The organism is Streptomyces flaveus, assembly GCF_014647675.1.
Classification (GTDB): domain Bacteria; phylum Actinomycetota; class Actinomycetes; order Streptomycetales; family Streptomycetaceae; genus Streptomyces; species Streptomyces flaveus.
In genome coordinates this window covers 31385-84525 of the sequence record NZ_BMPQ01000008.1, presented here as the reverse complement: position 1 = coordinate 84525, position 53141 = coordinate 31385, and the positions used below count along the sequence as shown (strand labels likewise).

Annotated in this window: 49 protein-coding genes and 2 pseudogenes; 27 read left to right on the top strand and 24 right to left on the bottom strand. The window is 70.4% G+C overall.

Features of this window, described 5'->3' with window-relative positions; translation table 11 throughout:
• Positions 1 to 370 precede the first annotated feature (370 nt).
• Positions 371 to 1240, top strand: a complete 870-nt coding sequence (locus IEZ21_RS18335) for an alpha/beta fold hydrolase (protein ID WP_189322991.1) — start codon at positions 371 to 373, stop codon at positions 1238 to 1240.
• Between the two features lie 44 nt (positions 1241 to 1284).
• Here the strand turns inward: IEZ21_RS18335 and IEZ21_RS18330 are convergent, their stop codons facing one another.
• The 3 genes from IEZ21_RS18330 to IEZ21_RS18320 form a co-directional block, all read right to left on the bottom strand.
• Positions 1285 to 2892 (bottom strand): transporter, encoded by a 1608-nt coding sequence (locus IEZ21_RS18330; RefSeq protein ID WP_189322990.1) that lies wholly within the window; start codon positions 2890 to 2892, stop codon positions 1285 to 1287.
• Entirely contained in the window at positions 2889 to 3680 is a 792-nt protein-coding gene (locus tag IEZ21_RS18325; RefSeq protein WP_189322989.1) for an ABC transporter ATP-binding protein, read from the bottom strand. The genes IEZ21_RS18330 and IEZ21_RS18325 overlap by 4 nt, the downstream gene beginning before the upstream one ends.
• Positions 3681 to 3866: 186 nt before the next feature.
• Complete coding sequence (locus IEZ21_RS18320) at positions 3867 to 4547, bottom strand: bifunctional DNA primase/polymerase (protein ID WP_189322988.1); 681 nt, start codon at positions 4545 to 4547, stop codon at positions 3867 to 3869.
• A 327-nt stretch (positions 4548 to 4874) separates the two neighbouring features.
• Between IEZ21_RS18320 and IEZ21_RS18315 the strand changes: the two genes are divergently transcribed.
• Both IEZ21_RS18315 and IEZ21_RS18310 read left to right on the top strand, forming a co-directional pair.
• On the top strand, positions 4875 to 6260 hold the full coding sequence (locus IEZ21_RS18315; protein ID WP_189322987.1) for an NsdA family TPR-like regulatory protein: 1386 nt from the start codon (positions 4875 to 4877) through the stop codon (positions 6258 to 6260).
• Between the two features lie 157 nt (positions 6261 to 6417).
• Entirely contained in the window at positions 6418 to 8712 is a 2295-nt protein-coding gene (locus tag IEZ21_RS18310) for a hypothetical protein (protein ID WP_189322986.1), read from the top strand.
• A 382-nt stretch (positions 8713 to 9094) separates the two neighbouring features.
• Here IEZ21_RS18310 and IEZ21_RS18305 read toward each other — a convergent pair whose 3' ends face one another.
• Positions 9095 to 10378 carry an ABC transporter substrate-binding protein gene (locus IEZ21_RS18305; RefSeq protein WP_189322985.1) on the bottom strand — a complete coding sequence of 428 codons (1284 nt, stop codon included), beginning with the start codon at positions 10376 to 10378 and terminating at the stop codon, positions 9095 to 9097.
• A gap of 118 nt (positions 10379 to 10496) precedes the next feature.
• On the opposite strand from IEZ21_RS18305, the gene IEZ21_RS18300 reads away from it, so the two are divergent.
• Together IEZ21_RS18300 and purU are read left to right on the top strand one after the other, a co-directional pair.
• Entirely contained in the window at positions 10497 to 10997 is a 501-nt protein-coding gene (locus IEZ21_RS18300; RefSeq protein WP_033321927.1) for an SCO4402 family protein, read from the top strand.
• A gap of 87 nt (positions 10998 to 11084) precedes the next feature.
• A complete protein-coding gene (gene purU, locus IEZ21_RS18295) occupies positions 11085 to 11969 on the top strand; it encodes a formyltetrahydrofolate deformylase (RefSeq protein ID WP_189322984.1) in 885 nt (294 codons plus the stop codon).
• Between the two features lie 65 nt (positions 11970 to 12034).
• On the opposite strand, the gene IEZ21_RS18290 is transcribed toward purU, so the two are convergent.
• Both IEZ21_RS18290 and IEZ21_RS18285 read right to left on the bottom strand, forming a co-directional pair.
• Positions 12035 to 13468 carry a zf-HC2 domain-containing protein gene (locus IEZ21_RS18290; protein ID WP_246567862.1) on the bottom strand — a complete coding sequence of 478 codons (1434 nt, stop codon included), beginning with the start codon at positions 13466 to 13468 and terminating at the stop codon, positions 12035 to 12037.
• Positions 13465 to 14046: a sigma-70 family RNA polymerase sigma factor gene (locus IEZ21_RS18285; protein WP_033321929.1), complete on the bottom strand. Its 582-nt coding sequence runs from the start codon at positions 14044 to 14046 to the stop codon at positions 13465 to 13467. Before IEZ21_RS18285 ends, IEZ21_RS18290 begins: the two co-directional genes overlap by 4 nt.
• A 394-nt stretch (positions 14047 to 14440) precedes the next feature.
• Here IEZ21_RS18285 and IEZ21_RS18280 point away from each other — a divergent pair, with 394 nt between their 5' ends.
• The gene (locus IEZ21_RS18280; protein ID WP_051744797.1) at positions 14441 to 14851 is read left to right on the top strand and encodes an STAS domain-containing protein; all 411 of its coding nucleotides are present in this window, start codon (positions 14441 to 14443) and stop codon (positions 14849 to 14851) included.
• Positions 14852 to 15108: 257 nt separating this feature from the next.
• On the top strand, positions 15109 to 15621 hold the full coding sequence (locus IEZ21_RS18275) for an EF-hand domain-containing protein (RefSeq protein ID WP_189322983.1): 513 nt from the start codon (positions 15109 to 15111) through the stop codon (positions 15619 to 15621).
• On the opposite strand, the gene IEZ21_RS18270 is transcribed toward IEZ21_RS18275, so the two are convergent.
• On the bottom strand, positions 15605 to 17131 hold the full coding sequence (locus tag IEZ21_RS18270) for a class I adenylate-forming enzyme family protein (RefSeq protein ID WP_189322982.1): 1527 nt from the start codon (positions 17129 to 17131) through the stop codon (positions 15605 to 15607). The two genes, IEZ21_RS18275 and IEZ21_RS18270, sit on opposite strands and share 17 nt — an antisense overlap.
• A 160-nt stretch (positions 17132 to 17291) precedes the next feature.
• Here IEZ21_RS18270 and IEZ21_RS18265 point away from each other — a divergent pair, with 160 nt between their 5' ends.
• From IEZ21_RS18265 to IEZ21_RS18250, 4 genes are all read left to right on the top strand, one after another.
• On the top strand, positions 17292 to 18485 hold the full coding sequence (locus IEZ21_RS18265; protein WP_189322981.1) for an amidohydrolase family protein: 1194 nt from the start codon (positions 17292 to 17294) through the stop codon (positions 18483 to 18485).
• A gap of 24 nt (positions 18486 to 18509) precedes the next feature.
• Entirely contained in the window at positions 18510 to 19664 is a 1155-nt protein-coding gene (locus IEZ21_RS18260) for an acyl-CoA dehydrogenase (RefSeq protein WP_189322980.1), read from the top strand.
• A gap of 9 nt (positions 19665 to 19673) precedes the next feature.
• Complete coding sequence (locus IEZ21_RS18255; protein ID WP_189322979.1) at positions 19674 to 20549, top strand: acyl-CoA dehydrogenase family protein; 876 nt, start codon at positions 19674 to 19676, stop codon at positions 20547 to 20549.
• A 486-nt stretch (positions 20550 to 21035) separates the two neighbouring features.
• Entirely contained in the window at positions 21036 to 21599 is a 564-nt protein-coding gene (locus IEZ21_RS18250) for an ATP-binding protein (protein WP_189322978.1), read from the top strand.
• A gap of 471 nt (positions 21600 to 22070) precedes the next feature.
• Here IEZ21_RS18250 and IEZ21_RS18245 read toward each other — a convergent pair whose 3' ends face one another.
• Complete coding sequence (locus IEZ21_RS18245; RefSeq protein WP_189322977.1) at positions 22071 to 22997, bottom strand: cyclase family protein; 927 nt, start codon at positions 22995 to 22997, stop codon at positions 22071 to 22073.
• A 97-nt stretch (positions 22998 to 23094) separates the two neighbouring features.
• On the opposite strand from IEZ21_RS18245, the gene IEZ21_RS18240 reads away from it, so the two are divergent.
• Genes IEZ21_RS18240 through IEZ21_RS18230 form a run of 3 tightly spaced genes read left to right on the top strand, consistent with a single transcriptional unit; the run spans position 23095 to position 26250 of the window.
• Positions 23095 to 24009, top strand: coding sequence for an SDR family NAD(P)-dependent oxidoreductase (locus IEZ21_RS18240; RefSeq protein ID WP_189322976.1), 915 nt, complete (start codon positions 23095 to 23097; stop codon positions 24007 to 24009).
• Positions 24010 to 24033: 24 nt separating this feature from the next.
• Positions 24034 to 25191 (top strand): acyl-CoA dehydrogenase family protein, encoded by a 1158-nt coding sequence (locus IEZ21_RS18235; RefSeq protein ID WP_189322975.1) that lies wholly within the window; start codon positions 24034 to 24036, stop codon positions 25189 to 25191.
• A gap of 9 nt (positions 25192 to 25200) precedes the next feature.
• Entirely contained in the window at positions 25201 to 26250 is a 1050-nt protein-coding gene (locus tag IEZ21_RS18230; RefSeq protein WP_189322974.1) for a Zn-dependent alcohol dehydrogenase, read from the top strand.
• Between the two features lie 309 nt (positions 26251 to 26559).
• Here IEZ21_RS18230 and IEZ21_RS18225 read toward each other — a convergent pair whose 3' ends face one another.
• Entirely contained in the window at positions 26560 to 27312 is a 753-nt protein-coding gene (locus IEZ21_RS18225) for a TetR/AcrR family transcriptional regulator (protein ID WP_189322973.1), read from the bottom strand.
• A 25-nt stretch (positions 27313 to 27337) separates the two neighbouring features.
• On the bottom strand, positions 27338 to 28543 hold the full coding sequence (locus IEZ21_RS18220) for a serine hydrolase domain-containing protein (RefSeq protein WP_189322972.1): 1206 nt from the start codon (positions 28541 to 28543) through the stop codon (positions 27338 to 27340).
• Positions 28544 to 28827: 284 nt separating this feature from the next.
• Between IEZ21_RS18220 and IEZ21_RS18215 the strand changes: the two genes are divergently transcribed.
• On the top strand, positions 28828 to 29655 hold the full coding sequence (locus tag IEZ21_RS18215; protein ID WP_189322971.1) for an SDR family NAD(P)-dependent oxidoreductase: 828 nt from the start codon (positions 28828 to 28830) through the stop codon (positions 29653 to 29655).
• A gap of 99 nt (positions 29656 to 29754) precedes the next feature.
• Here the strand turns inward: IEZ21_RS18215 and IEZ21_RS18210 are convergent, their stop codons facing one another.
• On the bottom strand, positions 29755 to 30921 hold the full coding sequence (locus tag IEZ21_RS18210; protein ID WP_189322970.1) for an alpha-hydroxy-acid oxidizing protein: 1167 nt from the start codon (positions 30919 to 30921) through the stop codon (positions 29755 to 29757).
• Between the two features lie 367 nt (positions 30922 to 31288).
• On the opposite strand from IEZ21_RS18210, the gene IEZ21_RS18205 reads away from it, so the two are divergent.
• Positions 31289 to 32182 carry an alpha/beta hydrolase gene (locus IEZ21_RS18205; protein WP_189322969.1) on the top strand — a complete coding sequence of 298 codons (894 nt, stop codon included), beginning with the start codon at positions 31289 to 31291 and terminating at the stop codon, positions 32180 to 32182.
• Between the two features lie 221 nt (positions 32183 to 32403).
• Here IEZ21_RS18205 and IEZ21_RS18200 read toward each other — a convergent pair whose 3' ends face one another.
• Positions 32404 to 33420, bottom strand: coding sequence for a GlxA family transcriptional regulator (locus tag IEZ21_RS18200; RefSeq protein ID WP_189322968.1), 1017 nt, complete (start codon positions 33418 to 33420; stop codon positions 32404 to 32406).
• 71 nt (positions 33421 to 33491) lie between these two features.
• Between IEZ21_RS18200 and IEZ21_RS18195 the strand changes: the two genes are divergently transcribed.
• Complete coding sequence (locus IEZ21_RS18195) at positions 33492 to 34826, top strand: MFS transporter (RefSeq protein ID WP_189322967.1); 1335 nt, start codon at positions 33492 to 33494, stop codon at positions 34824 to 34826.
• 31 nt (positions 34827 to 34857) lie between these two features.
• On the opposite strand, the gene IEZ21_RS18190 is transcribed toward IEZ21_RS18195, so the two are convergent.
• The 7 genes from IEZ21_RS18190 to IEZ21_RS18160 form a co-directional block, all read right to left on the bottom strand.
• Entirely contained in the window at positions 34858 to 35157 is a 300-nt protein-coding gene (locus tag IEZ21_RS18190; protein ID WP_189322966.1) for a helix-turn-helix domain-containing protein, read from the bottom strand.
• Between the two features lie 4 nt (positions 35158 to 35161).
• Entirely contained in the window at positions 35162 to 35506 is a 345-nt protein-coding gene (locus tag IEZ21_RS18185) for a type II toxin-antitoxin system RelE/ParE family toxin (protein ID WP_189322965.1), read from the bottom strand.
• An 84-nt stretch (positions 35507 to 35590) separates the two neighbouring features.
• Positions 35591 to 36208, bottom strand: a complete 618-nt coding sequence (locus IEZ21_RS18180) for a flavin reductase family protein (RefSeq protein WP_189322964.1) — start codon at positions 36206 to 36208, stop codon at positions 35591 to 35593.
• Positions 36209 to 36289: 81 nt separating this feature from the next.
• Entirely contained in the window at positions 36290 to 37174 is an 885-nt protein-coding gene (locus IEZ21_RS18175) for an enoyl-CoA hydratase/isomerase family protein (RefSeq protein WP_189322963.1), read from the bottom strand.
• A gap of 160 nt (positions 37175 to 37334) precedes the next feature.
• Positions 37335 to 39560, bottom strand: coding sequence for an acetate--CoA ligase family protein (locus tag IEZ21_RS18170; RefSeq protein ID WP_189322962.1), 2226 nt, complete (start codon positions 39558 to 39560; stop codon positions 37335 to 37337).
• 665 nt (positions 39561 to 40225) lie between these two features.
• Positions 40226 to 41440 carry a flavin-containing monooxygenase gene (locus IEZ21_RS18165; RefSeq protein ID WP_189322961.1) on the bottom strand — a complete coding sequence of 405 codons (1215 nt, stop codon included), beginning with the start codon at positions 41438 to 41440 and terminating at the stop codon, positions 40226 to 40228.
• A 146-nt stretch (positions 41441 to 41586) separates the two neighbouring features.
• On the bottom strand, positions 41587 to 41976 hold the full coding sequence (locus tag IEZ21_RS18160; protein ID WP_033321953.1) for a cupin domain-containing protein: 390 nt from the start codon (positions 41974 to 41976) through the stop codon (positions 41587 to 41589).
• Positions 41977 to 42263: 287 nt separating this feature from the next.
• On the opposite strand from IEZ21_RS18160, the pseudogene IEZ21_RS18155 reads away from it, so the two are divergent.
• The 5 genes and pseudogenes from IEZ21_RS18155 to IEZ21_RS18135 all read left to right on the top strand — a co-directional run.
• Positions 42264 to 42512: pseudogene (locus IEZ21_RS18155) on the top strand (Zn-ribbon domain-containing OB-fold protein); the annotation flags it as partial.
• A 31-nt stretch (positions 42513 to 42543) separates the two neighbouring features.
• Positions 42544 to 43155 (top strand): GNAT family N-acetyltransferase, encoded by a 612-nt coding sequence (locus tag IEZ21_RS18150; protein WP_189322960.1) that lies wholly within the window; start codon positions 42544 to 42546, stop codon positions 43153 to 43155.
• Between the two features lie 231 nt (positions 43156 to 43386).
• The gene (locus tag IEZ21_RS18145; protein WP_189322959.1) at positions 43387 to 43836 is read left to right on the top strand and encodes a DoxX family protein; all 450 of its coding nucleotides are present in this window, start codon (positions 43387 to 43389) and stop codon (positions 43834 to 43836) included.
• Complete coding sequence (locus IEZ21_RS18140; protein ID WP_189322958.1) at positions 43836 to 44255, top strand: Zn-ribbon domain-containing OB-fold protein; 420 nt, start codon at positions 43836 to 43838, stop codon at positions 44253 to 44255. The genes IEZ21_RS18145 and IEZ21_RS18140 overlap by 1 nt, the downstream gene beginning before the upstream one ends.
• A gap of 96 nt (positions 44256 to 44351) precedes the next feature.
• On the top strand, positions 44352 to 44627 hold the full coding sequence (locus IEZ21_RS18135) for a type II toxin-antitoxin system Phd/YefM family antitoxin (RefSeq protein WP_189322957.1): 276 nt from the start codon (positions 44352 to 44354) through the stop codon (positions 44625 to 44627).
• Positions 44628 to 44880: 253 nt separating this feature from the next.
• Here IEZ21_RS18135 and IEZ21_RS18130 read toward each other — a convergent pair whose 3' ends face one another.
• A complete protein-coding gene (locus tag IEZ21_RS18130) occupies positions 44881 to 45537 on the bottom strand; it encodes a pyridoxine/pyridoxamine 5'-phosphate oxidase (protein WP_189322956.1) in 657 nt (218 codons plus the stop codon).
• Positions 45538 to 45772: 235 nt separating this feature from the next.
• Here IEZ21_RS18130 and IEZ21_RS18125 point away from each other — a divergent pair, with 235 nt between their 5' ends.
• Positions 45773 to 46642 carry a GNAT family N-acetyltransferase gene (locus IEZ21_RS18125; protein ID WP_189322955.1) on the top strand — a complete coding sequence of 290 codons (870 nt, stop codon included), beginning with the start codon at positions 45773 to 45775 and terminating at the stop codon, positions 46640 to 46642.
• A gap of 63 nt (positions 46643 to 46705) precedes the next feature.
• Here the strand turns inward: IEZ21_RS18125 and IEZ21_RS18120 are convergent, their stop codons facing one another.
• The 3 genes from IEZ21_RS18120 to IEZ21_RS18110 all read right to left on the bottom strand — a co-directional run bounded on the left by IEZ21_RS18120 (position 46706) and on the right by IEZ21_RS18110 (position 48905).
• On the bottom strand, positions 46706 to 47131 hold the full coding sequence (locus IEZ21_RS18120; RefSeq protein WP_189322954.1) for a pyridoxamine 5'-phosphate oxidase family protein: 426 nt from the start codon (positions 47129 to 47131) through the stop codon (positions 46706 to 46708).
• 145 nt (positions 47132 to 47276) lie between these two features.
• Positions 47277 to 47615: an XRE family transcriptional regulator gene (locus IEZ21_RS18115; protein WP_189322953.1), complete on the bottom strand. Its 339-nt coding sequence runs from the start codon at positions 47613 to 47615 to the stop codon at positions 47277 to 47279.
• A 123-nt stretch (positions 47616 to 47738) separates the two neighbouring features.
• Positions 47739 to 48905, bottom strand: a complete 1167-nt coding sequence (locus IEZ21_RS18110; protein ID WP_373302247.1) for a thiolase C-terminal domain-containing protein — start codon at positions 48903 to 48905, stop codon at positions 47739 to 47741.
• Between the two features lie 135 nt (positions 48906 to 49040).
• Between IEZ21_RS18110 and IEZ21_RS18105 the strand changes: the two genes are divergently transcribed.
• Positions 49041 to 50240 carry an acyl-CoA dehydrogenase family protein gene (locus IEZ21_RS18105; RefSeq protein WP_189323186.1) on the top strand — a complete coding sequence of 400 codons (1200 nt, stop codon included), beginning with the start codon at positions 49041 to 49043 and terminating at the stop codon, positions 50238 to 50240.
• A complete protein-coding gene (locus IEZ21_RS18100) occupies positions 50240 to 50716 on the top strand; it encodes a nitroreductase family deazaflavin-dependent oxidoreductase (protein ID WP_189322951.1) in 477 nt (158 codons plus the stop codon). The genes IEZ21_RS18105 and IEZ21_RS18100 overlap by 1 nt, the downstream gene beginning before the upstream one ends.
• A gap of 223 nt (positions 50717 to 50939) precedes the next feature.
• Here the strand turns inward: IEZ21_RS18100 and IEZ21_RS18095 are convergent, their stop codons facing one another.
• A complete protein-coding gene (locus IEZ21_RS18095) occupies positions 50940 to 51587 on the bottom strand; it encodes a TetR family transcriptional regulator (protein ID WP_078491924.1) in 648 nt (215 codons plus the stop codon).
• Positions 51588 to 51692: 105 nt separating this feature from the next.
• On the opposite strand from IEZ21_RS18095, the pseudogene IEZ21_RS47645 reads away from it, so the two are divergent.
• Together IEZ21_RS47645 and IEZ21_RS47640 are read left to right on the top strand one after the other, a co-directional pair.
• Positions 51693 to 51926: pseudogene (locus IEZ21_RS47645) on the top strand (VOC family protein); the annotation flags it as partial.
• A 165-nt stretch (positions 51927 to 52091) separates the two neighbouring features.
• Positions 52092 to 53141: serine/threonine-protein kinase (locus IEZ21_RS47640; RefSeq protein ID WP_246567858.1), on the top strand; the 1050-nt coding region annotated here is incomplete at its 3' end.

The following is a 53141-nucleotide window of genomic DNA, read 5'->3' as shown; positions in this document are numbered from 1 at the left end:
GCGCCGGGGCCTGTCCTCCCCTGTGCTGACCCGGAGCCCCGAGCTCCCAGGGTCATCCCCTTCGGACCGTTTTCCCCGAGCGGCCCGCCTCCCGCTGAAGATCTCCCCTCGGCGGCGGCGATCAATCCCTGAAGGGTGTCACTCGAAGGAGGGGTGTTACCGTGCAAGGACCTCGTTTTCGAACGGACATTCGATAACGTGGGAGTAACGGAACCCCCGCACGGGACGCAGGAATATTCAACGGGCGCAACCAGCGAGCACAAGCAGCGGCAACAACCAGCAGGAGCAGCGGTACGACGAGCCAGTACGAGCGCGACGGCCGACTCGTGCGGGACGAGCGGGCCGAGTGGATCAAGGGGGGTGCCAACGTATGGTGCGGCGCATCGACGTGACCGGAGCGGGCGGCGTAAGCCTCGCCGCCTGGGAGTTCGCCGATCCTCCCAAGGCCGGGGAGGTCGAGCGGACGCCGGGCGTGCTGTTACTGCACGGTCTGATGGGCCGTGCCTCACACTGGGCGTCCACCGCCCGCTGGCTCTCCGAGCGGCATCGCGCCGTCGCACTCGACCAGCGCGGCCACGGCCAGAGCGACAAGCCCCCCGAGGGCCCGTACACACGTGAGGCGTACGTCGACGACGCCGAGGCCGCGCTCGAACAGCTCGGTCTCGCCCCCGCCGTCCTGATCGGCCACTCCATGGGCGCGCTGACCGCCTGGCAGCTCGCCGCGAAGCGCCCCGACCTCGTAAGCGGCCTGATCATCTGCGACATGCGGGCCTCCGCACTCGGCGCGGCCTCGCAGCGCGAGTGGGAGGCGTGGTTCAAGTCGTGGCCCGCCCCCTTCGCCACGCTCGCCGACGTCCGCAAGTGGTTCGGCGAGGACGACCCCTGGGTGGAACGCCCGAACCCCTCCCGCGGCGAGTTCTACGCCGAGGTCATGGCCGAGTCCGACGACGGCTGGCGCCCCGTCTTCGAGCCCGGGCAGATGCTCAAGGCCCGCGAGACCTGGGTGTACGACGCCCACTGGGAGGAGCTGACCCAGGTCCGCTGCCCCGCCCTCGTCGTACGCGGCCTCGACGGCGAACTCGGCCGCGCCGAGTCCCAGGAGATGGTCCGCGTCCTGCCCCAGGGCCAGTACGCGGAGGTCGCCGACGCCGGCCACCTCGTGCACTACGACCAGCCGGACGCGTGGCGGGCGGCGATCGAACCGTTCCTGGACGGGCTCGCTCCGCCGGGGGCGCGGTGAAAAAGCGAGCGCCGAGCCCCCTCACCCGTAAGACGCGCTCTGCCTCACCCTTTGCTGACCGCCGCCAGAATCTCCGGCAGCCGCCGTGCCGTCCGCGGTGCGGCGAGCCGTAGCCCCAGCAGGGTGATCCCCGCGCCGTACGCGGTCCCGAGCGGCAGCAGCAGCCATGTCCAGTCCTCGCCGCCCGCCGACACATGCAGCCAGATCGTGAACGCGATGACCGGCGCGCACAGCAGGGCTGCCGCGACCATGCCGCCGAAGATGGAGATCCAGGCGAGGCCCGCCTGCCCGGGGGCCACGTTCTTGTAGCCCTCCTGCGGGATCGAGTACGGGAAGCGCGCGGAGGACCAGGCTCCGGTGGCCAGCATCGCGCCGAGCAGCGCGAAGGACAGGCCCAGGACTTCGGGCAGGGCGGGCCAGTCGCCGAGCATCGCCGTGGTCAGGACCGTCACGAGCGTCGCGTACGGGAGCGTGATCAGCAGGAGTGCCAACGCCCGCGCCCGCAGCTCGACATACGCGTCCCGTGTGGAGGAAATGGTCAGCGCGACCATCCAGAACGCGGACGTGTCCTGCCCGAACTGGTTGTACATCTGGATCCCGAGCATCCCGGCGGCGAAGCAGGCGAAATAGATCGAACCGGTGCCCTGCAGCGCGTTGAACACCGGCACGATCAGCCCGATCGCGAGCGAGGTCACCCACGCGGCTTTCGTCTTCGGGTCGCGCCACACATACCGCAGGCTGCGCTCCATGACCGTGCCCGTGCGCCCGGCGGGCAGCAGCCGGGACAGGCCGGACGAGCGGCCCGCCTTGTCCCGCGTGGGCTCGGCGGCCTGGAGCGTGGAGCCGTCCGGCGAGGTCATCAGCCGGGTCAGACTCCGCTGCCAGAGAGCCAGCAGGGCCACCAACGCCCCGGCACTCAGGGCGAGTTGGGCGACTCCAGTGGCGTACGAACCCTCGTTCACCGAGTCCACCGCGCCGATCGCCGAGGCGGGCGGCACCCAGCGCAGCACCTCGGCCGCAGGGTCCAGCGTCGACAGGCCGGACGAACCGAGCTTCTGCGCCCCGAAGTTGACGAGCTGCGCGCCCACGGCGATCACCAGTCCGCTCAGCACGGCGAGATCGCGGCCCTTGCGGCTGGTCAGCAGCCGGGTGTTGGCCGTCGCGACGGCACGCGCGAGGGCCACGCAGACGAGCAGCGCGAGGACGATCGCGACGACCCCGGTGACGTACGCGGCCGTGCTGTGCGCCATCGCGATCACGGAACCGGCGAACATGCACAGCGTGAAAAGCGGCCCGATACCGACCAGCGAGGCCACCAGCAGGGCCCGCACGAGCGGGCGCGGGCGCAGCGGCAGCATCACAAGGCGGGTCGGGTCGAGCGTCTCGTCGCCGCCGGCGAAGAACAGGGGCATCACGGCCCAGCCGAGCGCCAGGACGGCCGTGAGCAGCACGGTGACGCTCGCCGCGTGCGTGTTGCCGCGCAGCGCGATCAGGCCGATGAGCTGGAGCGCGGCGAAGAGCAGCACGAAGACGATCGACGCGACGTACGCGGCCCGCCGTCCGGCCGACTGCCGCAGACCGTTGCGCAGAAGGGACAGCTTCAGGCGTACGACGACGGGGGTGACCGAGCCGACGGAGGCGGTCGTGCTCATCGGGCGCCGCCGCCCAGCCAGTCGAGGTCGGAGGCGGTGTCGCGGCCGTTCGCCCCGACGAGTTCGAGGAACGCCTGCTGGAGGGAGCGCTCCGCGCCGCGCACCTCGGCGAGCGTGCCGTGTGCGCGGATACGGCCTGCGGCCATCACGGCGACCCAGTCGCACAGCGACTCGACCAACTCCATGACGTGGGAGGAGAAGACGACGGTGGCGCCGGAGGCGGTGTAGCGCTCCAGGACGCCGCGGATCGTCTGCGCGGAGACGGGGTCGACGCCCTCGAACGGCTCGTCCAGGAAGAGGACTTCGGGGTTGTGGAGGAGCGCGGAGGCGAGACCGATCTTCTTCCGCATCCCGGTCGAGTAGTCGACGACGAGCTTGTGCTGGGCGCCGGCCAGGTCGAGTACGTCCATGAGCTGGGTGGCCCGCTTGTCGACCTCGGCACCGGGCAGCCCCCGCAACCGCCCGGTGTACGCGAGGAGTTCCCGCCCCGAAAGCCGCTCGAACAGCCGCAGCCCCTCGGGCAGGACACCGATACGGGCCTTGACCTCCGTCGGATCACGCCACACGTCATGCCCGACGACCTCGACGGACCCCTGGTCGGGCCGCAGCAGCCCGGTCACCATCGACAGGGTGGTGGTCTTCCCGGCCCCGTTCGGCCCGACCAGCCCGATGAACCGCCCCGCGGGCAACTCCAGATCAACCCCCGCAACGGCGACCTGCTCCCCGAACCGCTTCCACAACCCCTGCACGCGCACGGCGACTTCGCCCACGTCGGCTCCCTCCGTCATGGGTGCACGATACGGGGCAGAGCCCCATAAGGGGCGCGGGGAACTGCGCGCTCAGCCCACGACGACCCGCAGGTAAATACGCACCCGACGGGGCAGCGACCCTTTAGGGGCGCGGGGCTGTTGTCGATTTGCGGCTCCGCCGCGTGGGCGCGACCAGCCACAACGGACCCGCAGCCGTCCTACCGCCTACCCGCGGAGCGACCGCCGTACATCCCGCCCACACGCGTAAGCGATAGGCGAGATCAACTCCTCCACATCAGGCAACCACCGGTTGGCGGGCGTGGGCCGACAGGCCCACTGAACCCTCCCGTGCGCCCCGAACCGCGTAGGCGGCGCAGCCACATACGTACCCTCACCGAGCACATCCAGATCGAGGGAGGCGAGCGGCCACCCCAGCTTCCGTACGAGATCGGGCACTTTCGCAGCGGCACCCGGCAGCACGAAGAACTGCACCCGCCGGTCCGGTGTGCAGGTCACGGGCCCGAGCGTCAGCTCCATGCGCCGCATGCGGGCGAGCGCGAGGAACCCCGCCGTCTCCGGGACGGAAATCGCGTCGAACGTACGGCCCGTAGGCAGCAGGATCGACGCCGTCGGCTGCTTCGCCCAGAGCCGGCGCGCGGCGGTCGCACTGCCCGTGGCCTGTGTCGGCCAGTCCTCCCGCGCCGGATGCGCGCCGGGTGCGATGCAGGAGGGCTCGCCGCACGAGCAGCGCTGCACCCCGTCGACGGCTTCCAGCCAAGTGCCGGGAAACACGTCCCAGTGGCGCTCTTCGGCATAGCGCACGGCGATGTCCTGCAGTGTTTCCAGTGCTTCCCCGCGCTGCTTGGGGATCCGCGCGGCTTCGGTGCTGGTGATGGTCTCTTCCATGCACAGCTCAACTCCCGCACCCACCGGGCGTTACGGCCCCTGCGTGCGCGGTGGGGGAGCACCGTTTTCGCATGTGGGGCGCATGGATGCATGGGTGGGGGCGCGCACGGGCAACGGCAGCGGGGGCTGGGTAGCCACGTGTGGGGTACGGCAACTGTCCGTACCCCGGCAATCCTCGTATGTCTCGCATCTTCGGTTTGTCCGCGGGGCATTGATCTTCGAGGCCGGATCTTTTCGTTCCTTTCACGGAAGCCGGAGGAGGTTCCGGCCGCTGAGGACACGTCAACTCGGTGCGTGGGCAGGCACCGCAGCCACAGGGGGTACGCCATGGCCGCAAGGCCTCTCGTCGCCAGGCAGCCGAACGAGCGGCTGCAAGCGCTCATCCAGGAAGCGGGCTGCTCGAACGCCGGGCTGGCCCGCCGGGTCAACATGTGCGGCGCGGAACACGGTCTCGATCTGCGCTACGACAAAACGTCCGTGGCGCGCTGGTTGCGCGGTCAGCAGCCACGCGGGCGGGCGCCGGCCATCATCGCCGAGGCGCTGGGCCGCAAGCTGGGCCGGACGGTCACGATCGACGAGATCGGGATGGCGAACGGCAAGAACCTCGCCTCCGGGGTGGGCCTGCAGTTCTCGCCGACCGTCGTCGGCGCCATAGAGCAGGTCTGCGAGCTGTGGCGCAGTGACGTGGGGCGGCGGGACTTCCTGTCCGGCTCGTCCGTCGCCGCCTCCGCGCTCGTCGAGCCGAGCCGCGACTGGCTGATCTCCGCGCCGGACGCACAGGTGGCGCGCTCGGTGGGGCCGCGGGTCGGGTCGGCCGACGTGGCGGCGGTGAAGGCGATGACGCAGGCGCTGGTGGATCTGGACCACCAGTACGGCAGCGGGCACGTACGCCCGGTGGTCGTGCACTACCTGAACGGCGTGGTCTCCGGGCTGCTGGCGGGCTCGTACCGGGAAGCCGTCGGGCGTGAACTGTTCGCGGCGGTCGCGCGGTTGACGGAGCTGGCGGGCTATATGGCCGTCGACACCGGGCAGCCGGGGCTCGCGCAGCGCTACTACATCCAGGCACTGCGGCTGGCGCAGGCGGCGGGGGATCGCGGGTACGGCGGGTACGTACTGGCCGCGTCCATGAGCCACCTGGCCGCGCAGCTCGGGAACCCGCGGGAGATCGCGCAGTTGGCGCGGGCGGCGCAGGAGGGGGCGCGCGGGCGGGTGACGCCGCGTGCGGAGGCGATGTTCCACGCCGCGGAGGCGCGCGGGCACGCGCTCATGGGTGACGCGCGGGCGGCTCAGGTGGCGTCGGGGCGGGCGGTCAACGCGATGGAGGCGGCCGACGACGCCTCCGGGGACGATCCGCGGTGGATCGCGCACTTCGATGAGGCGTATCTGGCCGATGAGTTGGCGCATTGTCATCGGGACCTCGGGCAGGCCCAGGCGGCCGCGCGGTGTGCGGAGGAGTCCCTCGCCGGGCACCCGGAGTCGCGCGCCCGGCGCCGCGCGATCGGGTTCGTCCTGCTGGCCACCGCGCAGGTGCAGCAGCGTGAGGTGGAACAGGCCTGCCATACGGGGATGAAGGCGGTCGAGCTCCTCAACACGCTCCGTTCCAACCGTGGCGCCGAGTACCTGGAGGACTTCCAGCAGCGGCTGGAGCCGTACCAGGACGAGCCGGTGGTACGGGAGTTCGGGGCGCGGCTGGATCTGCAGGCGGCGGCGTGAGAGGGCCTGAGAGGCCATTAACAGCGTCCTGCGCGGCGATTCTGTTACACGTGCGCGGTGGGGCGAGAGTCACGTCCTGAGCTGCGTGGCATCGGATTGTGGGGACCCGGTAGCGTGAACCGATGATTCCATAGGTCCCCCATTCGTAGGAGTCCCGGTGACGCAGAACGGACAGGGCGAGGAGCCCTCGCCGCGCCCCGCGCGCGAAGGCATCGTGCTGCCGTCCGACGGCAGCGCCCCTCTGCTGCCGGGCACCCCACCGGACCACACGACGCCGGCGGGCGGCCAGTCCTGGGACCAGCCCTGGGGCCCCGGCCGGCCACCGCAGGCTCCGCCGGGCCAGGATCAGGACCAGGGCTGGCAGGACACGGCACAGGACGGGAGCACCCCCGCTCCGTCCTGGGGCGCCCCGTCCGACCCCACGTCCGGCTGGACCGGCGACCAGGGCTCGGAGTACGGAGCGCAGGGCTCCGCCACGGCGCCGCAGTACGGCCAGTACGGCACACAGAGCGCCGACACCCCGCCCCAGTGGGGCGCCCCGTCGGCACCGAGCGGAGAGGGCCACCAGCCCCCTCCGGCCAACGCACCGGCTCCACAACCGCACCAGTCACCTGAAACGGGAGGGCTCCCCCCGGAGGGCCCGACCACACCGCCACAGGGGGCGGAGGGGTACGGCGCGCCGCAGGGGACGGCCGGATTCGGCACGCCGCAGGCGCCAAGCGGCTCCGCAGGGCCGCAGGCGCAGGGCGGATACGGCGCTCCGCAGGCGCCCACCGGTGCCTCCGGCTCGCAGACGCCGGACGCGTACGGCACGCCGCAGACTCCCCATGGCCAGTCGGCGCCACTGCCTCCTGCCGAGCACACGGCCCCGCAGGCACCAGGCGGCTACGCCGCTTCACCGGACTTCGCGGGTCAGCCGACCCCGCAGAGGTCCGGCAGACACGGTGCCCCGCAGGCGTCTGCCGAGCCGGGCGCCTCGCAGGCGCCGGGCAATCCTGGTGGGCCGCAGGCGCAGGGAGGCGCCGCTGGTTCGCCGACGTTCGCCGGTCACTCGGCGCCGCAGGGGTCCGGCAGGCACGGTGCCCCGCAAGGGCCCACCGGTCCTGCTGCCCCACAGGCCCAAGGCGGTTACGCCGCCCCACAGGGAGCCGGCGACCCCGCAGCCTCCCGGACACCAGCCGCGTACGACCCCTCCCAGCCCTCAGCCGGTCACGCGGCGCCCCTTCCCCCCGCCGAGCGCGCAGCGCAGTCGCAGCCCTCCGGGCCGGGCAGGCACTCCGCTCCCCTGCCTCCCGCAGCCGGTGGAGACGAAGGCGCCACCCAGTACCTGCCGCCCGTCCCGACCGGAGCGTCCGGGGCGCCCGGCGATGAGGGCGCCACCCAGTACATCCCTCCCGTGAGCCCGGGTGCTCTGCCGCCGGAGGCCCCGGCACCCTCCGACGCCGAGGCGACGCGGTTCCTTGGCCGGGTCCGGCAGGGCGGGCCTGGGCCGATGCCCGCCGCGGGAGCCACGGCCACAGGGGCGGGTGCCGGGCCCTTGCCCCCCGCCGCCGACCCCAATGCCGAGGCCACGCAGTACATCGCGCCGATTCCCGCGCAGCCGCAGCCCACAGGCGCGGCGTACGGGATACGCCCTGGCGCGCCGGGCGACCGGCAGCCACCGGCCGAGTTCGACAACCTCTTCCGGGAGACGTCGGACGGCCCGGACGCCACGCAGCAGCTGCCGCAGTTCGACCTGCAGTCGGCGCCCGGCGGACGCGCCGCCCGGCGCGAGCGCGGGGCGGCGGACAGCGGCCACGGCAACGGCGGCGGCAAGAGCAGCCGCGGTCGCATACCCCTCATCGCCGCCGTAGGCGTCGGCATCGCCGTGCTCGGCATCGGCGCGGGCGCCCTGCTCAGCGGCGGCGGAGGCGACGACAGCGGCGACGAGAACAAGACCGTGGCAGACACCGCCCCCACCGCCGAGGAGTCCCCGTCCGCCTCCGCCTCCGCCGACCCGGCCAAGGCCCAGGCCGTGGCCCTCGACAAGCTCCTGGCGGACAGCAACGACAGCCGTGACGCGGTGATCAGGGCCGTATCCAACGTACGTACGTGCACCAACCTCGGCCAGGCCGCCACCGACCTGCGTAACGCCGCCGAGCAGCGCAACGGACTGGTCACCCGCCTCGCGAGCCTCCCCGTCGACAAGCTGCCGAACCACGCCCAGCTGACCGCCGCGCTCAACAGCGCCTGGAAGGCCTCCGCCTCGGCGGACACCCACTACGCGACCTGGGCCGACCAGGTCGCAGCCAAGAAGGGCTGTCCCAAGGGCCAGGCCCGCACCACCCCCCAGACCCGGGCGGGCAACCGCGAAAGCGGCACCGCAACCACCCAGAAGGCGAAGGCCGCTCCGCTGTGGAACGCCATAGCCCAGACCTACGGCCTGACCGAACGCCAGCCGACCCAGCTTTGACGGGGCGCCTACTGGGCGGGTGGGTTCGGTTCATGGGCGACTGCGGGCCGTCTGTGGCTGGTCGCGCAGTTCCCCGCGCCCCTAAAAGCAAAAACCTGCGGCTCCACGAACCGTCAGCCACGACGTGCCCGCGCTTGCCCTCCGGCGGGAGGGGTCGTGGGCCGGTGCGTCGTATGCCCGTCGCGTAGGTCCGGTCTCGGAGAACCAGGGCCTTGTACCAGGCCAGGGCCGTATGCCCGCCCTGCGACGGGCTGACGCACCGGCCCACGGCCCCGCACCCACCACCCACCCAGGGGCGCGGGGAACGGCGCGACCAGCCACCCACACACCCGCACCCGAAAACGAACCCAACCCGCCCAACCGCCGGAGGCAACCCGCGGAGCTAACCCGCGTTCTCCAGGATCCGAGACACGTTCGTAAACCCCTTCCGAGCCGCGACCAGCTGTCCATCGCGCACCACCTGGAAGGTCACGTTCGAGTTGATCACCCGCGGAAACCCGCTCGCCGCGATCAGATCCTGGAAGGCCCAGCTCAGCGTAGGCGTCAGCCCGCCCGTCTCGATCTTCAGCCCGTCATCGAGCGCCCGCCGCACCGTGCGCGCGGACACCTCGCCGTCGCCCAGCGACTCGATGGTCTTCTCCAGGACGGTGTACGCGATCCACGTGGTCTGCACGCCCGCGTCCGAGGCGTCGATCCGGTTGTCGCCGAAGGCCTCCTTCTGGATCACATCGCGCATCGCGTCCCAGCGCGCGTCGCTCGACGCGGGGTACCAGCCGGTGACGTACGCCCCCTCGTACGTACGGCCCGTGGCGTTGATCACCGACTGGTCGACGCTGCCGAGCACGGTCGCGGTCCGTACCGCCGGGTAGTCCTCGGCGATGCGCCGGAAGGAGTCCATGAAGGTGTTCGTGCGGTCGCCGAGCGCGGGCACCACGCATCCCTTCTTCGTGGGGTCGGACGTGGCCCGCTCGATGGCGTCCTCGGCATGCCGCGAGTACTCCGTGGCGTCCTCGACGGCCCGCAGGTCGCCGGCCTCCGCGTGGTTTCCGGCGGTGAGGCCGGCGTCGAGCAGCACCGGCAGCCCGTCGCCGGCGATCGTGTCCGGGCGTACGAGGGTGACGGGGCCGCAGTTCTTGGCGAGCTCCCGGCCGAGGCCGGCCAGCAGCGCGGGCTGGCCGCCGTTGACGGGGTAGGAGTTCGGGCTGGTGAACTCGTCGTCGGTGAGGCCGTACCCGCCGATGTACGGGATGCCGGCCGCCTCCAGCGGGGAGAGGAAGGAACGGCCGTACTGGCTGTACGAGCCCACGACCGCGACGACGTTCTCGTCGACAGCGCGCCGGGCGCACTCGGCGGCGCCCACCGAGTCGTTGCGCTCGTTGCAGGTGATCACGTTCAGCTCACGGCCGTTGATGCCGCCGCCCTTGTTGACCCAGCGTGCGTAGGTCTTCGCCATGGCGGGCATACCGGGCTTGTTCGTCGTCCTGGTCTTCTCCGGGGCCATGGTCATGACGGTCACGGGGCCGTCTCCGGAGCCCCCCGTGCCCCCGGAGACCACCCCGCAACCAGCGGCGAGGGACGCGCACGCCACCAGGGCGCCCGTGGACAGCATGGTGGCCCTGATGCTTCGGGGGCGGAGGGGGGTGGTGGTGCTACGCCTGCCGGTCATGAGCATGCACGATTCCGCCACATTCCAAATGCCCGTGTGATCCTTGCTCAACAATCGGTGACGCCAAGGTGAATAGCAGGGGTCCACGCGGATGGATTCGGGCGGGAACGTACGATCGGTGACCGTGCAAGGTTCGGAGAACTCTTCCCGTCATGGCCGCCGCTCATCCACCATGGGCGGCATGCCACTCAACGACATGCCGTGGTGGCGCTGGCGCAGCAATGTGCGCTCCGCGCTGCACATGCTCTCCGACCCCGGCTTCCAGCAGAACGTCTGGCTCGCGGGCGTGGACGGATACGGCGACGTCACCGACGCCGTCTACCGCCTCGTCGAGGACACCTGGCTGGACAACTGGTCCGCCGAGAAATACGTCGGCACGATCTTCCGGGACTCGCAGGAGGCGGCGCTCGTCGACAGCGCCGTACTGCGCGTGCTGCGGATCATGCACCAGGTGGGGCCGGACGCGCCCGTCTCCGCCTACCTTGAGCACCAGGCGTGGCCGGAGGCCGTGCGGGCCGCCCGGGACGCGCATGTGCGGATGGCGACGAGCGACGGGGAGGACCCGGACGCACAACCGCGCACGCTCGAGGTGCTCCGCATCATGACGCGGTCGGCCTGACCGTACGTCCGGCCGTACGAGCGGTCGTGCGTCCGTGGAGTGGAACGTGCGCTCTCCGCGTCGTACCGGTATGGGACCCTGGCCTGCATGACCGAGCAGTCCGTCCGCGGGGCCGAGCCCGCCGCCGACCAGTACGTCCTGACCCTCTCCTGCCCGGACAGGAAGGGGATCGTGCACGCCGTGTCGAGCTACCTCTTCATGACCGGGTGCAACATCGAGGACAGCCAGCAGTTCGGCGACCACGACACGGGGCTGTTCTTCATGCGGGTCCACTTCTCCGCGGAACCGCCGGTCACCCTGGACAAGCTGCGCGCCAGCTTCGCCGCCATCGGTGACTCCTTCCAGATGGACTGGCAGATCAACCGCGCCGAGGACAAGATGCGCATCGTCCTCATGGTCAGCAAGTTCGGCCACTGCCTGAACGACCTGCTCTTCCGCGCCCGGACCGGTGCGCTGCCCGTGGAGATCGCCGCCGTGGTGTCCAACCACACAGACTTCGCCGAACTCGTCGCCTCGTACGACATCCCCTTCCACCACCTCCCGGTCACCAGGGACAACAAGCCGCAGGCCGAGGCGCAGCTGCTGGAGCTCGTGCGCGAGGAGAGGGTGGAACTGGTCGTCCTCGCCCGCTATATGCAGGTCCTCTCCGACGACCTGTGCAAGCAGCTGAGCGGCCGGATCATCAACATCCACCACTCCTTCCTGCCGAGCTTCAAGGGAGCGAAGCCGTACCACCAGGCGCACACGCGCGGGGTGAAGCTCATCGGCGCCACCGCGCACTATGTGACGGCCGACCTCGACGAGGGGCCGATCATCGAGCAGGAGGTCGAGCGCGTGGGCCACGAGCTCAGGCCGGACCAACTCGTCGCCGTGGGGCGCGATGTCGAGTGCCAGGCGCTGGCGCGGGCGGTCAAGTGGCACGCGGAGCGCCGGATTCTGCTGAACGGGCGGCGGACGGTCGTGTTCGCCTGAGGCCTGGCGTCTTCGCCTGAAGCCTGGCGCGTGGGCGTATGCGCCCCTGCATCACATCCCCTGCATCACATCCGGCTCATCGAAGCCGCCGCGAACAGTACGTCCCTGATCGCCTCCCGGTCCCCCTTCTGCCCGGCTGCCGCCTCCTCGGGCGAGACATGGCCGGCCGCCAGGCGGCAGAACTCGACCCCGTCGAGCGCCACATGGGCCACTTCGTGGTCGGCGGAGGGAAGCGCGCCGGGAGAGTCGAGCGGGATGAGCCACTCGCCGCCGCCGGAACCCTCGATCTCCAGGCGCAGGCTGCGGCCCGGCGCACCGGCCGGAACGAGATGCCGCGCGCGGCCGGGCCCGGCGAGCCCCGCCTGCCGGCGGGCGGCCAGCGCCCCCGGCAGCATGCGTGCCCCGAGGTCGATCACCCGGTGCAACTGCCGCGGGGCGGGCGGCTCGTACGGATAGTCCACGGCCTCCGCGATGTCCCACGCGTGCATCCAGCACTCGAAGGCCCGGTCCAGCATCGCGTCCCGCAGCGGCAACTCGAAGTCGCCGTACGGCACGGACAGTTGCCCGGAACCTCCGGCCGCGAACGACACCGTACGCACGAGGTCGTGGCTCTGCTCGCGCCACGGTCCGCGTACGGAGCGGGTGTGCGGGAAGTGTGCCGCGTGCCAGAAGGCCTCGGTGCGGCCCGCCGGGGTCTGGGCGCGCGCGGCGATGTCGCCGAGCGGGTCGTCCAGGCCGAGGGCGACCGCTACGAGACCGTCGACGGCCAACAGGTGGGCGATGACCTTGGCGACGGTCGTACGCCGATTCGTGGGCTTGTCGCCCTCGAACCAGTGCAGCCGTACGGGCGCGTGCCACTCGGCGTCGCCGAAGTCCTGGAGCAGCGCGTCGAGCCGGGCGGCCTCCGCGTCGTACGGGGCCGCCCATTCGGGCACCGGTATACGGGGCGGGCGCCGGGCGAGGCAGCCCTCGAGCACCCGCGTGCGCAGCGTCGGGTCCAGATCGAGGCTCTCCGGCTTGTGCAGCAGCCCGACGGCCTCGCGCAGCCGCAGCGCCTCGTCCGCGCAGGCACCGCAGATCCCGAGGTGCTCCTCCACGGCCGCCGTCTCCTCCGGCGAGCATGCGGCCAGCGCCCAGGCGCCGAGCAGCGACTTCAGCACCCGGTGTTCGAGCAGGAGCGGCGCCGGCGGCGGATCGGGCAGCGGCAGCCCCGTGTCCTCCACGGAGGAACGCGGCATGGGGATGCGCGGCGGCCCGTCGGGCGCCTGACCGTTCCTGGGTTCCTTGGCGTTGCCCGGCCCTTGCGGTCCGTTCCCGAAGTCCCCGCCGTCGTCCCCGCCGTCCTGGCTGTCCCCGCCGTCCCTGCCGGGTGGGCCGTTGCCCTGGGCACCCACAGGGCCGCGGTACCCCTCCTCCGATTCCGCTTGCTCCCCGAGCGCGTCGTGGACGTCGTCCTTCTCGTCTCCGCCGTGCTCCCCGAAGTGGTCCGCGTCGTTCACCGTCCACCCCCGTGTTCGGGCGGGGTCCCGGACGGTCCGCTGTCGTGGGCGGTGGCCAGCAACTGGAGACCGAGACGCAGTCGGCGGCGGGCCTCGTCCTCGGTGACGTCCAGGTCGGCGGCGGCCTGGCGGTAGTCGCGGCGCTGGACGTACGCCAGGTCCAGGGCCGCGCGCAGCGGGGCGGGCATGGCCGTGACGATGTAGTCGGCGCGGGCGGCCACCGAGGCGCGGCGCACCTTGCGCTCCAGCTCCTCCGTGCTGCCACCGCCGCCCCGGGCGAGCGCGGCGGTCTCGGTCTGGCGCAGGCGCTGCACGGCGAGGCGGTGGGTCAGCGTGGCGATCCAGGAGCGGAGGGGACCCTGCCTGGGGTCGTACGCCTCCGGGTCCTCCCAGACGTGGGCGAAGACCTCGCGGGTGATGCTGTCGGCAGCCTGTTCGTCATTGAGCACGCGATGGGCAAGTGCGTGCACAAGTGAAGAGAAGCGGTCGTAAAGCTCACCGAGCGCGGCAGCCTCCCCCCGTGCGAGCCGCTGCTGCATCTTGCGGTCCCAGCGGGGCGGCGCGTCCCTGTCGGCCATGCGGCCCCCTCACCCCCGGTCGTGCCCGGCACCTGTCCCTTGTTCACCGGATTCTTGTCCCCGGCATACTCTCGAATGTAGTCGGCAGCCCTGACGGCGCACGCCCCTTTGCCACAATGCGCGCTCCTGGGAGGGCCGCGGATGGTAGTGACCTCCTCACGCTGTGCATGCGTCTACCCTTTCTCGGTCTGATCAGACAGGATCGAAGTAGACCGAGTACGACCGAAACAAGGCGCCTGAGACGCAATTCGTTTCGGGGTCCGGGAGTTTCGCGGAGCGAGGGCGGGGCAGCCGCGCACCCAGGGAAATGCAGGAACCGCTTCCGCTTCCCTTCCCAGGTCTTCGCGGACCTTGCGGACATTATCGGGACCTTTTGGGGCCCGGTCCGGGCTCAATGGGAGATCAGCATCGTCGAGGGAGAGGCAGGCGCGTGACGCTCAGGGTGACCGACGGCGAGCAGGGTGGCTGGGCCGTGCTCCAGGTATCGGGCGAGATGGATCTGGTGACGTCACCGGTACTGCGACAACGGGTGCACGACGCCGTGGCCGACGGCCGGCACAGCCTCGTACTCGACCTCTCCGATGTGCTGTTCTGCGACTCCAGCGGCGTCGGCGTACTCATAGCCACCCGTCGGCTGATCAGCTCCTGCCAGGGCCGCCTCCGCCTCATCCTCCCCGCCCAGGGAGCCGTGGACGGCTCGCACGTCAACCGCGTCCTCGGCGCCCTCGGCGTCCGCCGCCTCTTCGACGTCTACCCGGACGTCGGCGCGGCCGTGGACGACGAGTCGAGCCCGCTGTCGGCGTGAATCCCTTCCGACCGGTCCCCTTCCGACCGGTCCCCTTCCGACCGGTCCCCTTCGGACCCGTCCCCTCTGGGCGGTTCCTGTCGGAGTGATCTCTGTCACGCGCCGACGTTGATCACCCTTGAGAGATCGCGACGCCGTTGTCGCGGAATTACCCCGGTCTTGGCACAAGCGTCGTTTTTCGCTCCTCGGGAGCCCCCGGCGTCGTACGCTCCCTGCCAGACGCACCCCATCTGATGTGTAAGGCGGCCTGAAAAGACATGGTCAGCACCGAGTACGAGCGACGGATCGCCGCCCGGTTCGCCACCTTCGACCAGGACGGCAACGGCTATATAGACCGCGCGGACTTCAACGCGGCGGCCAAGGCGCTGCTCGCCGAGTTCGATACGACGGCCCGGTCCGAGAGAGGACAGGCCCTCTACATCGGCGCGGAGGCCTTCTGGCAGGGCATGGCCGGGATCGCGGACCGGGACGGCGACCAGCGGATCACCCGCGAGGAGTTCGTGAACGGCGCCGTCAAGCGGCTGCGCGACAACCCGGACCGGTTCGCCGAGATCGCCCGCCCGTTCCTGGACGCGGTACTCGCCGTGGCCGACAGCGACCAGGACGGCGCGGTGACCATCGGCGAGACCGCGCGCGTCCTCAAGGTCCTCGGCGTACCCGAGGACATCGCCGCCACCGCGGCCGGCGCCCTCGACACGGACGCCGACGGCCGCATCACCGAGCCGGAGGTCGTGACCGCCTTCGCCCGCTACTTCACGGTGCCGGAGTAGCCGACCCCGAAAAACGCTCCCTCAGCTTGTACTTGAGGACCTTCCGCAGCGTCTCGTTGCGCGGAAGGGCGTCCACCACCTCCAGCTGCTCCGGCAGCTTGTGCACGGACAGCCCTTCCGCGCGGAGATACGAAGTCACCGTCTCCAGTGTCAACGCCGAAGCCCCTGACGGCTGTTCGACCGCCTCGATCACGGCACAGACCCGCTCCCCGCGCTCGGCGTCCGGCAGCCCGATCACCGCGGCGTCGCCGACGTCCGGATGCCGGTGCAGCAGATCCTCGATCTCCTTGGCCGAGATGTTCTCGCCCTTGCGGATGATGACGTCCTTCAGGCGCCCGGTGAGGACCAGATGGCCGCTCTCCGTGAGATGCCCGAGGTCCCCGGTGATCAGAAAACCGTCCTCGTCGAAGGCCTCGGCGGTCTGCGCCGCGTCCAGATAGCCCTTGCAGACGGCTTCCCCGCGCAGCCGCACCTCGCCGTCCACGATCCGTATCTCCATGCCTTCGGGAGGCCGCCCCTCGGTCGTCGCGAGGTCCTCGGGGGTGTCGTCCGGCGACCCCATCGTGATCATCGGCACCTCGGTCATGCCGTACCCGTGCGTGAGCTGGACCCCCATCTCGCGTACGACGGCGTGGTGCACCTCGGGCGGCTTCGGCGCCCCGCCGCCCGCGAGCAGCCGCAGTGTCGGGATGACCGGAGTGCCGGGCTGCTTGCGCTGCTCGGCGAGGAACATCGAGTAGAACGCCGTCGACCCGCCCGCCACCGTCACCCCGTGCTTGCGATACCCCTCCAGTGACTCCGGCAGCGCGAACTTCTCGAAGAGCACCGCCGGGAACCCGTACAGCAGCAGCATCACCAGATAGTCCGGGCCGCCGATGTGCGCGAAGGGGAACGCGATCGAGCCGACATCGTCCGCCGACAGACGCAGCGCGTGCGCGAGACACGACCCGCCCGCGATGAGGGAACGGTCCGTGTGCAGCACGCCCTTGGGGTCGGAGGTCGTGCCCGAGGTCCAGTAGATCCAGCGCACGTCGGTGCCGTCGGAGGGCGGCGGGGGCAGTACGTCCGGATCGCCGTCGGGCAGGGAGTCGTACGCCTCGAAGACGCCCCGCGCCCCGATGCGGTGCGCCATCGCCGTGTGGTCGAAGCCGCGCCACTCGCCCGGCACGGCGAAGTACGCGGCCTCGGATTCCCGCAGCGCGAAGGCGACCTCGCGGTCCCGATAGAAGGGGATGACCGGAGACTGCACCGCCCCGATCCGCGCCAGGGCCATGGCGAGCAGCACCGTTTCGATCCGCGTGGGCAGCTGCCAGGCGACGACCGAGCCGGGGCGCACCCCCATGCCGTACAGGCCCGCAGCCGCCCGTTCCGCCCCCGAACGCAGCTCCTCGAAGGTGAGGGTGCGGTCGTCCTGGAGGAGGACGGGACGGTCGGGCGTGAGCGCGGCACGGCGTTCGACGAGCTCCCAGAAGGTGTGCGAGGTACCGAGGGCATGCGCGGTATCAGTCACGACGGCTCCCCCAAGAGGCCTAAAACTGACGGCTAGTCAGATCGTAGGCAGGAGCGTAGGCCGCGCCGCCTTGTCGGTCCAGGGGTGCGAAGCTAGCCTTCTTTCTGACGGTCCATCAGATACGGGCTGTCGCATCCGCCCGCCGGAGGGGACTGGACCCATGACCGAACTGCCTCGGATCATCAGCGTCGACGACCACGTGATCGAGCCCGCACACCTCTTCGAGACCTGGCTGCCGAAGAAGTACCAGGACCGCGGGCCCAAGCCGCTGACCGCGGGCATCGGGGAACTCGCGTACGTGGGTGGCAAGTACCAGATCACGATGGACCCGGACGGACCGCCGACCGACTGGTGGATCTACGAGGACCTCAAGTTCCCGTACAAGCGCAACATCGCCGCCGTCGGCTTCGACCGCGACGAGATGACGCTGGAGGGCATCACGCGTGCGGAGATGCGGCCGGGCTGCTGGGACCCGGTCGAGCGCCTCAAGGACATGGAGGCCAACCACGTCGAGGCCAGCCTGTGCTTCCCCACCTTCCCGCGCTTCTGCGGGCAGACCTTCGCCGAGGCGCACGACAAGGAAGTGGCCCTGGCCTGTGTGCGCGCGTACAACGACTTCATGGTCGAGGAGTGGTGCGGCGACAGCGGCGGCCGGCTCATCCCGCTGTGCATCATCCCCCTGTGGGACATCGACCTCGCGGTCGCCGAGATCAAGCGGAATGCCGCGCGCGGCGTCAAGGCGGTGACCTTCTCCGAGATCCCCACCCACCTGGGGCTGCCGTCCATCCACTCCGGCTACTGGGACCCGTTCTTCGCGATCTGCCAGGAGACCGGCACGGTCGTCAACATGCACATCGGGTCGTCCTCGCAGATGCCCGCCGCCTCCCCGGACGCACCCCCCGCCGTCCAGGCCTCGCTCAGCTTCAACAACGCAATGGCCTCGATGATGGACTTCCTGTTCAGCGGCGTCCTGGTGAAGTTCCCGCAGCTCAAACTCGCCTACTCCGAAGGGCAGATGGGCTGGATTCCGTACGCCCTGGAGCGGGCCGACGACGTCTGGGAGGAGCACCGCGCCTGGGGCGGTGTACGCGACCTGATCCCCGAGCCCCCGTCGACGTACTACTACCGGCAGATCTTCTGCTGCTTCTTCCGCGACAAGCACGGCGTCGCCTCGCTGGACGTGGTCGGCCGCGACAACGCGACCTTCGAGACCGACTACCCGCACGTCGACTCGACCTTCCCGCACACCAAGGAGGTCGCCCTCGACCATGTGAAGGGCCTCGACGACGAGACGGTCTACAAGCTGATGCGCGGCAACGCGATCCGCATGCTGGACCTGGACTTCGACAAGTAGCCGGACAGGACGAGCGGACGCGTCATGGACCTCGCGTACACGCCCGAAGAGGAGGAGTTCCGCGCGCGGCTGCGTGAGTGGCTGGGCAAGGTGCTCCCCACGCTGCCCCCGAAGCCGTCCCCCGACGACTGGCCGGCCCGGCGCGCGTACGACCTCGGCTGGCAGCGCATGCTGTACGACGCCGGGTACGCGGGCCTGCACTGGCCCGTCGACGCGGGTGGCCGAGGGGCGACCCCGACACAGCATCTGATCTTCCTGGAGGAGACGGAAAAGGCAGGTGCCCCCTACGTAGGGGCCAATTTCGTCGGCCTGCTGCACGCCGGGCCGACGATCGCCGCCGAGGGCACCGACGAACAGCGGGCGCGCTGGCTGCCGCCCGTGCTGCGCGGCGAGGAGGTGTGGTGCCAGGGGTTCAGCGAGCCGGACGCCGGTTCGGACCTCGCGGCGTTGCGCACGCGCGCGTGGCGTGACGGCGACGACTACGTGGTGAGTGGGTCCAAGATCTGGACTTCCCATGCGGAAGTCGCCGACTGGTGCGAGCTGCTGGTGCGTACGGATCCCGAGGCGCCGAAACACCGGGGCATTTCCTGGCTCGCGATGCCGATGGATGCCCCGGGGATCACGGTCCGCCCCTTGCGGACGCTCGCGGGCTCCACCGAGTTCGCGGAGGTCTTCCTCGACGAGGTGCGGGTGCCCGTGGCCAACCGGGTCGGCCCCGAGAACGACGGCTGGCGCGTGACCATGGTGACCCTCTCCTTCGAACGCGGCACGGCCTTCGTCGGCGAGGTGGTGGCCAGCCGACGCGTCCTGGGCGAACTGGCCCGCGAGGCGCGCAAGAACGGCCGCTGGGACGACCCGGCGCTGCGCCGGCGGCTGGGCAGGCTGAACGCCGAGTTCCGCGCCCTGTGGCGGCTCACGCAGTGGAACGTCAGCGAGTCCGAACGGACCGAGGGCGTCCCGGGCATCGGGGGTTCGGTTTTCAAACTGAGGTACTCGCACGCGCGGCAGGAACTGTACGACGCCGCCGCCGAGGTCCTCGGCCCGGAATCGCTGGACCTGTCCCGCGAGTGGACCCTGGACCGGCTGTCGTCCCTCTCGTACACCATCGCGGCCGGCACCTCGCAGATCCAGCGGAACATCGTGGCCGAGCGGATCCTGGGCCTCCCGAAGGGGCGGTGACCTCCCGACATGGACTTCCAACTCACCGATGACCAGCGGGCGTTGCGGACAGGCGTACGCGAACTGCTCACCGGCCGCTTCGGGCGCGAACAGCTCCGGGCCGCGGTGGACACCCCGGGTCTCGACCGCGCACTGTGGCGCGAGCTGGGCGAGGCGGGCTTCTTCGCGCTGAGGCTCCCCGAGGCGGACGGCGGTGTCGGACTCGGGCTCCCCGAGGCGGTCCTGGCCTTCGAGGAGGCGGGCCGGGCCCTGCTGCCCGGCCCGCTGGTGGCCACGCACCTGGCGGCAGGCGAGGTCCCCGGAGCCGCCACCGGCGAGCGGGTCGTCGCGGCCGTGGACGGCACCCTCGTGGAGTGGCTGGACGAGGCGGACGTCGTACGCGGAGACGTGACGGGAGCCGTCGCGATGCGCTCGGCAGACCCGCTGACACCCCTCCACCGGGTGCCGCGGGCCGCCCCGGCCGACCCCGTGGCCATCCTGCTCACGGCCGCCGAGCAGCTCGGCTCGGCAGCCCGTACCTGCGAGCTGGCCGTGCAACACGCCCGGACGCGTGAGCAGTTCGGGCAGCCGATCGGAGCCTTCCAGGCGGTCAAGCACCTGTGCGCGGAGATGCTGGTACGCGTGGAGGTGGCACGCGGCGCGGTGTACGCGGCCGCCGTCACGGCCGACCCGCTCGACATCGCCGCGGCCGGACTGCTCGCCGACGAGGCGGCCGGACAGGGTGCCCGCGACTGCCTCCAGGTGCACGGCGGCATGGGCTTCACATGGGAGTCCGACGTGCACCTTCATCTGAAACGTGCCTGGGTGCGGGCCCGGCGGGGCCATAGCGCGGCGGACGCCGAGGAGGCACTCGCGGAGGATCTGCTGTCCCCGGCGGCGCGATAGGCGAGCCACTTGAACGGCCTCCGCGTGACCTCTTTGTCGCCGATCGTGGCATCCCGAAACGGACTGATGCCGCGGAATGTGGCATACCGGAATTACCGTGCGTCGATATCGGGTTGTGTCCGAGGTGTGATCCGTCACGGCCTGGAGTCGGCGGCGTGCTCCGGTACCTTGTGTGGGATGCGAGTGGTTCTGAGGCCGAGCCATCCCGGTGTTGCCCCTGAGGCGGCTCCGGGCCCGGCGGTGCGCCGCCCTCGCAGGGCGGGATCAAGCCCCGGTCCAGCCCGTTCGGCTCCCCACGGCGAGCGTCGCACAGTATGCCGCACGCATACTCCTTCGCGCTGGAATATGCCCGAAGCGCTTGTTGGGGTGACTGTACGTCAACCATGCTGTCACGTAAGGGAATCACGGTCCGTGACCCCTGTTTTGCCCATGATCGTGGCCCTTGGCCGCGAGGCGATGTGTCCGCCGGTTCGGATGGTGTGAACGGTGCAGGTGCTTCAAGCGCAGCTGGAGATCGGGCCCGACCCCGCAGAGGTGGGGCGCGCCCGCAGATGGGTCCGTTCACGGATCGCGGGGTCCGGTATAGGAGCCGATGAGCCGCTGGCCGAGACGCTGATCCTGCTCGTCTCCGAACTGGTCACCAACGCCGTGGTGCACACCGGCCGTCCGGCCGTACTGCGTCTGTCGCTGCCGGGTGCGGCGGGCGACGCGGCGACGGAGGGGGGCGCTTCGGGAGAGGCCTGCAGAGAGGTCCCCGCCACGGTCCGCCTGGAGGTGGCCGACACCAGCGACCGCCCGCCGCGCCCCCGGTGCGCGGACGGCGACGAGACCAACGGCCGCGGCCTGGCGCTCGTCGACGGCCTCGCCGACCGCTGGGGCTGGAGCCCCGAGGGTGCCGGCAAGCGCATCTGGTGCGAGGTGGACCGCTGTTCGGACCGGAGCGCGGACGCGGAGACGTGCGACGCGGCTCCGGCGGCGTGCGAGGGCGGCGCGGCGGCGTACCGGAGTGGCGCGACGGCGTACGAGGACCTGGCGTACGAGGCGGTCTGATCGGACGGTGCGGTACCGCGCCCCTTAGGAGGCCGCAGGCCTCCTAAGGGGCGCGGGGAACTGCGCGACCGGCCACAACCAACCCGCAGCTTCGAAACGCGCTACCCGGCGGAGCGCCAGTGCGCCGGGTAATGCTTCCGTGCGTGCGCTCACAAATCGGTCGTAAGTGATGAATCCCCGAACAGGTGTTGACGTGACGTGTCCGTTTGATCACGCTTGTGGGCAGCGATTCGCCGTGAGGGGACGACGAGGGTTTCGGTGACGGGGAGCCCTCGGCGAGTGCGGGTCGTGATTCGGCGTCGGCTCCTACAGGGCCACGGGGTGTCCTCGCTCGGGCGGGGGTCGTCCGAGGGGCAGGGTGGGTGCGCCGGAGCCGGATGGCGGCGCGCAGTGCCGTGCTCGGGGCAGCGGAGCGCGCCGCCAGCCGATCAACGCGACATCGGATCAGTGCAACCGCCGATCAGTGCGAACTCAGAAGATGGCGACCGGCGCCACAGGGGTTCCCGTGCCGCCGGCGAACGGTTCGGGCATCGCCGACAGCAGGAACGTATAGCGGGATTCTTGTCCACAGGCTGTGGACAACTCTTCGAGGTTCCAGTTCTGGCCCTGAAGCATGCCCATCTCGACGAGATCGAGGGCATGGACCGGCAGCCACAATCCGTCTATTTCCGGCGGAAACATCTCAAAGGTGAGGGTGTCGTTCGCGACCGCCGCGACATCGCGCGCATGGAACCACTCCGGAGTGCGGACGGACAGTCCGGGCGAGGGGTACGCGTACGCGTGCTTGTCGCCCGCCAGACAGAGCTGGATCTGTCCGGTGCGTACGAGGACGATGTCACCGGAGCGGACACGGATGCCCGCGAACTCCTCGGCCGTCTCCAGGTCTTCCGGTGTCACCGCGTGATCGCCCGCCAGGCGATCCGTCCCGCGTGCGCGGGCCACGTCCAGCAGGACGCCGCGCGAGGCGATGTGCCGGGGCTTGTCGATACCACTGAACTCCGCGCCGGCGTGGGCCGTGACGGTGTCGGCCGGACGGCCGTTGTAGATCTTCCCCGAGTGCGAGACATGAGTGAGCGCGTCCCAGTGGGTCGCCGCCTGGAGCCCCATCGTCACGACGTCGTCGCTGCACGCCACCGTTCCCGGACCGAAGATCTCCTGGTTGATCTGCACCATGGCATGCAGGGGATTGACGCGCCCCGGGATCATCCCGGTCTGCACGCCGTCCTGCTGGAGCGGGAGGGCGAGCGGGACGCGGCGGCCGGTGCGGACGGTCGCGGCGGCCTCGCGTACGACCTCGTCGGTGATCAGGTTCAGTGTGCCGATCTCGTCGTCGGTGCCCCAACGGCCCCAGTTGTTCACGCGCTTGGCGATCTCATGGAACTCGGCCGGCAGTGACATGGGTCCTCCCCGGGGCTTGTCTCCAGGTATCTGACGGGTCGTAGAATCAACTGAATCTAACGGTCCGTCAGAAACTCTGGGACGGGAAGGGGCCGGTGTGGGGAACTTCTTGGCAGACAAGGTCGTCGCCGTGACCGGAGCGGGGCGGGGCATCGGACGCGCCGTCGCGCTCGCGGCAGCCGCCGAGGGAGCGCGGGTCGTCGTCAACGACTACGGAGTCTCCGTCGACGGTGGTTCACCGACCAGCGACGTCGCCGATGCCGTGGTGAAGGAGATCCTGGCGGCCGGAGGTGACGCGGTCGCCGTCGCCGAGGACATCTCGACGATGGCGGGCGGACAGCGCGTCGTCGACACCGCGCTGTCGTCGTACGGGCGGCTCGACGGCGTTGTCTGCGTGGCCGGGATCCTGCGCGAACGGATGCTGTTCAACATGTCCGAGGAGGAGTGGGACCCGGTCCTCGCCACGCACCTGAAGGGCACGTTCACGGTCTTCCGGGCGGCCTCGGCGGTGATGCGCAAGCAGGGCTCGGGCACGCTGATCGGCTTCACCAGCGGCAACCACCAGGGGTCCGTCTCCCAGGCCAACTACAGCGCCGCGAAGGGCGGGATCATCTCGCTGGTACGGAGCGCCGCGCTCGGCCTGCACAAGTACGGGGTGAGCGCCAACGCCGTGGCACCCGTCGCCCGTACGCGGATGTCGGCGAACGTACCCATGGAACTCAAGGAGATCGGCGAACCCGAGGACGTTGCCGCACTGGTCGTCTACCTGCTGTCGGCCCGTGCCCGCGACGAGGGGATCACCGGGCAGGTCTACACGATCGCCGGGCCCAAGATCGCGGTGTGGGCACAGCCGAGGGAGCTGCGGGCGGCGTACGCGGAGGGCGCGGGCTGGACTCCGGAGCGGATCGCGGACTTTCTGCCGGGGACGGTGGGGGTGGATCCGATGCCGATGCTGGAGCAGTTGGAGGCGATGGCCCGGGCGGCTTCGGAGAAAGCGCGGCCGAACGAATAAGAACGCACAAGGGGTTGGGGACCTATGGAGTTCGGATTCGGCGCTGAGGACGAGGCCTTCCGGAGTGACGTACGAGCCTGGCTTCGTGCGCACCTTGTCGGCGACCCGCCCCGGCGTGAGTGGGAGCGGGAGCTCGGGCGGGGCGGATGGATCGGGCTCGGCTGGGGCGCCGGCGGATACGGGAACCGCACCGCGAGCCTCATCCAACAGGTCGTCTGGGCCGAGGAGTACGTCCGCTCCCGCGCCCCCGCCCGGTCGGGCCACATCGGGGAGAACCTGCTGGCCCCGACGCTCCTCGCGCATGGTTCTCAGGAGCAGAAGGACCGTTTCCTGCCGCCGGTCGCCCGGGGCGAGGAGCTGTGGTGCCAGGGCTACAGCGAGCCGGGGGCGGGGTCGGATCTCGCAGGCGTACGTACAACGGCCGTACGCGACGGGACTTCCTACCGGGTGACAGGCCAGAAGATCTGGACCTCCCTCGCCCACGAGGCGGACTGGTGCTTCGTGCTGGCCCGCACCGAGCCGGGGTCGCGGCGGCACCACGGGCTGAGCTTTCTGCTGGTTCCGATGGATCAGCCGGGGCGGATCGAGGTGCGGCCGATCCGGCAGATGACGGGGACCAGTGAGTTCAACGAGGTCTTCTTCGACGGGGCGCACGCGCGCGTGGAGCACGTTGTAGGAGGTGAGGGGCAGGGGTGGCGGGTCGCGATGGGGCTGCTCGGCTTTGAGCGGGGGGTCTCGACGCTGGCCCAGCAGGTGGGGTTCGCGCAGGAGTTGGGGCGGGTTCTGGAGACGGCCGTCTCTACGGGCGCGGCGGACGATCCCGTCGTACGCGATCGTCTGGTGCGGCAGTGGGCCGAGCTGCGGACGATGCGATGGAACGCGTTGCGGACTCTGGGCAGTTGGGGGCCAGGGGCCTCTGCGGACGCCGGGGCTCCCAGTGTCGCCAAGCTGCTGTGGGGGCGCTGGCATCAGCGGCTCGGGGAGCTGGCGATGCAGGTACGGGGCGGCGAGGCGACGGTCGGGCCGACGGACTGGACGCCTTCAGAACCGTACGAACTGGATGCCCTGCAACACCTGTTTCTGTTCAGCCGGGCCGACACCATCTACGGCGGCTCGGACGAGATCCAGCGCACCATCATCGCCGAGCGGGTGCTCGGCCTGCCGAGGGAACCGAAGGGCTGAGGTGGCCACATGCGGGGCGTGATCTTCGACGGGAAGCAGGCCCAGGTCGCGGATGACCTGGAGATACGGGACGTGGGGCCGGGCGAGGTGCAGGTGGCGATCTCGGCGGCGGGGCTGTGCCACAGCGATCTCTCGGTGGTGGACGGGACCATTCCGTTCCCCGTTCCCGTGGTGCTCGGGCATGAGGGCGCGGGGGTGGTCGAGGCGGTGGGCGCGGGCGTCACGCATGTCAGGACCGGAGACCATGTGTCGCTCTCCACGCTCGCGAACTGCGGTGCCTGCGCGGAGTGCGACCGGGGGCGGCCGACGATGTGCCGCAAGGCGATCGGGCGACCGGGGCAGCCGTTCACGCGGGACGGCCGGCCGGTGTACCAGTTCGCGTCCAACTCGGCCTTCGCGGAACGCACCTTGGTGAAGGCCGTCCAGGCGGTCCGCATCCCCGAGGACATCCCGCTGTCCTCCGCCGCGCTGATCGGCTGCGGGGTGCTCACGGGCGTGGGCGCGGTGCTGAACCGCGCGCGCGTGGACCACGGCGACAGCGTGGTGGTGATCGGTACGGGTGGGATCGGACTCAACGTCATCCAGGGGGCGCGGATCGCGGGCGCGTCCACGATCGTCGCCGTGGACGCGAACCCGGCGAAGGAGGCGACGGCGAGGCAGTTCGGCGCGACACACTTCCTGACGTCGACGGAGGGCACCCGGGACATCCTTCCGACGGGCGCGGACCACGCCTTCGAGTGCGTGGGCCGAGTCGAACTCATCCGCCAGGCCATCGACCTGCTCGACCGCCACGGCCAGGCGGTCCTGCTGGGCGTCCCCCCGGCGACCGCGGAGGCGTCCTTCCTCGTCTCGTCGATGTACCTGGACAAGTCGATCCTGGGCTGCCGGTACGGGTCCTCGCGGCCGCAGCGGGACATCGCCCTGTACGCCCAGCTGTACCGCGAAGGCCGCCTGCTGCTGGACGAGTTGGTGACGGCGACCTATCCGGTCGAGGACTTCGAGAAGGCGAAGGCGGACGCGGAGGCGGGGCGGGTGGCGCGGGGGGTGTTGACCTTTTGAGGCCGGGCTGCGTGGTCTGGTCGGCGCGGTCTGGTCAACGGTGCAGCCCCCGATGCCTCCCGCAGGGGCCTTGCCTCGCGCGAAGGTGACACTCCGGCCGCGAACTGTCACCTTCGCGGGGGAGTCACCCCTCGCGTGCGGCTGAACTGCCCCGCCGCAGCCGGATGCGCCCCTGCGGCTGCCCGGTGACCCCCCTCGCCCGTCCACACGGCGAAGTCGAGGTCGGTGGCGGCCACGTCCTCCCAGGCCGGCAGAGACTCCGCCGGCGCCTGCGCGGTCTCGCCAATTGCTCTGTTGCCCGACGAGGCGTCAGTTCTCCGTGTGTTCGCTTCCTTCTGCGCGGGCTGCGCGGGCTGCGCGGGCGCGCTGCGCGCGGAGCTCCACGGCGTCGAGGAACAGGCCGATCGCGGTCTCGAACTGGTCCTCTTCGTCGATTTCCGCGAGATAGGGGGCGACCTGTGCCAGGTTCGGGTACCGCTGTGGCGAGGCCGTCAGGTACTCGCGGCGCCAGGCCTGCCGGTCGCCGTCCTGAGCGCCCTTGTCCAGCACGTTGAAGGAAGCCTCGAAGGCGCCGGCGGCGAGTGCCGTATCGGCCAGGACCCGGTAGTACGAGGCCGCTTCGCGTCCCTGGAGGCCGGCCTCGAGCAGGGCGCCGATGACCACGTCGGCGCCCTGGAACTCCGGCTCGCGCCGCGAGGTGCGGGCCGCGACCAGGACGGCCACACCCGGGTGCCGCAGGCATGCGGCACGGATCCGTCGGGCGAGCGACGCGAGGGTCTCGCGCCAGCTGTCCGACGGTGCGAAGTCGTGCAGGGCATCGCTGACCAGCCGGGCGGCCAGGCCGAGCAGCAGGTCGTCCTTGCCGCGGAAATACCGCAGGACGGCTGTGTGGTCGGCGCCCAGATCGGTGCCCAGCCGACGGAAGGTGAGCGCCTCCGGACCGTCCCTCTCGATCACGGCCATCGCGGTGTCCAGGATCAGATCTGCGGTGAGGAAGGACGCCTGACGCTGCTTCCGCCGCGCGGAAGTGGCTCCTGCCGAGTTGGTCTTCGCGCGTGTCATGGCCGTCATTTTATCAACGGCGTTGTCAACGATGGTCATCCTGCAGATGATCGGCCACCGCCTGCAGTGCCGTGACGGACTCCGCGTCACGCGAGGGGTCGTCCGCCGTCGGCCACGCGCTGGTCTTGACGATCACCACGTCGGCGTCCGGGTCCACATACAGGTACTGGCCGTGGATCCCCACCGCGGTGAACGGACGTCGCTCGCCGCCGAGTGTCCACCACTTGTTGCTGTACCCGTAATACGGGTAGCCGCTGGGGCCCAGCGCGCCGATCTCCAGGTGCGGCACCCTGTGTCCCCGGCTGCGCGTCACCCATTCCTCGGGCAGGATGCGCTGCCCGTTCAGCTCTCCACCACGGGACATCAGCAGCCCCAGCCGGGCCATGTCGCGGGCGGTGGCATTGAGCGAGCCACCGGCGATCGCGGTACGCGGATGCCCCCGGGTGAGCCAGTAGTACGCGTCGTGCTCAGCGCCGATGCGGCTCCAGAGGCGCTCTGTGGCGTACTGCGCGAGGGAGCGGCCGGTGGCGGACTCCAGCACCCATCCCAGGACCTGGGTGTCGATCGTCGAGTAGCTGAACTGCGTGCCGGCCTCGGTCGAACGCTTGGCCGAGGACACTACATCGTGCAGTGAGCCGCCACCTGTAGTGGCCTTGGCGAACCGGTTGATCAGGCTGTCCCGAACGGTGTGGTCCTCCACCAGGTCACCCACCCCGCTGCTCATGTCGAGCAGCTGCTCGATGGTCACCCCGTCGAAGGCGGAGCCCACCAGCCTCCTGCAGTACACCGTCACCGGCTCGGTCACATCCTTGATCGCCCCCTCGTCGAGGGCGATCCCGACCAGCATCGACGTCACCGACTTGGTTATCGAGAACATCTGGAACCGTACGTCGTCCCCGGCGAAGCACCCCGGATACGACTCGTGGACGATCTCGCCACCATGCAGCACGACGAAGGAGGTGGTGTTCGTTCGAGCGTGCAGTTCGGCAAGGCTCCACTCCCGCCCCTCGAAGCCGTAGGTCACTTCCAGGGGGCGCGGTCGCCGGGGCAGGGGGAACACATCCCCGCCGCGGCGGACGTCTTCGGTGGGCATGAGGAGATTCATGTGAGTGAATGTCCACTCATTGACCGGGCGGCCGGTCATCACCTCGTCCTGGTGGCGCCACAGCCACAGCGCCCCGGCGCCCGCCGCGGCGGCTCCCAGCAGCCATCCACCCGCTTCAATGCGCATTACTGAACTCCTTCATCGCATGGACATGCCGAGCTCCGGCGCCCTCACTCTGGCTTGCCGATCCATCGGTGTCAACGGTGGTGCTAACTCTGGTGTCAGTATAGGTGTCACCAGTGTTGACACACTTCGGGTGAGTGGTCATGATGACGACGGGATCGTTGGACCCCCCTCTCCGGCACTCCACGAAGGACAGCGCATGACAGCCATCCGAGAAGAGCTGTGCTGCAGGCCCGCCCCAGGCGGACGTACGGTGAAACGCTCGCGGATCACAGGAACGGTGACCGATGAACGGCACTGAACTGCCCACCGCGCGCCGCCTGTTCGGGAAGCTGCCCTTCGTCGACCCGGGCCGGCCCCCGCTGCCCGCGAGAACCGCGTTCCTGACCGGTGCCAGCTCGGGCATCGGCAAGGCGCTGGCAGCCGAGCTGTGCGCTCGCGGCTACGACGTGTACCTCACCGCGCGCAGAATCGAGGTCCTGGAAGAACTGCGGGCACGGCTCACCGCCGCGTTCCCGCAGCGTTCGGTGACCGTGGCCGCTCTCGACGTGACCGAGCACGAGGCCGTGGCGCGGGCGGTCGACGACGCGGCCCGGCAATTCGGCGGACTCGGAATGGTCATCGCCAACGCGGGGGCCGACGACTGGGGCAACATCGGGGAGGGCCGCTTCGAGGCGCACCGCGCGGTGGTCGACGTCAATCTGCTGGGTGCGATGGCGACCATCGACGCGGCCGTCGCACACTTCCGCAGCAAGGGCGGCGGGCAGGTGGTGGGCGTCACCTCCGTCGTGGCCGCGGCGGGCCTGCCGGGCGGGGCACCGTACTGCGCCTCCAAGGCAGGGCTCACGAGGTACCTTCAGTCGCTCCGAGGCGAGCTGTGGAACAGCGGCATCACCGTGACCACGGTCGCACCCGGCTACATCGACACCCCGATCAACGAATCCCTGGGCGACAAACGACCGTTCCTCATCGACACCCGCACGGGCGCCCGCAAGATCATGGACCGCATCGAGTCCGGCGCCGTCCACGCCACAGTGCCCCGAGTGCCCTGGACCGTCGTCGAGTACCTGCTGGCCCGGCTCCCGACCCGTCTGCTGCGGAAGGTCCATGCCTGACCGCCCAGGCCCGGGGACCACTGACGCACCGGTGCCGAGCCGCCATCACCCGGTGACCTTCGGGCCGGTGGTTCCTCGAGGCGAACGCGTTGTGGCGTCTCACATGACGCGCTGGAGGGCTTCCGGAGTGAGGTGGCCGAGGGTGGGATAGCCGTCGACGGCCATGATCAGGTCGGCTTCGGCGAGCAGTGAGCGCAGCACGTGGACGATGCCGTCGGTGCCGCCGAGGGCGAGGCCGTAGGCGTAGGGCCGGCCGATGCCGACGGCGGTGGCCCCGAGGGCGATGGCCTTGACGATGTCGGCCCCGCTGCGGATGCCGGAGTCGAACAGGACCGGCAGTCCGTCGGCGGCCTCGACGACAGCGGGTAGTGCCTGAAGGGCGGGGAGGCCGCCGTTGGCTTGCCGGCCGCCGTGGTTGGAGCAGTAGATGCCGTCCACGCCGCCGTCCTTGGCGCGCCGGGTGTCCTCGGGGTGACAGATGCCCTTGACGATCAGTGGCAGGTCGGTGAGTGAGCGCAGCCACGGCAGGTCGTCCCAGGTGAGGGGGTTGCCGAAGACCTGGACCCACTGCAGGACGGCCGCTTGGGGATCCTCCTCCGGTGTGCGGGACAACCGGGACCGGAAGACCGGGTCGGTGGTGTAGTTCGTCAGGCAGTGCCCGCGCAGCTGGGGGAAGTTGCCGCCGGCGAGATCGCGCGGACGCCAGCCGGGCACCCATGTGTCGAGGGTGACGACGATGCCCTTGAACCCGGCCGCCTCGGCCCTGCGGACGAGGCTTTCCGCCAGGTCCCGATCGGAAGGGGTGTACAGCTGGAAGAAGCCAGGTGTGTCGCCGAGTTCGGGGGTGACCTGTTCCATCGGGTCGGCGGAAAGGATGGAGGCGACCATGGGCACTCCGGTGCGGGCGGCGGCCCGTGCGGTGGCCAGGTCACCGTGCCCGTCCTGGGCGCACAATCCGATGACCCCGACAGGGGCCATGAACACCGGTGACGGCCACGTCGTTCCGAAGAGCTCCACCGACAGGTCGCGCTCGGCAGCACCGACGAACATCCTCGGGATGAGCCCCCAGCGGTCGAAAGCCGTGACGTTGGCCCGCTGAGTCCGCTCGTCCCCGGCGCCTCCGGCGACGTACGACCACACCGAGGGCGACATCGCCGCTTGAGCCCTGGCCTCCAGTTCCTCATGGCTCATCGGGAAGGACGGCAGCACCCCCGCCAGCCCGTTGAGGTAGATCTCGTCCTGGTAGGAGCCGAACGTCTGCTTCATGATGTCCTTCCCGTCGCGTAGGCCGGCAGAGTGCCGCGCCCGTGTCAGAGTTGCACCGGCGGACCTGCCAGACCTCGGACACGCCCTGATCCGGCTGCCGGAGACGCGTAACTGCGCCGCGATCAGCGGCCCCGACAACCTCATGCTGCAGGCCAACCTGCATTCGGTGACCGACGTCCTTCGCTTCGAAACTTCCAGCGTCCGGCGACGCAAGTCGGACGGACGTGGAGCTTTCCACGCGGCGCCGGATGAGCGTGTCGTCCGGCTGGTGAAGGACGGCTCCTACCTGCCTATTGCGCGAAGAAGAGCGAGCGCCCATTATCAGGAATCCTGTTGTTTTAAAGTTGCATCGAAGGGTGGCCGAGGCATGCCATTGAGCCCCAGAATCCAGGCCAGAGGGATCCAACTGCTGCTCGGCCGGATGATGTCGCGCGTCCACAAGGACCTGCGCTTCACGGACATCCCGAAGCGCACCGAAGCCCTCCTGGTGGAGACCGGTGCCGGCCCGGTGCCCTGCACGGTCTACCGCCCGTCGGCCGACACCGGAACTCCCGCCCCCGTGTACGTCAACTTCCACGGCGGCGGGTTCGTGGTCGGCCGCCCGGAGCAGGACGACCACATCTGCCGTTACATAGCCGCCACGGCCGGCTGTGTCGTGATCAACGTGGACTATGCCGTCGCCCCGCAGCGGCCCTTCCCCGTGCCCGTCACCCAGGCGTACGACGTCACCGCGTGGGTCGCCGAGAACGGCCCTGCCCACGACTGGGACGGCTCGCGCCTTGCCGTGGGCGGACACAGCGCCGGGGCCAACCTGACGGCCGCGGTCTGCCGCATGGCCCGAGACCGCGGCACCTTCTCGCCCCGGCTCCAGATCATCGACTCCGCAGCGCTCGACCAACTCGCCGACCCGGCCACCAAGCAGTCCCTCATCGCCAAGCCGCTGCTCACCCCCCAGATCATGCGGGTCTTCACGGCCGCCTACGTCCCCGACCCCGCCGACCGTGCCAACCCCCTCGTCTCGCCCGCACTGGCCGATGACCTCGCCGGGCTCCCTCCCGCCCTGGTCATCACCGCGGAGAACGACCGCCTGCGCGACGAGGGCGACGCCTACGCCAAGGCTCTGGAGGCCGCCGGCGTTCAGGTCACCCACCGTGTCTTCGAGGGAGTCGATCACTACTTCACCCACATCGGCCCGGTACCGGAGGGGAAAGCAGCCATCGACCTGATGGCAACCACCTTGCGCACCGCACTCAGCGTCTGATGCCAGCCGGTCGAGGCAGGCGAGTTCGGTTGCGGTGAGACGGGGGCCACAGAGCAGGCGGGTGTCCTGGCGGCCGGCTTCCTCCGGCCAGACGGGTCCGCTCGTGCGCGAACAGCGCCCGCCGCTCCGCCCCATGCAGACACGACAGCATCGCCGTCGACACCACAGCCCCCAGTGCCGGAATCGCCACCCGGCCGGTGACACCGTCGTACGGGACCGCCTCACGCGCCTCCTCTGCCGACGGCCTGGTCGTGGCCGCTCCAGGAGCGGAACGTCCGCCGATACGCGGTCGGAGTGATTCCTAGCGCCGCCTGGAGGTGCTGCCGCATCGACTGGGCCGTGCCGAAGCCGGCGTCGCGGGCCACCTGGTCGATGGAGAGGTCGGTGGACTCCAGGAGGTGGCGGGCGCGTTCGACGCGCTGCTGGGTGAGCCACTGGCCGGGGCTGACGCCGGCCTCCTCGCGGAAACGGCGCGTGAAGGTGCGTACGGACATGGACTCCTGCTCGGCCATGTCCCGCAGCTGGATCGGTTCATGGAGGCGGGCCAGCGCCCAGGCGCGGGCGGCGGTCGTGGTCGCCATCTGCGGCTCGGGCACCGGCCGCTGGATGTACTGCGCCTGTCCGCCGTCACGGTGCGGCGGTACGACGGTGCGGCGGGCCACGTCGTTGGCGACGGCGGTGCCGTGATCGCGCCGTACGAGATGGATGCACAGGTCGATCCCGGCCGCGACTCCGGCGGAGGTGAGGACGTCCCCGTCGTCGACGAAGAGCACGTCCGCGTCGACCTTGATCTTCGGGAAGAGCCGCTGGAAGTGCTCGGCGTGGAACCAGTGCGTGGTCGCCGGGCGGCCGTCGAGGTATCCGGCGGCCGCGAGGACGTATCCGCCGGTGCAGATGGAGACGAGGCGGGTGCCGGGGCGGATGTGGCCGAGGGCGGCGGCCAGTTCGTCGGTGAGTACGCCTTCCTCGAAGACCGGGCCGAGTTCGTACGAGGCGGGGATCACGACGGTGTCGGCCGTGGCCAGCGCCTCGGGACCGTTCTCGACGAGCACGGCGAAGTCGGCGTCCGTCTCGACCGGGCCGGGTGGCCGGATCGAGCAGGTGACGACCTCGTACAGCTGCCGCTCCTCGGCGGTCCTCGCGCGGCCGAAGATCCGCTGCGCGATGCCCAGTTCGAAGGGGAGGAGTCCGTCCAGGGCGAGGACGACGACGCGGTGCCGAGCCTGAGAACCACTCATGGCCCGATCCTAACGAATGCTGTCTTTCGGGCCACTCGATCGCGGTCATCGCAGCACAGAAGCTCTATGACGTGACTGAGACGACGGAAGATTCAGCAGTCCAGGACTCCGCGAGGACGTCCGAGAGGCAGTCCGAGGGGGCGAGAAAACGGCGCCGCACGCGCGTGCACCGCGCGTGGTTCGTCGCCGCCGTCACCTTCGTGACGATCCTCGGCGCCGCGGCCTTCCGCTCCCTGCCGGGCCTGCTCATCGATCCTCTGCATCAGGAGTTCCACTGGTCGCGCGGCACGATCGGGCTCGCGGTGTCCGTCAATCTCGCGTTGTACGGGCTCACCGCGCCGTTCGCCGCCGCGCTGATGGACCGCTTCGGGATCCGCCGGGTGGTCGCGGTCGCGCTGCTGGTGATCGCGATCGGCTCGGGCGCGACCGTGTGGATGACGGCGGCGTGGCAGCTGATGCTGTGCTGGGGTCTGCTGGTCGGGCTGGGGTCGGGCTCGATGGCGCTGGCGTTCGCGGCGACGGTCACGAACCGGTGGTTCACCGAGCGGCGCGGACTGGTGACGGGCATCCTCACGGCGGCCTCGGCGTCAGGTCAGTTGATCTTCCTGCCGCTGCTGTCCTGGATCATCTCGGAGCACGACTGGCGTCCCGCCGCCGTGACGGTGGCACTGGCGGCCCTCGCCGTCGTCCCCTTCGTATGGCTGCTGCTGCGGGACCATCCGGCGGACGTGGGGCTGAAGCCGTACGGATCACCGGAGTTCGTGGAGAAGCCGCCGCCCGTGCCCGGCGCCGCCCGCCGCACGGTGAACGTCCTCTTCTCTGCGGCCCGCACCGGCCCCTTCTGGCTGCTGGCCGGCACCTTCGCGATCTGCGGCGCCTCGACGAACGGCCTGATCCAGACGCACTTCGTGCCCGCCGCCCACGACCACGGCATGCCGATCACGGCGGCGGCTTCGCTGCTCGCGGTCATCGGGATCTTCGACGTCGTCGGCACGATCGCCTCCGGCTGGTTCACGGACCGCTTCGAGCCGCGGCGGCTGCTGGCCGTCTACTACGCCCTGCGCGGCGTATCGCTGCTGTTCCTGCCGATGCTGCTGGCGCCCTCGGTGCAGCTCCCGATGGTCTTCTTCATCGTCTTCTACGGCCTCGACTGGGTGGCCACCGTCCCGCCGACCCTCGCTCTGTGCCGCGAGCAGTACGGCGACGACAGCGCGATCGTCTTCGGCTGGGTCCTGGCTTCCCACCAGGTGGGCGCCGCCCTCGTCGCCTTCCTCGGCGGCTTCGCCCGCGACACCTTCGGCTCGTACGACGTGGTCTGGTACGCCTCGGGGGCACTGTGCGCGGTGGCGGCGCTGATGGCGTTGGTGATCCGGAGGAGGCCGGGGACGAAGGTGGCTCTCGCCTGAGCCCGGAGGGCATTCAGCCTGAGGACAGGATTCAGCTCGTGCGGTCGAGCGGCTCGAAACCGACGCGCAGGCGCAGGCCGAGCGCCATGGCGAGGCGTTCGAGCAAAGGCAGCGTCGGCATGGTGCCTCCCGCCTCGAACCGGGCGACCGCAGGCTGCTGCAGCCCGGCCCGCTGCGCGAGCTGCGCCTGCGTCATCGCCAGGGCCTCTCGGCGCTCCCGCACGGCCGAGCCCAGCTCGAAACGGATTCTGGCAGCGTCGTAAGCCTCCCGAGCCTCCGGCGAGGCAAGGGTTTCGTCCCGCAGCTCGTTCCAGCTTCTGCGTTCGCTCATGGCCTCACTCCTCGTCCGTGCTGTGCTGCTCGTCGACGCACCGGGCGAGGGCCCGCCGGGCACGTTCGACCTCGCCGAACTCCCGCATTCGCTGCTTGCGGAACACGGTCAGCAGGATGATCCGGCGCCCTGACGCGATCCAGTAGGTGATCCGGACCGAGTCCGTGTTCAAGTGGAAACGCAGCTCCCGGAGCTTGCCGTCCAGCTGCCGCGTGTACGGTTCGCCGAGCAGCGGTCCGCGATTGGCCAGAAGGTCGACGTAGAACGCGACCGTACCGCGATGGTTGTCTGTTAGCCCGAGGAACCATCGCTCCACCTCCGGCTCGAGTTCTACTTCACCCCACGTCATAACAGCGACGTTATGAACAGCCTAGCCTGCGTGCTCGAAGATCACGAGAGGTGCACTCGATCGGGTGGCGGACGATGCTCGGTGTCAGAGCGTGAACTGCCCGAACTTCCCCCGATGGAACAGCAGTGGAGCGTCATCGCCGTCGGTCGTCCCCAGCGCCTCCACCCGCCCCACCACAATCAGATGGTCCCCGCCGGTGTGCACGGCGTGGATCGTGCAGTCGATCCACGCGAGCGCCCCGTCCAGCCGAGGCGACCCGGACACCGGCGCCGCGTCATAGGTGACCCCCGCGAACTTGTCCGCCCCGCTCACCGCGAACCCGCGGCACAACTCGCCCTGGTGCGCCCCCAGTACGTTCACGCAGAACACGCCCGCGTGAGCGATCCGCGGCCACGTCGTCGACGTACGCGCGACCATGAACGCGACCAGTGGCGGATCGAGGGAGAGGGAGGAGAAGGACTGGCAGGCGAAACCGGCGGGGCCGCCCTCGCCGTCGGCGGCGGGTGCGGTGACAACGGTCACCCCGGTCGCGAAGTTCCCCAGTACGCGCCGGAATTCGCCCTGATCGACCGGCGCCCGCTCATCGTCCCCGACAGCGCGCAGATCCGGCCGCGGCAGGGCTTCGACGGGCCCCTCTGCGGTGGAGGCCCCGGTAGACCTGAGGTAGCGGACGGCAGCGGCGGCCATCCCTGCATGTCCCATCACGCCCTCCATTGAACCTGACGGACCGTCAGATAGGAACCCTCTGAACCCCAGCGCCCGCACCCTCAGCGCCCGCTGCCCTCAACGTCCCCTGAACTCGGCCCCGCGCCGCTCCACGAACGCCGTCACCCCTTCCTTCGCGTCCGCCGTCGTCATATTGATCTCCTGCGCGGCGGCCTCGGCCGCGAACGCGGTGGCACGGTCGACGTCCAGGGACGCGTTCACGAGCTGCTTCGTCAGAGCGAGGGCCCGGGTCGGCCCGGCGGCGAGGCGTTCGGCCCACTCGCGGGCCGTCTTCTCCAGCTCCTCCGCCGGTACGACGCGATTGACGAGCCCGAGGCGTTCCGCGTCCGAGGCACTCAGCGCGTCGCCGAAGAACATCAGCTCCTTGGCCCGCTGCGGTCCGATCAACCGGGGGAGGAGGTACGCGCCGCCCCCGTCGGGGACCAGACCGCGCCGTACGAACACCTCCACGAACCTGGCCGGTTCGGCGGCTATCACCAGGTCGCAGGCGAACGCGAGGTGTGCGCCGATGCCCGCCGCGGTGCCGTTCACCGCGGCGATCACCGGTTTCTCGCAGTCGAGGACGGCGGCGATGAGGCGCTGGGCGCCGAGACGGATGACCCGGGCCACATCGCCGGCGACCCGTTCCGCGGCGGGTGGCCCGCCGCGCAGGTCGGCGCCCGCACAGAAACCGCGGCCCGTCGCGGTGAGTACGACGGCACGTACGTCCGGGTCGGCGGAGGCTTCGGAAAAAAGTTGGATCAGGCGTTCTCGCTGGTCAGAGGTGATGGCGTTCATCGCCTCGGGCCGATTGAGGGTGATCCACGCGACCTGATTGTCAGTGGCGTGCCGTACCAATGAATCGAGGGAAATTTCGGGGCCGGAGCGCTGGTCGGGACCGGCGCTCCGGGATGAGTGGGACGAGTCAGGGGATTCGCGGGAAGCACGGGGGGAGTCGGACATGGGGGTACTCCGTTTCGTACGGGGGATGAAGGGTGCCGTTCGCGAAATCGCCGGCGCCGTACGCGGGGACGTGGGCACCGTATGGGGGATCGTCGGCGCCGCACGCGTGATCGCGGGCGCCGTCCGCGCGGTGGCGTGGCGGTGGCGAGGGTCGCTTGCCTCAGCGGCACACCGCCATCGCGTCCAGCGCGACGGCCCCTTGCCCCCTGGGCAGCACCATCAGCGGGTTGATGTCGAGCTCCGCCAGCTCGCCGTCGAGTTCGAGCGCCATGCGCTGCACCCGGAGCACGACCTCGACCAGCGCGTCGAGGTCGGACGGGGGGCGCCCGCGGACCCCGTCGAGCAGCGCCCGCCCGCGCAGCTCGCCGAGCATGGCCCGCGCCTGCTCCTCGCCGAACGGCGGCACGCGTACGGCCGTGTCCCGCAGCACCTCCACGAGTACGCCGCCGAGCCCGACCGTCACGGTCGGCCCGAAGAGATCGTCCTGCGTGACGCCCACGACCATCTCGACTCCGGGATCGACCATCTGGCACACCAGGACCCCGTCGAGCGAGACGCCCTCGTAGCGGGCGATGTCGGTCAGCTCCCGGTAGGCGTCGCGGACCTGACTGGCGGAGGTCAACCCGACCTTCACCAGGCCCAGTTCGGTCTTGTGGGCGAGTTGCGCGCCGGAGGCCTTCATCACGACGGGGTAGCCGACGAGCCCGGCCGCCCGCACGGCCGCCGCCGCGCTCGTCACCAACTGCTCGCGGGGTACGCGGATTCCGTACGCCCGCAGAAGCTGCTTCGCCGCGTGCTCGCTCAGCTGCTGTCCCGGCCGCATCAGCGCCTGCGCCTTACGGAAGGAGGGCGAGTGCGTGCGCGGCGCCTCGTCGAAGGGGGAGCGGTACGAGGCGGTGAAGCGGCCGTGGTCGAGGTGGGCGCGGACGGCCGTGATGCAGTTCGCGAAGGTACGGAAGGTCGCGACGCGCGAGGAGCCCAGCAAGGTGTCGCGGTACGCGGACTCGGTGCCGACCGGCGATCCCCACACCACGCACACCAGCTTGTCCGTCTGTTCCGCCGCGTCCACCAGGTCCTGCGCCAGTTGGTCGCTCATCGGCGGGAAGGGCCCGGTGATCGGGCAGATCAGCACGCCGACCGCCGGGTCGTCGAGGATCGCATCGATGATCTTGCGCCCGCGCCAGTCGCCCACGGGGTGCCCGCCATTGTCGACGGGGTTGGCGACGTCGAGGTACTCCGGTATCCACTGGTGCAGCTCGGCCTGCTTGGCGTCCGACAGCCGCGGCAGACGCAGTCCCGCCTCGGTCGCCAGGTCCGAGAAGTGCGCGCCCGTGCCGCCCGAGATCGAATAGACGACGACTCCGTCGGCGCTCAAGGGGCGGGCGCGGGCCAGCAGGGCCGCGGTGTCCTGGAGTTCGTCGAGTCCGTCGACGCGGATCACGCCGTACTGCCGCATCGCCGCGTCCACCACCGCGTCGGCGCCGGTCAGCTTGCCGGTGTGTGAGGCGGCCGTGCGGGCGCCGGTCTCGGTGCGGCCGACCTTGACCGCGACGACGGGGACACCGCGCCGGGCGGCCCGGTCGGCGGCGAGCATGAAGGAGCGGCCGTCCTTCAGCCCTTCGACGTAGCAGGCGATGGCGCCGACCTCCGGCTGCTCGGCGAAGTAGGAGATGAAGTCGGCGGTCTCCAGGTCGGCCTCGTTGCCGGTGGGCGCCCAGTGCGAAAGCCGTACGCCCAGCTCCTGCATCGTGAAGACCGGACGGCCTTGGTGTCCGGACTGGGTGATCAGTGCGATCGCGGGCCCGTCCAGGTCGTCGCGGAACTTCTCGAAGGCGTTGAGGTTGGTGTTGGGCCCGAGCAGTCGCAGCCCGGAGCGTTCCACGGCGGAGGCGAGGCGGGCCTGCGCGGCGGCGCCCTCCGCTCCGGTCTCGGCGAATCCGGAGGCGAAGGCGACCGCGAACTTCACCTTGGTCTCGGCGAGTTCCTCGATCACGGGAAGGGGGTCGGAGACCAACAGCACGGCCAGATCGACCTGTTCGGGCAGGTCCGCGACAGAAGGGACGCAGGAGATGCCGAAGACGGACTGACGGGTGGGGTGCACCGGGTGCAGCCGGGCACCGACCCGCTCGGCCCAGGAGAGCAACTGCCTGGTGATGCCGGTGTTCGGCCGCCCCTCGGCGTCCGAGGCGCCGACGACGGCCACGGACTCGGGGCGGAAGAAGCGGTCGAGGTCGGGTACGCCGGCGTACAGCGGCCGGCCGCTGACGTCGAGGTCGTCGGTGGCGGCGGGCCTGCCGTGCACGGCAGGCGCCGGTTGCTCGCCGCAGGCGATGACCCGGGCCCGGCGGGAGTCGGTGGTGAGGGTGCCGTGGGTTGATCCAAGCATCGGTCCGCCCGCTCCTGTGTGACTGCCAATAACTGACGAAGTGTCAGATTACTGAACTGACGCCTCGTCAGGAACCGGGCTGCACGCAAAGAACTTGTGGCGGACACATGGTTGGTACCCGCCACGGTCGTCACAGGAACGTGGCGGGTTGGCATCCGGAGGGGCTAAGCGCTCCGCTGGAGGCGCAGTGATTCGGGTGCGGGCCGGTGGGGGCTGGTCGCTCCCCCACTCTCGGCTGCGCTCGAGCGGGGGGACCCCCATCGCGGTGGAGCCGCAAATTGGCACAGCCCCGCGCCCCTAACCCCCGCCAGGGGGTGGGGGTGACAGTCGTGTCGCGGCTGCGGGTGCGTTGTGGCTGGTCGCGCCCCGCGGCGGAGCCGCATATAGATACAGCCCCGCGCCCCTAAAAGGAAGGCCTGCGGCCTCCTTTTAGGGGCGCGGTGCCGCACCGGACTTCACCAAGGCCGCTTAGGCTCCCGGATACCGGGCGCGCGGGCCGACTGGAGTGTCGGATGCCCCGGATGTGCGGGACACGCCGGACGTCCCGGGCGGGGCAGCCCCTCCGGAAGCGAGGGTCGCGCCCCGCACCATGCCCGTTGCCGCTCGCCGTGCGGGCTACCCCGCCCGCACCGACGCGGGCGGGGTAGCTCACGCGGACGCGGGCGCTACCTCCGTGCCCGCGCCCCCGCCTTGGTAGTCGCCTTCACAATCGCCTTCGCGATCTTCTGGGCATCCAGGGCGAGTTCGCGGAGCATGCCGCTGATGGGGTTGCTGAAGCCGGTGAAGTAGAGGCCGGGGGCGTTCTTCGGGGTGCGGGGCCCGTGGACGACCGGGCGTCCGCGTTCGTCCAGGACGCCGAGGTGGCCGACGAGGTCCTCCAGGGCGCGCCGGTAGCCGGTCGCGGCGATGACGACGTCCGGGTCGATCCGGTCGCCGTTCGCGAGGACGACCTTGCCGTCCTCGAAACCGTCGACGGCGGCCACGATCTCGACCTGCCCCTTGCGTACGGCGTCGATCAGGCCGACATCCTGCACCGGGATCGAGCCTTCGTGCACGCGGGAGTAGAGCCCGGTGTCGGGCCGGGGCAGGCCGTGGGCCGACAGATCCGGCACGCTGATCTTCCCCACCGGCCCGGCCAGCCGGTCCACCAGACCGACCGGCAGCCGCCGTACGAGAATCCCGGTGCGCTGGGCGGGCCACCCGGCCGTGGACCGGCGCAGGATGTGCGGCGCGGTGCGCACGGAAAGCCGTACGCGCGAGGCCCCGCCCTCAACGAGGTCGACGGCGATCTCGGCACCCGTGTTGCCGATGCCGACGACGAGGACGTCGCGGCCGGCGTAGGGGGCGGCGTTGCGGTACTGGCCGGCATGCAGCAGCTCGCCCTTGTGCGCGTCGCGGCCCGGCCAGTCGGGCACGTGGGGCGTGTGGTTGTAGCCGGTGGCGATCACGACCGCGCTGCCGGTCAGCTCACGACCGCCGGTGGCGCGCAACAGCCAGCCGGTGCCGTCCGCGGCGGGCTCCACGCGGGAAACCTCGACCCCCGTCACGACCTCCAGCTCATGGTGCTCCGCGTACTTCTCCAGATACCGCACCACGTTGTCCCGCGAGACCCAGCGCCCGAACGAGCGCGGCATCGCAAGGCCCGGCAGGGACGACAACCGCCGGGTCGTGTGCAGATGCAGCCGGTCGTAATGCCGCCGCCAGGACGCCCCGACGTGCTCGGATCTCTCCAGTACGACGGCTCGTACGCCCTGGGCGCGCAGGGCGTACGCCGCGGAGAGTCCGCCCGGGCCGCCACCGATGACGTATACGGGTCGGTCTTCGTGGGAGGGCACCGCGTGGTGCGCCGGAGAACGCGTCGCATCGGGAGAGTCGGCCATGTGCCTGAGCGTATTCATCGCATCACTTGATGGGTATCGGTCAAGCCCGGAATCGATTGCGAATCGATCACGGCTGTGGGAGGAGTGGGTGGGATTCGTGGTGCGGGTGCCTCAGAGTGCGCGATCGATGAGGTTATCGATGAGGTTCATGTACGCGAAGCCGTCTGCTCCTTCTCCGGCACCGCGTACCCGGGAACGGACGGCCACCGCACGGTCAGCACCACCGACTCCTCCTCCGCGACCCAGGAGTGGTCCACTCCGTGGCCCCACACGACGTAGTCGCCCTGGCGTTCCAGCAGAACGCTGCGGCCGGGAAGCTCGACCCGGAAGCGACCGCTGATGAGAACCAGCAGGGCCGTGCGTTCCTCACCCCGCACCCACTGCGCTCGCTGGTCACCACTCGGGTGGACACCCCACTTGATCTCCACCGCGTCGCTCCGGCGAGGATCCCCCTCGCCCTTGAAGTGTCCGAGCAGCCACCCGCGGTCAAGCGCCGCGTCCCTGCCCGCATTGCCCACGTACACGCCGTCGTCCATGTGGCCGAACGCTAACACCGGCCCACCCCACCACTCACAGCCCGACCAGCACTTCCGCAACGGGCCTGGGTTGCAGTCCGAGCGCGCGGGGTTCGGAGTTTCTGTTGCTCGCAGGGCGGGGAATGAACACCACGCACTGCAGGCTGGCGTGCTTCAGTGCCGCGGGCTTCAGCGATGCGCTGCGCACTGAAGCCGCGCGGGGCGGTGTGCTGCTGGTCGGCCTCGACGAGCTCTACGGGTAGGTCTCCCCTTGGGTTTCCCCTCCTGATGGTCTTGCGTGAGCGCTGCGCATCCGCGGGCGCGCCGCGCTCTACACCTGGTCCGTGGTCCACCGCAACGATCTCCCGCCGTTCGGGAGTCGTACGCCGTACGTCGCTGCCGTCGTCGATCTCGCCGAGGGGCCGCGGATGATGACCGAGGTGGTGGAGTGCGAGGAGGGCGCGCTGCGGGTCGGGATGGGGCTTGAGGTGGCGTTTCGGGAGGCGGGAGAGGGGGCGGGGGAGGTCGTGGTGCCGGTGTTCCGGCCCCGGGCGTGAGGCGTGGAGACGTACAGGATTCAATGGACTGATGGCCCATATTCACGAGCGGTTCCTCGTCAATCCTTTCCCCGAACTGCACGGCCACGGACTGCGGTTGTGTGCCTGGGACCCGGAGTCCGACCGTGATGTCGAGGCGTGGCTGTGTGGCGTGACCGACCCGGTGTTACAGCGCTGGAACACGCCGCTGAAGACGGTCACCGACATCGACACCGCCCGGGACGCGCTCCGCGCGCGGGCCGAGAAGGCGGCGGACGGCAGCGCAGCCTCCTTCCGTGTCACGGACGCGGAGAGCGGCGCGACGCTCGGCCACATCGGCGTCAACGAGATCGACACCGTCACACGCTGCGCCCGCGTCGGCTACTGGGTCCTTCCAGAGGCCCGCGGCCACCGGGTCGCCACGCGGGCACTTGTGCTCGCCTCCCGCTGGGCCCTCACCGAACTCGGCCTCCACCGCCTGGAGTTGGGCCACGCCATCGGCCACGACACCTCCTGCCGCATCGCGAACCGCTGCGGCTTCCTTCTCGAGGGCACACTTCGCGGCGCGATGTTCGAGGCGGGGCGACGGGACGCGTTCCGGGATGAGCACCTGCATGCACGGCTCGCCACGGATCCGGAGCCGCAGCCGCTCGCTCCGGGATGAGCTGCGGGGTAGGGGAGGCGGGGGCTGGTTCGTAAAAGTGTGACACTTCGACGCCAACTGTCACACTTTTACGAACCAGCCCCCGGGTCCTCACGGCCACAGCAGTTGCCTGGCCCAACCCTCCTCCGTACGGCGATAGTCGAGCCGCTGGGTGTCCGCATGTCTTGCGCAGAGGGCACCTCATGCGCTGAACTGACGTACCGTCAGATTTGCGCGGGAGGAGCCGAGGGCATGGACACGATCTGGCTCACCGGTGCGGAATGGGGCGCCGTGCTGCGTATCGGGCTCGGGCTGTGGTGGCTGGAGAGTTGGCGGCACAAGGACAAGAAGGGGTGGTTCGAGCGGGGGACGGGGATCGCCTGGGCGGCGGATGTCGCGGCGAAGCACCGTTGGACCGCCGTGCGCAGCGGCTTCGACGTCGTCGTCGCGCCTCGGCCGAGGGCCATGGCGTACGTCGTCGTGTATGCGGAACTCGCCTTGGGGCTGGGCCTGGTCGTCGGCTTCCTGACGCCGATCGCCCTGGTCGGCGGCCTGCTCCTCAACCTCCTCTACCTCGTCCTCATGATCCATGACTGGGCCGAGCAGGGGCAGAACTCGATGATGGCGCTGATTTCCCTGGTGGCCCTGTTCGGGATGTCGTGGCAGACGTGGTCGCTGGACAGCGCGTTGGGGCTCTTCTGATGGGGGCGGCGCGGTTCGATGAGCCAGAGGTGGATGCCTTCACGCGTGCGTACTGGGAGGCGGCCGGCCGTGGCGAGTTGCTCGTGCGGCGGTGCGGGGAGTGCGGGAGGGCTCACCACTACCCCCGCGAGTTCTGCCCGTACTGCTGGAGCGAGGACGTGGCCTGGGAGCGGGCGAGCGGGCGCGCCGCGCTCTACACCTGGTCCGTGGTCCACCGCAACGATCTCCCGCCGTTCGGGAGTCGTACGCCGTACGTCGCTGCCGTCGTCGATCTCGCCGAGGGGCCGCGGATGATGACCGAGGTGGTGGAGTGCGAGGAGGGCGCGCTGCGGGTCGGGATGGGGCTTGAGGTGGCGTTTCGGGAGGCGGGAGAGGGGGCGGGGGAGGTCGTGGTGCCGGTGTTCCGGCCCCGGGCGTGAGGCGTACGGACGTACGGGATTCCATGGCGCGCCGACCCATCTCCACGCGATTCCGGCCTGTAGCACAGTGAGACACGGCGGGCGACAATTGCGCTCATGAAGACGATCACCCAGCGGGAGTTCCTCACCAACTCCGCCGCCGTCATGGACGCGGTCGAGGCCGGCGAGACGTACCACATCGCGCGTAACGGCATAGAGGTCGCCGAACTGCGTCCGCTGGCACGTCGGCGGCGGCTGAGCGCCGAGGAACTCGTTGCCCGGCACCGGACGCTGCCGCGTGTGGACTACGCGCAGATGCGAGCGGAGGCGGACGAGGCCGTCGGCAGCGATGAACTCGTCGAGTACGACCCATGGGAGCGCAAGCGCGGCTGATCGTCGCCCCAAGGCGTCCTCGATACCTGTACCTACATCGATCTGGGTGTGCTCAGCTCGGAGGACCTTCCCGCTGCGCCGGAGCTCACCGCCGTGACATTCGCCGAGTTGCAGCAGGGTGTGGCCATGGCCAAGAACCCCGCTGCGAGAGCGGCCTGCATGGAGAAGCTGGGAGTCGCGGTCGCCGACTTCGACCCCCTGCCGTTCGACGGGGACGCTGCTGCCAGATACGGCACTTTGGCGGCGGTGGTCCTCACGGCCACAGCAGTTGCCTGGCCCAACCCTCCTCCGTACGGCGATAGTCGAGCCGTACGTGCCGTCGCCGGGCGTCACCCTGGAAGAACTCCACCTCGTCCGGCCGGACCAGGTACAAGGTCCAGGACGGAGCCTGGGCCTCCGGCTCCCGTTGCGCCCGCTCCCAGGCGGACTCCGACGCGCGCGCCAACTCCCCGACGGAGTCCAGCACTTCGCTCTGGTGGCCGACCAGAGCCGCCGCCAGGGAGCCGGTCGAGCGGGCGTGCAGGTCTGCCTGGGACTCCTCCGGTGAAGCGGGCGTCACCGGGCCGCGTACGCGTACCTGGCGGCCCTGGGCCGGCCAGTAGAAGCCGAGGGCCGCGTAGGGGCGGGTGGCCAGGTGGCGGCCCTTGCGGCTGGTGGCGTGGGTGGCGAAGGACCAGCCGTTCGCGTCGGCGCCGTGCAGCATCACCGTGCGGACGTCGGGCAGACCGTCCTCGTCCGACGTCGCGAGCGACATCGTGTGCGGCTCGGTCTGCCCGGCCGTCACGGCTTGTGCGAGCCACCGCGCGAAGAGGGGCAGCGGCTCCTCGGGCGCCTCGGCCGGGTCGAAGACGGGCAACTCGGTGTCCCACACGCGCAGGGAACGCAGAAGCTCGTGAAGATCCGTTTCCATAGGGCGAGTATCGCGCGACGGAGCATCCTGCCGGTCACGGGCGGCCGCATGCCGGGCAAGCGGCGACTCGGGCCCGGAGTGCTGCGTTTTCCCGGGGCCATAACATCAGCGGCTTCGCCGCGGGCCCCCGGACCCCCAGCAGAAAAGCAGGTCGGCTGGAGTGACCGGGCGGACATCGCGCAGCAAACTCGAATAAATCGCGAGCGTGGCGGGGCGGTCCACGGGACCATTGCGCATGGCTTCCGTTTCGCCCGACTGGCATCTCACCCGTGACCTCGAGGTCTTCCTCGACCGCGCCGGGAGCTTCCTGCGCTCGGAACCCGCCCTGCACACCGTGCAGTTGACGGTCACCGACGCGCTGGGCAGATCGGGCTCGGCCACCTTCGGGCCGGAGCCGCCGCACTTCGCCTGGCTCACGGACCGGGACGGTGCCGTGCGGGCCACCGCCCTGCGGACACCTCCGCACCCACTGAACCTGACCGCCACCACCCGCGAGGCCGCCGACGCGCTCGCCGCGCGGCTCTCGGAGGCAGGTCATCCACTCCCCGGCGTCAACGGCCTCGCCGACACGGCCGCGGCCTTCGCGACCGCCTGGGAACGCCGTACCGGAGCCACCGCCCAGCCCACGACGAACCAGCGGCTCTACCGGCTCGGCACGCTCACACCACCCGAGCCGGCCCCGCCCGGCAGGGCGAGGCTCGCCACCGGGGACGACCACGGGCTGGTCGCACGGTGGCACGCCGAGTTCGGCGCGGCGACCGGCCAAAAGGCCAACCGCGACCCGGACCGCTGGGCCGAGGGTCGTATCGCCCACGGCGGCATCACGTTCTGGGAGACGCCGGACGGCACGCCCGTCGCGATGGCGGGCGCCATCCCGAAGGTCGCCGGGCAGATCCGCGTCGCGCCCGTCTACACCCCGCCCGCGCTGCGAGGCCGCGGTTACGCGAGTGCCGCCACCGCCGCGGTCAGCCGCGCCGCGCTCGCCGCGGGCGCCGACGAGGTGCTGCTCTTCACAGACCTCGCCAATCCGACCAGCAACGCGCTGTATCAGCGGATCGGCTATCGGCCGGTACGGGACTTCGCCACGCACACGTTCCATGCATGACGTTCCGTACGTGACTTCCGTGCGCGATGACCCGTACGTGATGTCCCGTATACGTGACGCGCCTCAGACCGAACCGAGGTCCGACGACAACCAGTGCTCGGGGCGCATGCGAACGATCACCTGCTCGCCGTGCTCCTTCCAGGCGAAGTCGACGTAGCCGTCGACCTTGTCGGGCGGGAGGTAACGGGCGGCGAGTTCCCGGAGGTGCTCGATGGTGGCGGGGGTCGTGTCGATGACCGGCCCCTCGACCGACACGTACCGGATGGTGGGTTCGAGCCGGTCGACCAGCAGGGAGAACCGGCCCGCCGTGCCGAGCAGCCGGTTCTTGCGGGAATCGAGCCCGATCAGGATCCATACGGTGCCGTCGGATTCGTACTGGTACCAGACCGGCACGGTGACCGGACCCCGTCCCTCCCCGCCATCCACCGCGAACGCGGCGACGTGCGGCTCGGCCAGGAACTGCTCACGCTCTTCGCGACTCAGGGCCATGTCGGTCTCCTCCGGCTTCCAGGATGCGGACAGTGCGGACAATTCTCGTCTGAGTCAGCGTGCCCCGTACTGCTCGGTATTTCGACATGTGTGAGCCACACCCGCAGATGCGGCCCTCGGCCATCAGCGCTCCGGCAGCCGTGGCTCAGCCGACCGTGTACGCGGCACCCCCGAAGTCCGCCACCACCCGGAGCTCGCCGCCCAGGGCACGTACGTAGGCGCGCAGGGTGGCCACCTCCGTACGGTCGATCTCGCCGTGCTCGATCGCCGAGATCCGCGGCGTGGAGACCCCCATCGAGTCGGCGATGTCCCGTTGGGTGAGGCCCTGCTCACGACGGATCTCGGCGAGCTTGTAGGCCCACACTTCGGTGAGGAGCCGCTCCCTGTCGGCCTGCTTCTCCTCGGGCGACCGCACCGGGATCCCCGCAGCCTTCCGCTGCTCGTCCACCCGGCGCTTGACTTCCTCCCAGCTGGCCGCGTTCATTCGCTCTCCCTCGTGTCCAGCTCGGCCGGGTGCCGACTGAGCCATGGGCAGAGTTAATGCACGCGGTAACCCTCGGAGTGTGGATCACCCCCGGTTCACCCGAACGAGGAGTTCGCCCGACCCTTACCCCCGCCCCAGCACCACCGTCCCCGACGAGCAGAACCACCCACCCGTGCCGGACGCGACGGCCAGCTGGGGCAACTCCCCATCTCTCCGCCGGACTTGACGCGCCCCCGCCTCCCCCCGCAACTGCCGCACCGCCTCCACCAGCAAGAACAGCCCCCGCATGCCCGGGTGTTGGGCCGACAGCCCGCCTCCGTCCGTGTTCACCGGCAGGTCCCCGCCCACCATCAGTCGGCCCTTCTCGACGAACGCGCCGCCCTCGCCCTTCTCGCAGAAGCCCAGGTCCTCCAGCGTTACGAGCGTCATGTACGTGAAGGCGTCGTAGAGCTGGGCCACGTCCACCTCCTCCGGGCGGACTCCCGCTCGCTCGAACGCCAGCTTTCCGCTCACCGCCGCCGGGGACACCGTGAAGTCCGGCCACTCGGACATGGTGGTGTGGGAGACGTGTTCGCCGGTGCCGAGGATCCAGACGGGGGGCGTACGGCAGTCGCGTACGTACTCCTCCGCCGCCAGAAGAACAGCCGCGCCCCCGTCGGAACGTATGCAGCAGTGGAGCTTGGTGAAGGGGTCCGCGATCATCGGGCCGGACAGGACGTCCTCGACCGTGATCGGATCGCGGAACATCGCCTCGTCGTTCAGCGCGGCGTTCGCCCGCGCCTGGACGGCCACGGAGGCCAGCTGTTCCAGGGTCGTCCCGTACTGGTGCATATGGCGGCGGGCGGCCATGGCGTACTTGGCGATCAGGGTGTGCCCGTACGGGACCTCGAACTGCAGCGGACCCCGTGCGCCGAACGACAGGTTCCCGGTACGACGGCCCGCCTTGATGTCCGCGCGGGCCGTGGACCCGTACACCAGCAGGACCGCGTTCGCGTGCCCGGCGGCGATCGCGTCCGCCGCGTGGGCCGCCATGACCTCCCAGGTCGAGCCGCCGACCGAGGTCGAGTCGACCCAGGTGGGGCGCAGGCCCAGGTACTCGGCGACCTCGACGGGGGCCAGGGTGCCCAGGCCCGCCGAGGCGAAGCCGTCCACCAATGACCGGTCCAGGCCCGAGTCGGCCACGGCGCGGCGGGCCGCCTGGGCGTGCAGCGCGTACGGGGTCGCGTCGTCCACACGGCCGCAGTCCGAGAGGGCCACGCCGACGACGGCTACTTTCCTCCGGGCTCCCATGACCATGAATCTGACGGTACATCAGATACGGAGGGAAGTGGCAGGTGTCGTGCCTCTGGGCATCCCCGCCTCGCCGCCCTAACATGACGGACCGTCAGATCACATCACTTGCAGGCCGTCGTCCCGGAGGTGGCCATGGACGCCCGCTTCACCGCCGAACAGGACGAGATCCGCCGTACCCTGCGCGAGCTGCTGCACAAGCGCTGCGGTGCGGAGGAACTGCGGGCCGCCGTCGACACCCCGGCCGGGCACGACCCCGCGCTGTGGACCACCCTCGCCGAACAGCTCGGCCTGCCCGGACTCGCGCTTCCGGAGGCGTACGGCGGTGTCGGCTGCTCAGTGACCGAGCTCGCCCTCGCCTGCGAGGAGACGGGCCGGGTGCTCGCTCCCTCGCCCCTGCTCGCGACCACCGTCCTGGCCGCGCCGCTGCTGCTCGCCCTCGGCACCGAGGAGCAGCGAAGCAACCTCCTCCCGCGCCTCGCCTCCGGCGCCCTCACCGCCGCCCTCGCCGTACCGGGCACATGTCTCGCCACCGCCCTCGGCCTGACCGGCGACAACCACGGCGACTGGGCGGGCGGGGGCCGGGCGGGGGGCGTACAGGCCAAGCGCTCGGAAGACGGCGCCTGGCGGCTCTACGGGCAGGTCGATCAGGTGCTGGACGGGCACAGTGCGGGGTTGCTGGTCGTGGCCGCGCACAGCGGTGGGTTCTCCCGTTCCCGCACGCTGCTGTTCCTCGTACGGGCAGGGGCCGACGGGCTCGTACGCATGCGGCAGACGTCCCTCGACGCGACCCGCCCGCAGGCCCGCCTCCAACTCCGGGATGTGGACGCGGAGTTGCTGGGCCACCAGGACGCGGACGTGCTGTCCGTGCTGTCTGTGTTGGCCCGCGTCGGGGACACCGCCGCCGCCGTCCTCGCCGCCGAAGCCGTCGGCGGAGCCGATCGCGTACTGGAGCGGACCGTCGAATACGTCAAGCAGCGGGAGCAGTTCGGGCGGGCGATCGGGTCGTTCCAGGCGGTCAAGCACCGGCTGGCCGACCTGTATGTGCAGGTCCAGGCGGCCCGCTCGGCCGCCTACTACGCGGCCTGGGCGACGGCCGCGAGCGACGAGCGCGTGGGTCCGCTCGCGCTCGCGCAGGCTCTCGAGGCGTTGCGCGCCACCGCGTCCGAGGGTGTGCAGTTGCACGGTGGGATCGGGTTCACCTGGGAACACGAGGCGCATCTGTACTTCAAGCGGGCGGCCGGCGACGAGCTGCTCTTCGGGCCCGTGCACCGGCTGCGGGCGTACGCGGCCGAGGAAGCGCGGCTGTTCGGCGGCGGGGAGGTGGCGGTCTGATGGCCGTTTCGATAGGAGTCCGGGTGGTGCAGAAGGTGTCCTCGACGCGGGCCTTCGCACGGATCGCTCCACGCGTCGTCCCCGCGCTCGACCGCGCCGTACACCGGCTCACCCGTGGAAAGGTCCTGCTCAGCGCCCAGCTGCTGCCCGGCGTCATCCTCACGGCGCGCGGGGCGAAGAGCGGACTGCCCCGGCGTACGCCGCTCGCCTGCATGCCGGAAAGCGACGGAACCTGGATTCTCATCGGCTCCAACTTCGGGCGTACGGATCATCCCGCCTGGACCGCCAACCTCCTCGCCCACCCCGACGCGGAGATCAACTGGAAGGGCAGGGACATCTCGGTCACCGCCCATCTCCTGCGGGGCGAGGAACGGGACACGGTGTGGAAAGCGCTGCTGGACTTCTGGCCGCCGTACGCGACGTACCAGGCACGGGTCGCTCGCGAGATACGGCTCTTCCGGCTCGTACGACGTTGACAGGCCGGACGGCGCCGACGGGCCGGACGAGCCGACGGCCGTACGACGCCTGAGGGGCCCGTACGACGCCGACGGCCTCGTAACGCGACGGACGGCAGTCCACCGGAACGAGCTCCGAAGTGAACTGCCGTCTGCCTGACAGGATTTGGGCCTACGAAAGCGTGGAGGGCCAGTGGGGGGTACCAAACCGTACTGACAACTAACAAACAGATACCAGAATGACCTATCTAGTCGGCTTCTTGCCGGTCACGCCCATATGTACCAACAGGGCCAGATTCGGCTTGAGTTCGGCCTGCTTGACGCCCCAGGACTGGAAGCCCTTCTGGTGCGAGGCCACCGCCGCGAGCATCGCGACGATCGAACCGGCCATCGCCGCCGGGCTCACGTCCTTGTCGACCTTGCCCTTGGCCTGGAGCTCCTTGACCGTGTTCGTAAGGGAGTTGTTCACGGAGTTCAGGATCTTCATACGGATCTTGTAGAACCGTTTGTCCCCCTCGGCGGCGCCCAGGTCGACGACGCGCAGGATGGCATCGTTTTTGCGCCAGAAGTCGAGGAAGCCGTCGACGAGTTCCTGGGCCGTCTGCCAGCCCGCCTTGCCGGCCCAGGAACGTCCCTCGAGCAACTCGGTCAACCCGGCGCCCTCCGCGGCCATTTGCTCGGCGATCTCCAGGACGGCGCCCTCGACGTCCGGGAAGTACTGATAGAAGGTCGCCGGTGACGTGCCCGCTTTCCGCGCGACGTCAATGACTTTGACATCCCGGTAGGGCGACGAGCTGAGCATCTCGCTGAGGCAGTCGAGCAGCTTCTGCCGAGTCGCCTGCCCACGCCGTCCGGCCACTCGGCCGTCGACGGTACGCACTTGTCCTGTCATGACGTCAGCTTACCGAGGGGTGATCGGGGCGCGATTCGGCCGACTGCAAATGGGGTGCAACTGCTCTGCGGGATGCGCGGAAGGCGATTAGCTTGGGCGGTATGGCCGAATTCAGGCCGTCTGCCGCCGACGCCGGTTTCGGGGAGGGCGTCCCCTGCCGGCTCGACGCCCGGATTCCCCTTCCTCGTCCACTTCCAGGTGGAGGACTGTGACGCCGCACTCGGTACGGTGAGGCGACTGGGCGGCCGAATCCAGGCGCTGCCCTTCGACACGTCGTACGGGAGTGTGGCGGTCGTCACCGACAATCAAGGGGCGTCTTTCGCGGTGCTCCAATGCTGAGGATGCTTTTGTCCTGGAACGCCCCGAGACATCCAGGTCCGGCCCCGGGTTCGCAACCGATGGCCGGGCCAGGAAGAATCGGAGTGCGTGCCGCCGGAGCGGTTCGGTGGTGAGACGCTGCGCAGTGGCTGGAAACACAGCCGCGTACGGGGAGGTGGCAGGCAAGTGGTGGATCAGCTGACGCAGCACGATCCGCGGCGGATCGGGCCGTTCGAGGTGCTGGGACGGCTGGGTGCCGGCGGCATGGGGCTGGTCTATCTGGCGCGCTCGGCTTCGGGCCGGCGGGTGGCGATCAAGACGGTCCGTACGGAACTGGCCGAGGACCAGCTGTTCCGGGTCCGCTTCGCGCGCGAGGTCGAGGCGGCCCGTGCCGTGTCCGGCTTCTACACGGCGGCCGTGGTCGACGCCGACCCGCGCGCGGCCGTGCCGTGGCTGGCCACCGCGTTCGTGCCCGCGCCCTCGCTCGAGGAGATAGTGACCGAGTGCGGGCCGATGCCGGCCCAGGCGGTGCGCTGGCTGGCGGCGGGCGTCGCGGAGGCGCTCCAGTCCATCCATGGTGCCGGGCTCGTGCACCGGGACCTCAAGCCGTCCAATGTGCTGGTGGTCGAGGACGGGCCGCGCGTGATCGACTTCGGTATCGCGTCCGGTGTCTCCAACACCCGGCTGACGATGACCAACGTCGCCGTGGGCACCCCCGCCTATATGTCGCCCGAGCAGGCCAAGGACTCACGCAGCGTGACCGGCGCGAGCGATGTCTTCTCGCTCGGCTCGATGCTCGTGTTCGCCGCCACCGGCCACGCCCCCTTCCACGGCGCGAACCCCGTCGAGACCGTCTTCATGCTCCTCAGGGAGGGCCCGGACCTCGAAGGCCTCCCGGAGGAACTGCGCCCGCTGATCGAGTCCTGTATGCAGATGGAGGCCACGGCCCGCCCCAACCCGGCCGACCTCCAGGCCCAGCTCGCCCCGCATCTGTTCGGCTCCGGCTCCGACGACAGTGGTACGGCGTCCGCGTGGCTGCCCGAGCGGGCCGTGAGCCTGATCGAGACCCGGCGAGGGGGGCGTCCGCCGGCGAAGCCGTCGTCCGGCGGTGGCCGTAGTGGCGGGCGGGGCGCGCCCGACGTCGGGGCTGCTGCCAGGCCCGCCGTGCCGCCTCCGCCGGCGCATGATCCGCCGGTCCCCGTCGGCGCGGGCACAGGGCGGCACGGCGGGGGGCCC

Bases quoted from the DNA above. Each gene is read 5' to 3' on its own strand.
- IEZ21_RS18150 (WP_189322960.1), top strand. From the start codon at position 42,544: ATGGCCCATATTCACGAGCGGTTCCTCGTCAATCCTTTCCCCGAACTG.
- IEZ21_RS18190 (WP_189322966.1), bottom strand. From the start codon at position 35,157: ATGAGCGAACGCAGAAGCTGGAACGAGCTGCGGGACGAAACCCTTGCC.
- IEZ21_RS18165 (WP_189322961.1), bottom strand. From the start codon at position 41,440: ATGGCCGACTCTCCCGATGCGACGCGTTCTCCGGCGCACCACGCGGTG.
- IEZ21_RS18100 (WP_189322951.1), top strand. From the start codon at position 50,240: ATGGCCGTTTCGATAGGAGTCCGGGTGGTGCAGAAGGTGTCCTCGACG.
- IEZ21_RS18180 (WP_189322964.1), bottom strand. From the start codon at position 36,208: ATGGGACATGCAGGGATGGCCGCCGCTGCCGTCCGCTACCTCAGGTCT.
- IEZ21_RS18325 (WP_189322989.1), bottom strand. From the start codon at position 3,680: ATGACGGAGGGAGCCGACGTGGGCGAAGTCGCCGTGCGCGTGCAGGGG.
- purU (WP_189322984.1), top strand. From the start codon at position 11,085: ATGACCGAGCAGTCCGTCCGCGGGGCCGAGCCCGCCGCCGACCAGTAC.
- IEZ21_RS18185 (WP_189322965.1), bottom strand. From the start codon at position 35,506: ATGACGTGGGGTGAAGTAGAACTCGAGCCGGAGGTGGAGCGATGGTTC.
- IEZ21_RS18305 (WP_189322985.1), bottom strand. From the start codon at position 10,378: ATGACCGGCAGGCGTAGCACCACCACCCCCCTCCGCCCCCGAAGCATC.
- IEZ21_RS18330 (WP_189322990.1), bottom strand. From the start codon at position 2,892: ATGAGCACGACCGCCTCCGTCGGCTCGGTCACCCCCGTCGTCGTACGC.
- IEZ21_RS18095 (WP_078491924.1), bottom strand. From the start codon at position 51,587: ATGACAGGACAAGTGCGTACCGTCGACGGCCGAGTGGCCGGACGGCGT.
- IEZ21_RS18170 (WP_189322962.1), bottom strand. From the start codon at position 39,560: ATGCTTGGATCAACCCACGGCACCCTCACCACCGACTCCCGCCGGGCC.
- IEZ21_RS18160 (WP_033321953.1), bottom strand. From the start codon at position 41,976: ATGGACGACGGCGTGTACGTGGGCAATGCGGGCAGGGACGCGGCGCTT.
- IEZ21_RS18280 (WP_051744797.1), top strand. From the start codon at position 14,441: ATGGGAGATCAGCATCGTCGAGGGAGAGGCAGGCGCGTGACGCTCAGG.
- IEZ21_RS18265 (WP_189322981.1), top strand. From the start codon at position 17,292: ATGACCGAACTGCCTCGGATCATCAGCGTCGACGACCACGTGATCGAG.
- IEZ21_RS18120 (WP_189322954.1), bottom strand. From the start codon at position 47,131: ATGGCCCTGAGTCGCGAAGAGCGTGAGCAGTTCCTGGCCGAGCCGCAC.
- IEZ21_RS18105 (WP_189323186.1), top strand. From the start codon at position 49,041: ATGGACGCCCGCTTCACCGCCGAACAGGACGAGATCCGCCGTACCCTG.
- IEZ21_RS18335 (WP_189322991.1), top strand. From the start codon at position 371: ATGGTGCGGCGCATCGACGTGACCGGAGCGGGCGGCGTAAGCCTCGCC.
- IEZ21_RS18245 (WP_189322977.1), bottom strand. From the start codon at position 22,997: ATGTCACTGCCGGCCGAGTTCCATGAGATCGCCAAGCGCGTGAACAAC.
- IEZ21_RS18115 (WP_189322953.1), bottom strand. From the start codon at position 47,615: ATGAACGCGGCCAGCTGGGAGGAAGTCAAGCGCCGGGTGGACGAGCAG.
- IEZ21_RS18225 (WP_189322973.1), bottom strand. From the start codon at position 27,312: ATGACACGCGCGAAGACCAACTCGGCAGGAGCCACTTCCGCGCGGCGG.
- IEZ21_RS18200 (WP_189322968.1), bottom strand. From the start codon at position 33,420: ATGAGTGGTTCTCAGGCTCGGCACCGCGTCGTCGTCCTCGCCCTGGAC.
- IEZ21_RS18235 (WP_189322975.1), top strand. From the start codon at position 24,034: ATGGAGTTCGGATTCGGCGCTGAGGACGAGGCCTTCCGGAGTGACGTA.
- IEZ21_RS18205 (WP_189322969.1), top strand. From the start codon at position 31,289: ATGCCATTGAGCCCCAGAATCCAGGCCAGAGGGATCCAACTGCTGCTC.
- IEZ21_RS18285 (WP_033321929.1), bottom strand. From the start codon at position 14,046: ATGGCCGACAGGGACGCGCCGCCCCGCTGGGACCGCAAGATGCAGCAG.
- IEZ21_RS18140 (WP_189322958.1), top strand. From the start codon at position 43,836: ATGGGGGCGGCGCGGTTCGATGAGCCAGAGGTGGATGCCTTCACGCGT.
- IEZ21_RS18220 (WP_189322972.1), bottom strand. From the start codon at position 28,543: ATGCGCATTGAAGCGGGTGGATGGCTGCTGGGAGCCGCCGCGGCGGGC.
- IEZ21_RS18130 (WP_189322956.1), bottom strand. From the start codon at position 45,537: ATGGAAACGGATCTTCACGAGCTTCTGCGTTCCCTGCGCGTGTGGGAC.
- IEZ21_RS18125 (WP_189322955.1), top strand. From the start codon at position 45,773: ATGGCTTCCGTTTCGCCCGACTGGCATCTCACCCGTGACCTCGAGGTC.
- IEZ21_RS18215 (WP_189322971.1), top strand. From the start codon at position 28,828: ATGAACGGCACTGAACTGCCCACCGCGCGCCGCCTGTTCGGGAAGCTG.
- IEZ21_RS18260 (WP_189322980.1), top strand. From the start codon at position 18,510: ATGGACCTCGCGTACACGCCCGAAGAGGAGGAGTTCCGCGCGCGGCTG.
- IEZ21_RS18275 (WP_189322983.1), top strand. From the start codon at position 15,109: ATGGTCAGCACCGAGTACGAGCGACGGATCGCCGCCCGGTTCGCCACC.
- IEZ21_RS18210 (WP_189322970.1), bottom strand. From the start codon at position 30,921: ATGAAGCAGACGTTCGGCTCCTACCAGGACGAGATCTACCTCAACGGG.
- IEZ21_RS18145 (WP_189322959.1), top strand. From the start codon at position 43,387: ATGGACACGATCTGGCTCACCGGTGCGGAATGGGGCGCCGTGCTGCGT.
- IEZ21_RS18175 (WP_189322963.1), bottom strand. From the start codon at position 37,174: ATGTCCGACTCCCCCCGTGCTTCCCGCGAATCCCCTGACTCGTCCCAC.
- IEZ21_RS18110 (WP_373302247.1), bottom strand. From the start codon at position 48,905: ATGGGAGCCCGGAGGAAAGTAGCCGTCGTCGGCGTGGCCCTCTCGGAC.
- IEZ21_RS18230 (WP_189322974.1), top strand. From the start codon at position 25,201: ATGCGGGGCGTGATCTTCGACGGGAAGCAGGCCCAGGTCGCGGATGAC.
- IEZ21_RS18320 (WP_189322988.1), bottom strand. From the start codon at position 4,547: ATGGAAGAGACCATCACCAGCACCGAAGCCGCGCGGATCCCCAAGCAG.
- IEZ21_RS18135 (WP_189322957.1), top strand. From the start codon at position 44,352: ATGAAGACGATCACCCAGCGGGAGTTCCTCACCAACTCCGCCGCCGTC.
- IEZ21_RS18315 (WP_189322987.1), top strand. From the start codon at position 4,875: ATGGCCGCAAGGCCTCTCGTCGCCAGGCAGCCGAACGAGCGGCTGCAA.
- IEZ21_RS18255 (WP_189322979.1), top strand. From the start codon at position 19,674: ATGGACTTCCAACTCACCGATGACCAGCGGGCGTTGCGGACAGGCGTA.